Origin of the sequence: Segatella oulorum F0390, from assembly GCF_000224615.1 — a bacterium.
Classification (GTDB): domain Bacteria; phylum Bacteroidota; class Bacteroidia; order Bacteroidales; family Bacteroidaceae; genus Prevotella; species Prevotella oulorum.
The window spans coordinates 402,213-459,883 of the sequence record NZ_JH114216.1; the positions used below are offsets into that span (position 1 = coordinate 402,213).

Sequence of the window (57,671 nt, forward strand, 5' to 3'; positions counted from 1 at the left end):
TTTATAATATCACTCATGAGACGTTGTCTGGCAACGCAGGCTTATTCCAAATACCGCTTTTTATCTACATGGGTAACGGCACAAAGCGCGAGGCTTCTGAATATTATTCTAAGAAAGAGATTCAGAGTGTCTTCTTCAGTGGAAGCCTTGGTTATAAGAGTATGCTCTATCTTGACGTCACAGGGCGCAACGATTGGTCGTCAACTTTACCAAAAAGCAATCGTTCCTACTTTTATCCTTCAGTCAGTCTCTCGGGCATTATCTCTCAAATGGTGAAACTTCCAGAAGCGATTGATTACTTGAAAGTACGCGGATCATGGGCGCAAGTGGGCAATGATACAAACCCATATCAGATTGCTTATACCTATGCAACGCGCTCCAGCAACGTCAATTCATTGCTCGAAATGCAACTCCCCACTACTTATCCGTTGTTAGATCTTAAGCCAGAGAAGACCAATTCTTGGGAAATCGGTTTGGAATACCGTATGTTTAAGAATCGTTTGGGGCTCGATTTCACCTATTATAATACGATAACGCGCAACCAAATACTTTCTATTGGCACCGCTTCTTCATCCGGTTATGAGGCAAGAATGTTTAATGCCGGTGAGATTACGAGCCATGGTGTGGAGCTGATGTTAAATGGAACGCCCGTGCAAACCAAAGACTTGCGCTGGGATGTCAATCTCAACTGGGGCATGAACCGTACAAAATGCAACGCGCTTACCAAGCAAATTAAGCGCTATACACTCGGTTCAACGCGCGTCGCTTCAGTAGTTGTGAATGAAGGAAGTCAATTTGGTGACATCGTAGCTGCTAATGCTTATAAGCGCGATGCCAATGGTAATGTGCTCGTAGGAACGGATGGTTTACCATTGAAAGAAACCGATAAGGTCATTGGTAACATGATGCCTAAGTGGACAGGCTCTATTGGTAACACCGTAACTTGGCGCGATTTCTCGCTCACAGCCTTAGTAGATGTGCTCTATGGTGGTGACTTTATCTCCATGACCGATGCTTATGCTACGACTGCAGGAAACTCAAAACGTAGCCTTAGTGGTCGTGATGGCATGGTTTTCGACGGTATTGTTGAGAGTACTGGCCAAAAGAATACAACCAGTGTTAAAGCAGAAGCCTTCTATAACTCTATTGGTGGCTCATCTGCAGTAGCAGAAGAATTTATGTATAAGCGTACATATATCAAGATGGGTGAGTTGGCACTCGGTTGGACTTTGCCTAAGAAATGGCTCTCACAAACACCATTAAAGGCTGTAAAGCTTTCACTTGTAGCCCGTAATCTCTTCTACTTCTATAAGAAAGCTCCCGTCAGTGCAGAGTCGTCTTTCTCACGAGAAGACTACGCACAAGCCTTTGAATATGCTTCACTTCCACCTACACGGGCCATCGGTTTCTCACTTAATGTCAAATTTTAAAACTACAAGACGACTATGAAACAGTTCAATAAATTTATCGGTTATTGTGCACTTGCCATTCCATTGATGACAGCTTGCACAGATAGCTTTGACAGTATGAACACCAATCCCGCAGCAGCTTTGGATGTTAGTCCGGCTTATACGCTGCCTTCGGTCATTGAATGGGCTACGAATGTCGATTGTTTTGCCTATCAGGTTGGTGAGAATCTATATACACAGTTCTATGCACAGTATTTCACAAACACGCAGAATGGTTGGAATTCAGACCGCTATGGCTACAATGATGGGTGGGCAATGGCTGGATTTTGGAACCCTTATTTCACGGCACTTAAGCATCTAAAGGTGCTCAAGAACGAAGTAGCTACCCACCCCTCTTATAGCAATATTTACCAAATGATGCGCATCATCGTGGCCGAACGCACAGCAGCCATGACCGACATCTATGGTGATATTCCCTATTCTGCAGCAGCATTGGGTAACGATGGGCCGGCCTACGATGCACAGAAAGATATCTACTATGATATTTTTAAAGAGCTTACGGAGGCCAGTGATGCGCTCAATCAGAACCTTACCGGGCAAGAAACCTGCACCGATCAGCAAGATTTAATCTATGCAGGCAACATACAAAAGTGGAGAAAGTTTGCAAACTCCCTACGATTACGCTATGCACTGCGTCTTACAAACATCGATCCTGCGAAGGCAAAAGCCGAAGGTGAAGCCGCACTTGCAGCGGGTGTGATGGGCAATGAAGACGAAAGTGCCATGGAAAAAATCTTTGCTACGGCCGGATGGGGCCATCCTTTGTACATGATTTGCGCGTGGAATGGTTTCGTAATGAGCAAGACAATGGAGAATATTTTCAAGCATGAAAGCACCGTTGTTGACCCTCGTATGCCGATGTGGTTTGGCCAAACGCAAGGCTATCTCAACGCTGCAAAGGCCGGAACGTTGGCTACATTCCCCGGCGAACAGTTCCAAGGTGTGCCCAATGGTGTTACCGATCAAATGCTGTTGGCTAAGGATGCGTCGGGCTATGGGCAATATGGTTTCGAGAATAACTCCTTTCCTTGGGGACTTCAAGCCTTTCCACAATGGAACACTTCAGGCAAAGATATCGACAATACCGTCCTCACTTTACCCCTCAAAATCATGGGTTATTCTGAAGTTTGCTTCTTAAAAGCCGAAGCAGCCGTGCGTGGTTGGGCCGGAGCCGGTAATGCACAAACCAATTATGAAAATGGAATTCGTGCGTCATTTGCAGAGTCACGTGCAGGTGTTGATGATGCTTTGTACTCAACAGCCAATGATAACACCTATATTACCACAGGCAATGTCGCATGGAACAACGCTGCTCCGACTGCAACCAAGCTCAAACAAATCATCACTCAGAAATGGATTGCGCTCTATCCCGACGGTATTGAGGCCTGGGCAGAGTTCCGTAGAACGGGCTATCCCAACTTAATGCCTGTTCATAAGAGCGATAATCCCGACATTAATCCTGCCAATGGTGAGTTTGTTAAGAAGCTCCGCTATCCCGATGCAGAACGACGTGACAACCCACATGCCACAGCAAGCACCCTCAATGGTGGCAAAGGAGATGGCATGAACGTGCGCGTTTGGTGGGATACCAACAGCCATTAATCCCCTATTTATCTTCGATGCTTTGCGTAAGTCACCCGACTTATGCAAAGCATCTTTTGCTTAAGCGCCATAACCATACGGTAGAAAAAGGCGCAGTCAGCATCATTTACAAAACTTTTCATGACAGAAATAGATAAATATCATCATGAAAGGAAATGCTATTCATTATTTATCAAATCAAACTTAACTGTGCTAAAAACTTTTATTTTAATAGAAAATATGGATTATTTTCTATAACTTTGCAATTCGATTAGTGTAAATTGTAATAAAATGGCAGAAGAAAGAGCAAAGTTTGGAAGCAAAATAGGTGTTATTTTAGCTACCGCCGGGTCAGCAGTTGGACTTGGAAACGTTTGGCGTTTCCCCTATATGACCGGTGAAAATGGTGGCGCTGCTTACATTTTTATCTATATAGCGTGTGTCATTGTGTTAGGAATTCCCTGCATGATTGCCGAGTTCTTAATTGGCCGTCACGGCGCTTCCAACACTGCAAGAGCCTACACACGTTTGGCAAACGGCAGCAAATGGAAGTGGATTGGCTACTTAGAAGTGCTCACAGGTTTCCTCATTACGGGCTATTATGCCGTGGTTTCGGGATGGTGTTTGAACTATGTTTATGCTTCCATCATGGGCGAACTAAAGGGCAATCCCAACTATGTTAAAGACTATTTCGTTGCTTTTTCCACTGACCCTATACGTCCTATATTCTGGACGGTGGTCATCTTTCTCATCACACATTATATCATTGTGCATGGCGTGCGCAACGGAATCGAGAAAGCTTCCAAACTCATGATGCCCACCCTTTTCATCCTTTTGCTCATCATTGTGGTTGCAGCGTGCTTGCTTCCAGGCGCTTCTGCAGGCATAACGTTCTTGTTAAAGCCCGACTTTTCAAAGGTAACGGGCGACGTTTTCCTCAATGCTTTGGGGCAATGTTTCTATTCTATGAGCATTGCCATGGGCTGTTTGTGCACCTATGCCAGCTATTTCAACCGCAAAACCAACCTCACCACCTCGGCCATACAGATTGGTTTCATCGACCTTTTCGTAGCCATTCTGGCGGGATTGATGATTTTTCCAGCCGCTTTTTCTGTCGGAATAAGCCCTGATAGCGGCCCATCGCTCATTTTTATCACGCTCCCCAACGTGTTTAATCAAGCTTTTTCGGGAGCACCTGTGTTGGGTTGGATCATCGCTCTGCTGTTCTATGCGCTCCTTTCATTAGCTGCTTTAACGTCTCTGATATCGCTTCACGAGGTCAACACCGCCTTCTTTTATGAGGAGTTGCACATCTCGCGCAAAGCAGGAGCATGGATTGTCACCCTCTCTTGTGCCGTTATTGGTGCTGTTTGTTCGCTTTCCATCGGTCAAAAAGACACCCTTTCATTGTTTGGAAAAGACCTTTTTGATTTATTCGATTTCGTCACCGGGCAGCTGATGTTACCCATAGGCGGCATGCTGATGTGCGTGTTTGTGGGCTGGGTGGTGCCCCAACAGATTGTGAAAGACGAGCTAACCAACTGGGGAACCTTGCGCTATCATTGCTATTCAGCCTTCGTTTTCTCCATGCGCTATGTCTGTCCGTTGGGCATACTCGCCATCATGCTCCACCAATTCAACCTCATTTAAACAACCCTACCCCTCCTTTTTCAAGGTTTCCCACCATAGAACAACAAGCAGAACCCCACCTTCCACACCCACCCTTATGCCTATAAAAGACTTTTTCTACTACAACAAGGCCGACAGGCGCGCCATCTTTGCCTTGCTATTTATCGCCATTGTGGCGCTTGTCGCCGTCTTTCTGCTCGACAACGAACAAACGACGACCGAGGCAAACTACGCCCCTTCGTCGCAAAACCATGGCTATAAAGGTCGACGCCCAAAAGAAACCACCTATTACAATGTGCCGCAACGGCACATTGAGCGTTTTGTTTTCGACCCCAACACCGCCGACTCCACCGCCTTTTTGCGCTTAGGTTTGCAACCCTGGCAGGTGAGAAACATCTACAAATACCGTGCAAAGGGGGGCATTTATCGCACACCTTCAGACTTTGCACGCCTTTATGGACTCACCCAAAAAGAATATCTTTCGCTCAAACCCTACATACAAATTGGCGCAGACTATCAGCCGGCGGCCCATCTTGCCGAAGCCATACGCACAAAAACGCATGGTGATAGCCTTGCAACCATCCATCCCTATAAACTCAAACCCGGACAAACCATTGATTTAAACACGGGCGACACCACACAATTTCAGCACATTCCGGGCATCGGTCCCTACTATGCTCGGCAGATTGTTAACTATCGCACGCGTTTAGGAGGCTATGTAAAAGTGGAACAGTTAACCGAAATCAATGATTTTCCTGAAAGCGCTTTAAAATATTTCTCACTCGGAAACGTCGTGCCATCAAAGCTGAATGTAAACAAATTGTCGCTCTATCAGTTGCGCCGTCACCCCTACATCAACTTCTATCAGGCGCGCGACATCGTGGAATATCGGCGTTTAAAGGGAAAGTTGAAGCAATTAAATGATTTGAGATTGTTAGAAACTTTTCCCCCGGAAGCTATCGAACGGTTGCGCCCATACGTTGAGTTTTAAACCCCAAAAAGCATAAAAAGATGAATTACCTTGATGCTTTTTGTGGGCATTGCCCGTGCTTCACTCGCGCAAAAGAATGTTGATGAAATCATTGAACAATATTCTCAGGACAAAGAGGTGGAGTACATTCGTTTGCCGCGACTGTTGATACGGGCTGGCATTGCACAGATGAAAACATCGAAAGCAGCTCAGATGGCCCGCAATATCAATGCCCCTCGCATCCTACTGTTAGATTGTTGTCAGAATAGAAAGCGCAAAAAGTCTCGTGAAAAGGTGGAACAACTCATGCAAAATGGGTACCAAGTGTTTGCAAAAATGAAATCTTCCGACGAAGATATTCTCATGATTGTAGAAGGCGATGCAGAGAAAATCAGCGAGATTGCGGCCTTCATGGTCGGAAAACGGGGCTGCAAGTTCATGCAAATTAAAGGTAATTTTAATACACAAGACATTCATGTCGTGGTTGACGATGTACGCAACATGCAAGTAAAAGCATAGCTATTGCCTTGTAATATCGTGCAGATTAGCACCCAAAATGGATGCTATTGTGTGGTAAACTGGGCTATTTTGTGTGGCAATCTCCATCATGTTGTTTTATGATACCGTCCGAGTGGCAAAATAACAGGGAAAAATTGGGCGAAAAATCGGTGCGGATTGTGCTTCTGATAGCCATGTGTCGGCGAGCAATCCAAATCGTTCATTAAACCGTTTCTCCAATCATTTGATGAAACCTCATGGCTTCTTGTACAGATTTCATTTGCTGGTCGGCACTTTGTTAGTCCTCTCTCCAGGGATATGACAGCCCATCTGCCCCGTCATCAAACAAAATCTGTACGGGTTCTAAGCATCCATTTGGGTTGGAATGAGACTGCCCGAAGAGCGGAAAGCGGATGCAAAAGCTTAGAACTAATGCTAATGTTGAAATGAAAAACATGTACAAAATATTTTAAGTAAACTACTTTGTAATTGCATTCTTTTTCTTATCTTTGCAGAAATATTTAACTTTCAGTAAACAATATCGTTGGATAGTTAATACCGAAGTGAATAAATGAAATATGCGTTAGTAACAGGTTCGTCGCGTGGAATAGGCAAAGCCATTGCCATTCGATTAGCAAAAATGGGCTATCCGGTGCTCATCAACTATTTAAAGAATAAAGAAGCGGCTGAAGAGGTGGTGGCAACCATCATTGCAAATGGCGGACAAGCCGAGCTGATGCCGTTCAATGCGGCCGACGGAAAAGCCATCGAAGCGGCTTTAGATGCGTGGGAATCGGCACATCCTGATGACTATATAGCCGTGTTGGTGAATAATGCCGGCATCCGAAAAGATAATGTCCTCTTTATGATGAGCGACGAAGAATGGCACGAAGTGCTCGACACGACGCTCAATGGTTATTTTTATTTGACCCGAAGGTTGCTCAAACACATGATGCCTCGACGCCGTGGTGGGCGCATAGTCAACATGGCTTCGCTCTCGGGAGTGAAGGGATTGGCCGGTCAGAGTAATTACAGTGCAGCCAAAGCTGCACTCATTGGTGCCACGAAAGCCTTGGCACAGGAGGTGGCTCCGCGTCAAATCACGGTCAATGCCGTGGCTCCCGGGTTCATAGAAACCGACATGACGAAAGACCTTCCGCAAGAAGAACTGAAGAAGCTGGTGCCGGTTGGACGGTTTGGAACGGCCGAAGAGGTGGCCGCAGCGGTAGCATTTTTGGTGTCGGATGAGGCGGCCTATATCACGGGTGAGGTGATTAACATTAACGGAGGATTATATACATAAACGAAAAGTAAATGGAAAGACGCGTGGTAATAACGGGCATGGGCATTTGGTCGTGCTTAGGAACAAATCTCGAAACAGTAAAAAATGCATTATATAATGGTACGTCGGGCATCGGACTTCAGCCAGAACGGCTCACCTATGGCTACCGATCGGGGCTGACAGGCATCGTTGAAACACCTGTCATTACCAAGCAAATGCTCGATCGTCACACGCGGGCGGGCATGTCGGAAGAGGCACAATATGCCTACATGGCGAGCTTGCAGGCTTTCGAGCAAGCACAGATTAACGACGACTATCTGCTGCAAAACGAGGTGGGTTGCATCTTTGGCAACGACTCTTCGGCAAAACCTGTGATTGAAGCCGCTAAGATTATGGACGAGAAACACGACTCGGCGATGTTGGGTTATGGGCTCATTTTCCAGTCGATGAACTCCACTGTGAACATGAATCTCAGCACCATCTTTCATTTAAGAGGCGTTAACTTCACCATCAGTTCGGCTTGTGCGAGTGGCAGTCACTCCATAGGTTTGGGCTATATGATGATTAAACAGGGTTTGCAAGACTTGGTGTTGTGTGGTGGTGCACAAGAAACGAATTACTATTCCATGGCCTCTTTCGATGCACTGGGCGCTTTTTCGGTGCACATGGACGAGCCAACTAAGGCCAGTCGTCCGTTTGATCGCGACCGCGATGGGCTCATTCCGAGTGGCGGTGCAGCTGCTTTGGTGCTCGAAGACTATGAACATGCTGTGGCACGTGGAGCCACCATTTTGGCCGAAGTGGTGGGTTATGGCTTCTCAAGCAATGGCGGTGGCATCTCAGAACCCAGCGATAAAGGCAGTGTAATTGCCATGACGCGTGCCATGAAGGATGCAAAGGTGGCACCGAGCGATATTGATTATATCAATGCGCATGCCACTTCTACCCATCAAGGCGATATGTATGAGGCCATTGCTTTGGCTAAACTGTTCCACGATGAGCGTGCGTTCATCAGCTCAACCAAGTCGATGACGGGGCATGAATGTTGGATGGCGGGTGCCAGTGAGATTGTTTATTCCATCTTGATGATGCAACATCATTTTGTGGCACCTAATATTAATTTGGAGCATCGGGACGAATATTCCGAGAAAATTAATCTCACCGCGAAGACCATTGACATGGAGGTGAACACCGTTTTGAGCAATTCTTTTGGCTTTGGGGGTACAAACTCGGCTTTGGTCATTAAGAAAGTGAATGGTGAGAACGGTTGAATCGAAGCGTAATCCATATAAGTATAACGTTTAAATAAAATAGGTTATGAAAAAGATTTTATTGGTATTGGCAGGTTTGATGTGCAGCGTTGCAGGTGTGTTTGCAAAAGCTGATGTCACCGTGAAGAGTGGTTCGTTGGCAGAACTCAAAGGTGTGAAAGAAAAAATCTATGTGGTTTGGGATTACAGTCATGCCACTTTAGAAGGAAAAGAAGTGCAGGCTTTCTTGAAAGAAAAGGGTGCTGAATGGCAACGTGATTATCCAAAAGAGTTGCAAACGGCTGAAGAAAACTTTGCAGAACGCTTCAATGACAAGAGCAAAGACGCAAAGATTACGGCTGAAAAGCGTGATGCAAAATATAGATTTGTAGTCGAAGTGAAGGACTTCCACTATGGTAGTACGGGCGTATCTGTTGTGTTTGGCATGGGCGCTGGCGATGCACACATGAGCGGATTGGTGAAGGTTTATGCAGCGAATGACAAGCAACCGTTTGCCGTTATCGACGTTGATGGTGTGGCAGGTGCAGGCTATGGCAACGAAAAGCGTCGTGTAGAAACCTACAGAGAATTGGCCGAACAGATTGTAAAGCTCATTAAGAAAGCTAAGAAATAGGGGCAAGCGCATGAAATTGTCACCTGCTTTAAAGCCCTATACAGAAGAAACGCGCTCGGCAAAAGAGGCACAACGCTTGGCAGAGTTTATCGCTTGGGGACCAATCGTGTTTCAAGCGTCGCGCTTAATGGTGAAGTTTGGCATCTTAAGTCTGCTTCGTGAGAGCGAAAAGGGGCTTACACGTGCTGACATTTGCCGTGAAACCAAACTGTCAGACTATGCGGTTAAATGTCTGTTGGAGGCTTCTTTGTGTATTGGGACCGTGCTTATCGACCCTGAAACCGACCGCTATTCGTTGTCGAAAACGGGTTGGTTTCTGCTCAATGACCCTGCGACACGCGTCAATCTCGACTTCAATCACGATGTGAACTATGAGGGTTGGTTTCATTTAGAAGAGGCTTTAACCACGGGAAAGCCTGCCGGCTTGAAGCATTTTGGTGATTGGCCGACGGTTTATGAAGCGCTTTCCGAGCTGCCGGATAATGTGAAAAAGAGCTGGTTTGGCTTCGATCATTTCTATTCCGACCACTCTTTTGATGAGGCCTTAGCGATTGTTTTTGGCACCTATCATCCCAAAACGCTCTATGATGTGGGCGGTAATACGGGGCGATGGGCCTTGCGTTGTGTGGACTATGATGCCGATGTGCAGGTGACCATCTTAGACCTTCCCCAGCAAATCAAGATGATGCAAGCGCAGATCGCCGGCAAAAAAGGATGTGACCGCATACAAGGTTATGGCATTAACCTGTTGGATGATGCGCAATTATTCCCCGAAAAGCCGGCCGATGCCATCTGGATGAGCCAGTTCTTAGACTGCTTTAGTATGGACGAAATCGTGGGTATTTTGCGGCGATCACGTCGTGCAATGAATGCCAACTCACGGCTTTTCATCATGGAAACGTTGTGGGATCGGCAGCGATTTGAGCCTGCTGCGTTCTGCTTAACGATGACAAGTCTCTATTTTACAGCCATAGCGAATGGCAATAGTAAGATGTATAACACCGAAGATATGGAGACTTGTATTCACGAAGCAGGCTTAGAAATTGAACAGATTCACGACCATTTGGGCCAGGGACACAGCATTTTGGTGTGTAAGTTGGCTGCGGTGTGAAGTGAAAATGGTGCGAACAAGATGATTTAAAATAACTAAATATAGGTATGAACAGAACAGAAATTGAAGAGAAAGTAAAGGCCTTCTTAATTGATGACCTTGAGATTGATGAAGAAAAGATTGCTCCTGAAGCAAAATTGAAAGACGATTTGGGTATTGATAGCCTCGACTTTGTCGACATTGTTGTGATTGTTGAGAAGAATTTTGGCTTCAAAATCAAACCCGAAGAGATGGCAGGTGTGACCACATTAAGCCAATTTTGTGATTACATTGAAAGCAAAGTAGGGTAGAAAGAAAGCGCTTATGGCGGAAAAGCAATGGCAAGGGCAGACTTTTGGCAGCGAGAAAATGCACCATTATCTCATCAAGATGTTGCGTTTTATCGATGTAAGGGTGCTCTATGTCTTTGCCTATTGTTTCGTCATTCCCGTTTGTTTACTCGTTCGTCCAAGCCGAAAAATCATCTATTCTTATCTTCGTCATCGCATGAAGTATGGTCGATGGCGTGCCATTTGGGGCACGTATGTCAACCATTGTCTGTTTGCTGAGGCGGTGATTGATAAGTTTGCGATGTATGCCGGCAAGCATTTTCAAGTGCATATTGAAGGCTATGCGCATTACGAGGCATTGTTAAAACGCCCCGAAGGCTTTGTGCAATTAAGTGCACATGTGGGAAATTATGAGCTTGCGGGCTACACTTTGCAGGCCAAAGAGAAGCGCATCAACGCCTTAGTTTATGCAGGTGAGAAGGCATCTTTAATGGAACGGCGCGGTGAAATGCTGGGCAACAGCAACATTTGCATGATTCCTGTGGGAACAAATATGGATCATCTGTTTGCCATTGACCAGGCATTTAAGCGGGGAGAAATTGTTAGTTTGGTGGCCGATCGGCGTTGGGGATCCCCTAAAACGATAGCTACTACCTTCCTATCTGCTCCCATTCGCTTACCATTGGGGCCTTTTAGCGTCGCCGTTATTGGGGGATTGGATGTTGTTTCCATACAAGTGATGAAGACATCTTGGCGAGGTTACACCATCTTTGTGCATCCATTGGCTTATGATAAGGCCGCATCGCGTCGCCAACAGGTAGAAGAACTGGCGCAAGCTTATGTTGATTGCTTGGAAAAGACTGTGAAACGCTATCCCTTGCAATGGTATAATTACTTTGATTTTTGGGCACAATGACCATCGATTACTTACATCCTCAGGAAGAATTCCTACGCACCCTTGACATCAAAACGCTGTTACCGCAACAGCCTCCGTTTGTGATGGTGGGGAAACTGACGTTCTTTGATGCACGAAAGGCCATCACAGAGACCCTCGTTTCGGCTGAGAATATCTTCACAAATGCAGGTACATTCTCTGCAAGTGGGCTCATAGAGAACATCGCTCAAACGTGTGCTGTGCGCATAGGTTATGTAAATCAGTATGTGTTGCAGCGCGGAATACAGATTGGTTTCATTGGGGCTATCCGCAATTTGGACATCTATCGGCTGGCGAAAGTGGGTGAACGGATTACAACTATCGTTGAAGTGATGGAGGAAGTATTTGGTATGACGTTAGCCAAAGCGCAGGTAGTGTGTGATGAAGAAGTGCTCGTTACCGCCGAAATGAAGATAGCTGTAAAGGAGGAGGAGCGTAAATGAAAGAACTAAAGTCATCAAAAGTTTTAGACATTCGCTTCAGTGAGGTCGATTCTATGAATGTGGTTTGGCATGGCTCCTACCCACTTTATTTTGAAGATGCGCGCGAAAAGTTTGGCGAAGACTATGGTTTAGACTATCCAAACTATTTCAATCATGGTTATTTTGCGCCGTTAGTGGAACTTAATTTCCAATACAAGCAGCCCATTCGCTATGGAATGCACCCGCGAATCGACATTATTTATCGTCCTACGGAGGCTGCAAAAGTGGTGTTTGATTACGAAATTCGCGACCCGGAGGATGAGCGTTTGCTGGCCACAGGCCACAGTATTCAGGTGTTTATGGATACCGATTATCAGCTTGTTTGGGATAATCCTCCGTTCTATCTCGAGTGGAAAAAGAAGTGGAATCAGCTATAATGGTCTATCAAGTTGCTCATAATATCGTCTCACCGTTAGGCTTTTCAACCGAAGAAAACTATGTTTCGGTGTTGAAAGGCCAATCCATGTTACGACCTTATGCGCCCGGAACGCGTATGCATGATGCCTGTTGTGCCTCACTTTTCAGTGAGGAGCAATGGCAAATGCTGATGCTTGAAGGCATGACCCGTTTCGAATCGTTGGCCATTCAGTCGATACAACGTGCCTTAAAACAGGTGCCTATCGACCTCCATTCCCCCCGAATTATTTTCATTTTAAGTACGACCAAGGGCAATATTGAATTGCTTTCGTGCAGCGAAGAAGGGCAAAAACGCATAGAACCAGGCCTTGCTGCGGCACATATCGCCCATTATTTTGGTTTCAAGACCGAGCCTATTGTGGTGTGCAATGCCTGCATCTCGGGTGCATCGGCTTTGATTTTAGCACAGCGTTTGTTGCAAACGGGTGCCTATGACACCGCTGTTGTCTGTGGTATTGACGTGCAATCGCCCTTCATTTTGTCGGGTTTTCACGCTTTTCATGCTCTCTCTTTGCAACCTTGTCGCCCCTTTGATGCCGAGCGGTTGGGGTTGAATTTGGGAGAAGGTGCCGCCACGATGGTTTTGCAACATGGTGACATCGTGTCTTCTAAGCAGCCCCTTTGGGCACTCATGGCTGGCAGTATTCACAACGATGCCTACCACATCAGTGCACCATCCAAGCAAGGTGAAGGTGCTTATTTGGCTTTATGCGATGTTGTTACAGGTCAAGAGGCCGATGCTTTAGCCGTGATTAACGCCCATGGTACCGCCACTTTCTTCAACGATCAGATGGAGTCGATGGCCATCATGCGTGCAGGTTTGTCGCAAGTTCCCGTCAATGCGTTGAAAGGAACCTATGGCCATACCCTTGGATGTGCAGGTGTTTTAGAAACAGTACTCACGGCCTTTGCGTTAGAACAGCATACCCTTTTAGGCACAAGAGGCTTTCATGCGTTGGGCGTTTCGGGTAAAATCCATGTGCAGACGGACGCTATTCCCACGCAAAAGCAAGCCTTTGTGAAGATGCTTTCGGGCTTTGGAGGCTGTAATGCCGCTTTAAGGATGGAACGTTTGCAGCCGCAGCATGATGCAGTTGCGACGGTGTTGCGGCCTGATGTACGCGTGATACACGAATTAATGTTGTCTCCTCAAACCTGTATATGCGATAGAAAAGCCATTGCTTTCGATGAGAATGAGGACGAACCGCTCACAGCTCTCTATAAAACTCATCTTGAAAGCTATCCCAAGTTCTACAAGATGGATGGACTAAGCAAATTGGGTTTTGTGGCTTCAGCATTGCTTTTGCAGGCCGAAGCCCATGAGAATGCTTTTGCAGGTAGTCGACGTGGCATTGTGTTTTTCAATCAATCGTCGTCTATCAGCACCGATAAGTGCTATTATGCTACGATTGCTGATGCCGAAAACTACTATCCCAGTCCTGCTCATTTCGTCTATACGTTGCCCAACATTGTGACGGGTGAGGTAGCCATCCATTGGCAATGCCATGGCGAAACCTCCTTTTATTGTTGGGAGAAGCGCAGCGAGAAGCTCTTCAATGAGGTTGTTGCGGCGACTTTTGCAGGCACCCATCTTGATAGTTTGCTTACGGGTTGGCTTGACTATTGGTCGGAAACCCACTATGAAGCCCACCTATTTATTATACAACGAACATCAAAAGAACATTCAAACGATATGGAAGAATTAGTCTTAGAATTGAAGAAAGCCATCATTAAGGCTTTGAATTTAGAAGAGATGACGCCCGAAGACATCGACGCAGACGCACCTTTGTTTGGCGATGAAGGGTTGGGATTAGACTCAATAGATGCTTTAGAGCTGATTGTTTTGTTAGAGAAAAACTACGGCATCAAGTTAGAAAATCCCGCTGCGGGCAAGGAAATCTTCAAGAGTGTGGCAACGATTGCCGCCTATGTGCAGCAACATCGTACCCGGTAACACCGCTTTTTGTTCACCATTATGACGCGAGGAGTAGCTATAACAGGCGCAGGAATTGTTTCATCTATCGGCTGTAATCAGGCCGAAGTGTGGCAATCGATTGTGCAGCAACGGCGGGGCATCGGGCCGATGAAATATCTTTCGTCAACCCATCGCGAGCTTCCTGTGGGCGAAGTGCCCCTGTCTAATGACGAGATGAAGGCGGCATTGGGCATTGATGCGTCAGAGGAAGTGAGCCGAACGGTGCTGTTGGGCATGTTGGCTGTGCGCGAATCGCTCGCCGATGCAGGGCTACTTTCGTCAGAACCGCATTTGAAAAGCCGGCGCGTGGTGCTCATCTCGGGCACAACGGTGGGCGGAATGGACATCACCGAGCAACACATTGCCGACCTATCAGCCGGGAAAGGCGATGCAGACTGCATCAAAACGCATGATGGGGGCAGCACAACACAGCTGATAGCCGACCATTTTGGTTGCTTTACCGCGTGCACAACACTCTCCACGGCATGCTCTTCGGCTGCCAATGCCTTGATGTTGGGGGCACGATTGATTGCACATGGTGAGGCCGACATCGTGGTTGCTGGCGGAACAGAGGCGCTCTCGCGTTTCCATTTCGCAGGTTTCCATTCGTTGATGATACTCGATCAAGCCCCTTGTAAGCCCTTTGATGCCCATCGTGCGGGTTTAAATTTGGGCGAAGGTGCCGCCTATGTGGTGTTGGAGTCTTCCTCATCGGTGGCCCAACGCCATGCAACCGTGCAGGCCTGTCTCACGGGTTACGGCAATGCTTGTGATGCTTTTCACCAAACAGCATCGTCGGATGACGGGCAAGGAGCCTATCTTGCCATGGAAGCGGCGTTGAAGATGGCGGGTGTTGCGCCTGAAGAAGTTGATTATATCAATGCACATGGCACGGGAACACCCAACAATGATGCCAGTGAGAGCCAGGCCATTCGGCGGGTGTTTGGTGCCCATCAGCCTTTGATTTCAAGCACAAAGGGCTTCACAGGGCACACAACGAGTGCATCGGGGAGCATAGAAACCGTGATTTGTCTGCTGGCTATGCAACATGAATTGGCGCCGATGAACATCGGATGGCACACAGAAATGCCCGATGGCATTGTGCCTTTGGCGACGAATAAAGCCTGCTCGTTGCAGCATGTGTTGTGCAATTCGTTTGGATTTGGCGGTAACGATACCTCGCTGCTTTTCTCTTTGCCGAGTAAAGTGCAGCATATTGGTGAGCAATCTATTGCGAATTGTCGCACAATTTGCACCAAATCGCGTGTCAATATGGCGGATATTGCCGACCCGTCAGAAATCAAACGTTTTGTGAAACCCATGGAACTGCGTCGCATGAGCGGTTTGATGCGCCGTGCAGTGCTCACTTCTATGTTGGCTTTAGAGGAGGCAGGAATTGCTGTTCCTGATGCTATTATCACTGCAACGAGCTTGGGTTGTTTAGAAAATTCAGAGAAGATGCTGCTCGACATGGTGCGACAGGGCGAAGACAGTGTGAGCCCTACACTCTTTATGCAGAGCACCCATAACACCATCGGCAGCACCATTGCCATTAAATTGGGCTGTCATGGATATAATGCAACCTACACACAGGGTGAGAAGTCGTTGGAGTGGGCACTGAAAGATGCCGAGTTGCTGTTGCAGTCGGGTGTATGTCGCAGCGTGTTGGTGGGCTATCACGATGAAACCACCGTCCTTTATCGTCAGTTGTCGGCGCGTTTGGGCGAGCAAGAACCGGCCGAATATACGGCCATAGCAATGGTGTTGACATGTGGAAACTGATTATCTTGTCTGTTGTTCAGAGTGCTTTGCTCGCCGGCGGGCAGGTATTTTTGAAGTTTGGACTATCGAAGTTGGCACCGTTTGGGTTTAATCGTGCGTTTTTGTGGTCGCTTTTGCCCAACTGGCAGTTTGCTTTGAGCGGACTACTTTTTGGTGGCAGCACGATGTTGTGGATGTATATTGTGAAGCGTTACCCTTTGAGCATGGCTTATCCGATGATTAGTTTGAGCTATGTTTTTGCGCTCTTGTCGGCCATGGTGTTTTTCCATGAGTCGGTAAATGGTATGAAATGGATAGGAGTGGCGTTGATCATGTTGGGTTGTTTTTTCATCGCCCGATGAAGAGGCACCCTTATTTAAACAGAGAAAGGAAAAGAGACAAATGAAGAAAAGCCTGTTTTTATGGAGCTTGTTGTGGTCGATGTTTTTGCCACTGCATGCGCAAACGATGACCGAAAGTGAGGTAAAGGCCAAGGTAAACCAAGTGGCGGCACAGCTGCAAAGCATGCAATGCGACTTTGTGCAAACCAAATCGCTGAAGTTGTTGAACCAAAAAATGGTGTCGAAGGGGAAGATGTATTACCAAAAGAGTGACAAACTGTGTTGGCAATATGTGAGTCCTTACAACTATACCTTTGTGTTGAATGGCGCAAAGGTGATGCTTCGCAACGAGAAGCGGAGTGATGTGATCGACGTGCAGCAGAACAAAATGTTTAAAGAGATTGCGCGTATCATGATGAATAGCGTTTTAGGCAAGTGTCTCACCGATGAAAAAGATTTTAAAGTGACGATGCAACAAGGCAAAGGGGAGTGGGTAGCCACGCTCGTTCCTTTGCGTTCGAACATGAAACAGCTGTTTCAAAAGATACAGATTAGCTTTCACCAGGCACAAATGATGGTGTCGATGGTGAAACTATTTGAAAAGAATGGCGACCAAACCACCATTCTATTGAAGAACATTAAGACCAATGCGCCGCTCAATGCACAAGTGTTTTCAATTCATTAGTATCGTCTTGTTGAGTGGCCTTTCATGTGGCATGGCCGCTCAAAACCTGTTGCCCGACAGCCTTGGTGCACGCAAAAGCTATCAAGCCATGATTACGATGCCGAAGGGATATGTGAGTGGCGTGTGCATGATGGTGCGCGATTCGACGGGGATTGTGGGGAGCCTGTTCAATGAGTTTGGCTTTTCGGCACTCGATTTCCGCTATCACGAGCGAAAAGACAAGGTGGAGATTGTGCATGCCATGGCGTTAATGGATAAATGGTATATTCGCAAAGTGTTGCGCAATGATTTGCGTATGCTATTGCAGTCGTTGGCAAAAGGCGACACACTTTATGAAGACAAAAAGTATAAATTGACCTACGTGTTCACCCCGATGCGTGAAGAATTGAAGAAGGAGGCAGCCGATGATCTTGAAGAATGACTTTTATCACATCGCACAGGCCAATGTTGATTTGCCCCGGGCGACTTATGAAATTGCGCTCAATGCACAGCATTTCATCTATCAGGCTCACTTTCCCGGCGAACCGATTACACCGGGTGTGTGTATTCTTCAGATGGCTTGTGAACTGTTGGGCGAGGCACTTCATCGCCCGTTGGCACTGTGTGGCGTGAAGAATGTGAAATTCCTTTCGGTATTAACACCTACGGAAATGGAAAACATCGTGTATCAGTTCTCAGGTATAGAGGAGCAGCCCGATGGAACAGTGAAGGCCAAAGTGAATGTTGTCTCGGGCACAACGGGCTATGCGAAGTTGTCTTTTACATGCCAACCATGCAAGGAATAGAACGGGAAACGTTGAAGGAACGCCTGCGGGCTCGGGGGATTTGCGTCATCATCCCCACGTACAACAATGAGCAGACGGTGCGGCAAGTGGTTGAAAGTGCCCAGGAATATTGTGCCGATGTGATTGTGGTGAATGACGGAAGCACAGACCGTACGGCTCAAATCTTGTCAGAGATTTCGGGTATCACGTTGGTTTCGTACGGGCATAACCGCGGGAAAGGCTATGCGTTGCAACAAGGTTTTGAGAGGGCGAAGGCGCTATCGTTTGCCTATGCCATAACTCTTGATGCCGATGGACAGCACTATGCAAAAGACATTCCTTCATTTCTGCAAGCGAATATTGCACATCCCGGCGCACTCATCGTGGGCGAACGCGACTTAAATGGTGTGGAACGCTCGAGTGGCAGCAGCTTTGCCAATCGCTTTTCCAACTTCTGGTTCTTTGTGCAAACGGGCAAACGGTTGGCCGATACGCAGACAGGTTATCGCCTTTATCCCATCAAGAAGCTGCGCTATCTGCGTGCGATGCCAGCCCGTTACGAAGCGGAGTTAGCGTTGATGGTGTTGGCTTCGTGGCATGGTGTGCCGCTCGTTTCGATACCAGTCGATGTCTATTATCCGCCCAAGGAGGAGCGTGTGAGCCATTTCCGGCCCTATAAAGACTTTCTACGGATTACCGTTCTCAACATGGTGCTGTGCTTCTTGGCCATCGTTTACGGACTGCCCTGCCGGTTGGCTCGTGGACTTGTGCGCATGGTTCGCACGGTGTATTCGCTCTTTATCTTCTCCTTCTTCTCGTTTTTCGTTGTGACACCGTTGGCTTATCTCTACCTGAAATGGGGAAAGATGACGGGGGCAAAACGACGCAATCTACATCGAATGATTTATAGTCTTGCGCGAATCATCGTGTTGAAACATGGCATTCCTGGCGGAAAGTTTAGTTGTCACATTGCCAAACAGGTGGACTTTAGCAAGCCCTCGGTGCTGATCTGTAACCACCAGTCGCACTTAGACTTGATCTGTCAGCTCACATTAACGCCAAAGGTGGTCTTTTTAACCAATCAATGGGTGTGGAGAAATCCTTTCTATGGCTATGTTATTCGTCATGCAGAGTATCAGACGGTGACCGAGGGGATTGATGCTTTGTTACCGAAGTTGCGCTCGTTGGTCGACCGCGGCTATAGCATAGCGATCTATCCCGAGGGAACACGTTCGGTTGACTGTCGCATATCGCGTTTCCACCGTGGTGCTTTTTACATTGCCGAGCAACTGCATTTGGGCATTACGCCCATGTTCTTATATGGCACGGGACGGCGCTTACCCAAGAAGAAGTACTCTCTTCATCGGAGCCCCATCTATTTAGAAGTGGAAGAAACCATGACGCAAGCGCAGCTGCAAGCCATTGGTTCGCCAATGGAACAGGCAAAATGGATGCGCAGACACTATGTGGAGAAGTATAACACACTCTGCGATGAGTTTGAAAAGAACAGTTAAGACATGCAACAAAAGAAAGTAGTGGTTATAGGAAGCGGCTTAGGTGGTCTCTCAACGGGCGTCATCCTGGCAAAGAATGGCTATCAGGTGACGGTGTTGGAACAAGGCCAACAGATAGGTGGGTGTCTGCAATGCTTTTCGCGTTATGGCGCAAAGTATGAAACAGGGATGCACTTTATCGGAAGTGTAGTGCCGGGACAGACGCTGAGAAAACTGATGAACTATTTGGAATTGACCGCCGATGTGCCTTTGTCTTTCTTGGATCAAAGCGGTTATGATGTCGTGGCGTTACAGGGCGAACAGTTCTGCTTTGCAAATGGGCGCGAGCCATTTATTGAAACGATGAGTTCCTATTTCCCACGGCAACGCGACGCATTGGCGCGCTATTTCGATTTAGTAAGTCGAGTAGCGGGAGCCTCTTCGCTCCACTCATTGAAATACGCCGAGTCAGATGCGGCTATCAATACCGAGTTTCAACTGCGCGCCATCAACGACGTTTTGGATGAGCTTTTCGACGACGAACTGCTGAAACGGGTGTTGGTGGGCAATCTTCCGCTCTATGCAGCCGAACAAGATAAGACGCCTTTCTCTACGCACGCGTTCATCATGGACTTCTATAACCAAAGTGCTGCGCGTGTGGTGGGAGGCAGTGACAGCATTGCAACCTCACTGAAGAACACCATTTTGCGCTATGGTGGCACGGTGAAGACGCGGCAAAAGGTAACGAAGATTGTGTGTGATGAGGCGAAAGCGACAGGTGTGGTGGTGAATGATGACTGCTTTATGGCTGCCGATACGGTTGTGTCGGCCATTCACCCCATGCGCACATTGGAACTTTTAGACACGAAACTCATTCGCCCCGCCTTTCGTAGGCGCATTCATGCCATGCCGCAAACCGTAGGAGGCTTTTCGGTTTACTTGGAGTTTAAGCCCGGCGTGGTACCCTATATGAATCACAACTTTTATGGTTATGCCGGCGACACACCGTGGAACTGTGAGCACTATACAGAAGAGACCTGGCCCAAGGGCTACCTTTATATGCACTTTTGTCACGAGCGCGCGCCGAAGTTCGCCCATACAGGCGTCATCCTTTCCTACATGCAGATGGAGGATTTGCAACCCTGGTGGGGGACGAAAGTGGGTCGACGCGGTGACGATTATGAGGCTTTCAAGCGGCGAAAGGCCGAGCAGTTGCTCGACGCTTTGGGCAAACAGTTTCCCGACATCCGTCAAAATCTTGTGCGTTATAGCACTGCGACGCCTCTGACCTATTATGATTACACGGGAACAGAGGGCGGTTCGATGTATGGCATCGCGAAAGATATTCATCTCGGTGCAGCGGGACGCGTGCCCCAACGCACGAAGGTGCCCAACCTTTTCATGACGGGACAGAACATCAATTCGCACGGCATGCTGGGCGTCTTGGTGGGTTCGATCGTGACGTGCAGCGAGTTTCTAACCGCAAAGACCATTTACGACCAGATTATTCAAAGCAACCAAGGCGAATGAAACAACGTGTGTTGATTATAGGCGGTGGCTTAGGTGGCCTGTTTTCGGGTGCCATCTTGGCGAAGGAAGGGCTTGAAGTGACCGTTTTGGAAAAGAACAAGATCATAGGAGGTGGATTACAGTCCTTCCGCATGTGGGGTGAAGACTTTGACACAGGCATGCATATCATAGGAGGCATGCGTCCCGGTGGCAACATCTATCGGCTGTGCTCCTATTTGGGAATCATCGATCAAGTATGCGTGAGAGATGTGGACCATGACTGCACGGATCGGCTTTACTTTGCCGAAGACCAGCGCTATTATACCATTGCCGAGGGGAAAGACACGTTCGTGGAGACCCTTTCGCGGCAGTTCCCGCATGAGCATGACGGGGTAAAGGCCTACGTCGAGGCTTTGTTTCGCTTGTCCGAAGAGGTAGACCTGTTCTATCTTCGCCCTTCGAAAGACTTGATACCCATGCACTCGGCGCAGTTTAACATGTCGGCCGAGGCCTTCATCGCACAATATATCAACGATAAGAAACTGCGCAGTGTCTTGGCTTATATGAACCCTTTATATGGTGGACGTGCGCAACAGACACCCGCTTACGTCCATGCCATCATTTCGGTGCTCTACATCAATGGGCCAAGTCGTTTTGTGGGCGGTAGTCTACGCTTTGCCCATCTCTTAGCCGAAACCATACAACGGCATGGAGGAAAGGTGCTGGGAGCAACCGAAGTGACGCACATTGGCGTAACAGATAGGCAGGTGACCTGTGTGGAAACGGCAGACGGACAGCATTTCGAAGCCGAATATTACATCTCGGCCATCCACCCTTGCGCATTGCTCAAGGTGATCGACAGCGATGCCTTTACCAAGGCCTATCGCACCCGTTTGGAAACCATTCCAAACTCTTACTCTGCTTTCTCGCTTTACGTGAAACTAAAGCCAAACAGCTTCCCTTACATCAATCATTCGGAGTATTTCATGACGCGCTATGCAGACATTTGGCAGTTCGGACGCGATGACAAGCCGTGGCCCTTGGGCTTTCTCTTCATGACCCCGCCGAATGAAGGGCAAGGTGCCTTCGCTTCGAAAGTGTTAGTGACAGCACCCATGGCATTCTCGCAGGTGGAAGCATGGGAGCAGACAACGATAGGACATCGCACGGCGGACTATCGACAGTGGAAGGAGCAGCAATGCAACCAACTCTTGGCCATGGTCGAAGTGCTTCACCCTGGCTTTTCAACTTGCATTGAGGCGGTTAACACGGCTTCGCCCCTGACCATTCGCGATTTCTATGGCGCAAAGGAGGGAGGCATCTGTGGATACAGCAAAGATTGTAACAATTTGGCTTTGTCACAGCTGCCCGTAGTGACAAAAGTGAGCAACTTATTCCTTACAGGGCAAAACAACAACCTGCATGGGTTTTGCGGTGTGCCCTTAACAGCCATCCAAACTTGTGAAGCCATCTTAGGGCGCAACTATGTTTTGAATCAACTCAATCATGAAACAGCGAATAGTACTCTTTCTGTGCCTCGCGATGACGCTCGTCTCGGCTAAGGGGCAAGAGAACATCTGGCAGCACACAGCCTGCAAGGCGAAGGTTTGGCTCACCCCCTATCTCGCACAAGGTCAAAAGCGACCTGCTATCATCGTGTGTCCGGGCGGGAGCTACTTTTGGCACGACATGAAGGCAGAGGGTAAAGATGTAGGAGCGTGGTTACAGCGCAATGGCATCACTGCTTTTGTGTTGCGCTATCGCACCGCTTATGTGCCGGCCTTCGTCACCCATTATCGTTGGATATGGCGGGGCAACCGTTACCCCGACCCGCAAGACGACCTTCGACAAGCCATTCGCTATGTCAAGCAACATGCCGAGCGATGGAACGTCGACACGACAAAGATTGGAGCGATGGGCTTCTCGGCGGGCGGCCATTTGGTGGTGTCGGGCGGTTTGTTCTTTGCCGAGCACGACCGTCCGGCCTTCATTGCATCACTCTATCCCGTGGTCACAATGTCGGCACCGTGTGTGCACAAACGCTCGCGACGGGCACTCATGGGTGAAAGCAAGATGCGCAACCATGCCCTTCGCGATGCACTCTCTTTAGAGAAGCAAGTGACGAGTGTGTGTCCACCCGTATTTCTGGCAAACTGCATCGATGATCCCATTGTGGACTACCGCAACGCCATATTGCTTGACTCTGCCCTAACGGCGCAGCATGTACCCCACGTGTACTATCAATACCGCACGGGTGGTCATGGCTTTGGTGCTTCCGAAACAAAGGGCAGCGCCGAGTGTCGCACATGGAAGCAATCGTTTCTGGCTTGGCTTTCGCAATTATGGAAAGCCAAATGACCTGCAAAACGACAACCCAATGAACATCCTTTTACTAAAAGATATGCAAAAGAACCCCAAGTTTGATGACATCCGTCCGTATTATGAGGACGAGATTCCCGCTGCGATGGCGCGCATCGCCGAGAGCAGCTCCCTGCCCCTATTGGCAGCTTACGTTTACCCCGATGAGTCGTTAGAAGACGTGCGGAAGCGAATAGCCAACTATCGCACAGTGAAAGACTTTCAAACGGAGACCATGCGCAAGGTCAACGAGCAGGTTATCGCCAACAGTATCACAGCGTTCTCGTGTGATGGCTTGCAACAGTTGAGCCCCACGCAATCCTACCTCTATGTGTCCAATCATCGCGACATCATGTTGGATTCGAGTCTGCTGCAATATTTCCTGGTCACGCAAGACTTTGACACTACCGAGATCACGTTCGGTGCCAACTTGATGATGAGTCAGCTGATCGTCGACATTGGCAAATGCAACAAGATGTTTAGAGTGGAGCGTCCCGGTGGAAGTGTGAAGGATTTTTACCGCAGTTCGCTTCACCTCTCAGAATATATCCGCTATACCATCGCAGAGAAGCAACAGAGTGTGTGGATAGCACAGCGCAATGGGCGCACGAAAGATGGTTATGACGCCACAGACCAAGGCATCATCAAGATGTTTTGCATGAGTGAGAGTAGCGATAAAATCAAAGCCTTGGCCGATTTGCACATCGTCCCGATTGCCATATCGTATGAATGGGAGCCTTGTGACGTGCTTAAAGCCTTGGAACTTTACGAATCGCAGAGCATGCGCTACACCAAGAAACCCGGTGAAGATCTTAACAGCATCCTCACGGGAATCATCGCGCCAAAGGGACGTGTACATATCGAGATTTGCAAACCGATTACCGTCGCCGAACTCACAAGACTGGAGGCTTTAACCAATAATGAGTACCATAAGGCTGTCGCCAAGCTCATCGATCAGCGCATCCACAAGGCCTATCGCTTATATCCCAACAACTATATAGCACACGATTTGCGGTATGGCAGCCAGCGTTTCGCTGCGTTATACACGCCCGAAGAACAGGCGTTGTTCCAACAGCACTTGGCCGCTTTAGACCAATACGACACGTGCAATCTCGACCAATTGAAAGATATATTCTTGGGCATTTACGCCAATCCCGTTGAGACGTCGATGCTGTGAACAGCATAGCATGACCATGAAGGCCACTCGGGACGAGTGTCCCACCGCTAATTGAATTTTAATGGTATGGTTTCAATAGTACTAAAAGTTTATGATTTCCTGCGCATGCACCGTTTCATGCGCCTATTTTCTTTCCTTGTAACAACTGCACTCTTGGTGGCATTGATACTGACGTTGCAATATAAAGAAGACATTTCGGATTTTCTTCCACTCAGTTCAACCCACCAAAGCGGGTTAAAGGTTTATCAAGATATTTCGGGAGCCAATAAAATCTTTGTCATCTTTCAGGCGAAAGAAGGGCAGAGCACGGATGCCGATGCGATGGTTTCGGCGATCGAACGCTTCACAACCAACCTACGGGCCGCCGATACGGCAGGCATAGCCCGACAGCTGACGGCACAAGTCGACATGGAGAAAATGCAACAGGTGGTGGACTTTGTCTACCGCTACATGCCGCTGTTCCTCACCCCTCACGACTATCAGCGCATGGACAGTCTCTTGCGTGAGCCGGGGTTCGCAGCGCGTCAACTGCAAGAGGATAAGCGTATGTTGATGTTCCCCACAGGCAACATGCTCACCAGCAACATCCAGCGTGACCCCTTGGGGCTTTTTACCCCCGTCATAGCCAAACTGCAACAGCGCCATCTCTCGCTCAACTACGAACTTTATGACGGCTACATCTTCTCACCCGATATGAAACGGGCCATTGTGATGGTTGAGTCGCCCTTTGGCTCGAGCGAAACGGAGCACAATACACAGCTCATCGCCTTGCTCAAAGCGCAAGCGGCCAAGGTAACGCAGAGCCAACCCGCGCTCAAAGTGCACTTGACAGGCGGACCGGTGATTGCCGTTGGAAACGCTACACAAATCAAGACCGATAGCCTCTTGTCGGTGACGTTGGCCATTCTCCTCATCACCATGTTGCTCTTCCTCACCTTCCGACGACTTAAAAACCTGCTCCTCATTGTCTTGGCTGTGGCTTGGGGATGGTTGTTTGCCATGGGGGGCTTGGCGTTGGTCCACGATCACGTTTCGGTGATTGTCATTGGTATCTCGTCGGTCATCCTGGGCATTGCCATCAACTACCCCTTGCATTTCATCTCCCACCTGTCCCATACCTCCACCATTCGCAGTGCACTTAAGGAAATTACCGCGCCTTTGCTCGTCGGCAACGTGACCACCGTGGGCGCCTTTTTGGCATTGGTTCCGTTGCAATCGGTAGCACTGCGCGACTTGGGGCTCTTCAGTTCGTTCCTCTTGGTGGGCACCATCCTCTTGGTGCTTATCTATCTTCCCCACGTGGTGAAACCCGTCAAGGCAAAGCCGTGGAATCGCTTTGCCCGTTTCACCGACATTTCGTTGGAGCGCAAGCGAGGCGTAGTGTGGGCGATTGTGCTGCTTACGGGTGTGTTGGGCTATTTCAGTTTGCAGACAAAGTTTGATGCCGACATGAGCCACATCAACTACATGACGGAAGAGCAAAAGGCCGACATGCGCTATTTCCAAACCTTGTTGCAACGCGACACCACCACCGAAAAGGTCTACGTCGTAGCGCACGGCGTGACCATGGATGAGGCCTTGCAACACAACCAACTGTTGCAACCGGCTTTGGAGCAGGTGCAACACCGCATGAAAGGTTCCACCCTGTCCACCTGTGCACCCTTCCTTGCCTCCAACGCGGAGCAAGTGCGACGGCTGAAACAGTGGGCCGCCTTTCGCCAGCGGCATAAGAATTTGCCGGATGTCTTGCGCCGTGAGGGCATGAAGGCAGGCTTCGCGCCCAATTCGTTCCACGACTTCGAAGTGATGTTCAACGGCAAGTTCATGCCCCTTTCTCCCGCCTCCTTTGCGCCTTTAACCTCAACAGCCTTTCAGGGCAATTTGAGTCACGACAGCATTGCGGGCACCTTCAGTGTGGTCAATGTGTTGGATGTTGCCCCTCAGGCAGTAGCAAAGATTGAGCAACAGTTCACAGGTGACACGTGCTACAGTTTTGATGTGAAGTCTATGAACTCCACTTTGGCCAACAACCTGTCCGATAACTTCAATTACATTGGCTGGGCGTGTGCACTCATCGTGTTCTTTTTTCTGTGGTTCTCCTTTGGCAACATTGAGCTGGCGTTACTATCGTTTCTCCCGATGGCCGTCAGCTGGGTGTGGATCTTAGGCATCATGTCACTGCTCAACATTCAGTTTAATATTGTCAATGTCATTCTCGCCACCTTCATCTTTGGACAGGGCGACGACTATACCATTTTCATCACCGAGGGCGTGAGCTACGAATATGCCTATCGGCGCAAGCTTCTGGCCGCCTATAAGCAATCCATCATCATTTCGGCGTTGATCATGTTCATCGGTATAGGTTCGCTCATCTTGGCCAAACATCCGGCACTGCACTCTTTAGCCGAAGTGACGATCGTAGGAATGTTTGCCGTGGTGCTGATGGCCTATATTTTGCCTCCGCTCTTATATAGTGGGTTGGTGGGCACGAAGAATCATTATCGGCGACGCCCCTATTCCTTGAAACCGTTCCTTGTGATGGCGCTCTCGGCCACAGTCTTCTTCGCACAGTTGGCTTACATCTATGCGTTGGGGTTCCGACTCTTTGTGCTGACGAAACCGAACCTGCGCAAACGAAAACGTTTTCAGGCACGGGTGCATCGGCTCTTCCGTTATGACTTGCAACACATTCCCACGGTGGCATGGCATGAGGATGCAGCCATTGCAAAAGCACTCGAAAAGCCCGCTGTGGTGGTATGCAATCATCAATCCATGTTAGATGCTGCCATTGTGATGGCACTATCACCTCGATTGCTCATCGTGGCCAACGAGCGCGCCAGTCTCAACCCCGTTATCCGTAAGGTGTTCGATTGGTTTGGCCACATTCGGTTGGTCAACAGCCAAGCGCTGAACGTGCAACTCCTTCAGCAAGCCCTTGCCGAGGGCTATAGCATCGTGCTCTTCCCCGAGGGCGAGCGCAATGCCCACTCGTCGATATTGCGTTTCCATAAGGGCGCCTTCCATGTGGCCGAGACGTTGCAGGTCGACATGGTGCCGTTGTTATTGCACGGTGTGAACGAAGTGCTACCGCGCAACAGCTGGTGTGTCTTTGCCGGGAAGATAACGGTTGGCATGGGGCAACGCATTCAGGCCGCCGATGCGACATGGGGCGAAGACTATGTCGTGCGCACCAAGCGGGTGCACCAATATTATGTGGACTGGTATCGCGAGGTGGCCGAGCAGATTGAAACGGCGGCCTATTACCGACGTCTGACCTTGGACAAGTATCGTTTTAAGGGCGTCGACGTCATGCGTGAAGTGAAGCATAATCTGAGAAAGTTTACCAATTATGCCGCATGGGTTGACACACCTTGCACGGCGCAGCGCGTAGCGGTGTTGAATAGTGGCTGGGGTGAGTTTGCGTTGCTCTTCGCACTGACCCACCGCCACATAGAAGTGATTGCGGTAGAAGCCGATGCCGACAAAACGCAATTAGCACGCTATGTGGCCGACGGATTATCGCTGAAATGGCAAGCTATAGAAACGCTTTCAGCAGATGACATGGCCAATGTCGTCATCTTTTTGCTGAACCCATCAGCCGAAGAGCGTGCAAAGTTTGAAGGGCACAACGTGGTAGTGATTGAATAGTTGCAGTGCATGGTGCTGATGCAAGGGCAATAGATAAACAAACGGCGCACAGCTTCCCTGTCATGACTGTGCACCATCCAACAAAGGGGACACACGGTCGTGTGCCCCCTTTGTGAATGATACATACGCCTCTTGCTGCAACCTTTTGACAGGGATTAGGCTTTAAGACGATGACAACGCCAAGCATGCAAGCTTGGTATGCCGCGTGATACTATTTTTTCGGTGTCACGGTTACGTCGCCATGACCTGGATTTGGATTTTCAGTTGAAGGTTTTCCTTCATCTGTTTTCTTTCCATCTTTCCCCGTTTCCGGATTTTTATCTTCTTTCTCTTTACCGGGTGTTTCCGTTGCAGGATTTTTCGGTGCCTTTGGCTGACGCATAGTGTCGGACTTACCCGGTTTCATGAGCTTTTCGAGTATCCGTTTCGGCATCTTCACTTCAACCAATGCATCTTTTTCCACACGCACCCAAATATAGGTATTGCTGTCTTTCAGTTGAAGCTGATAACAAGTGTTTTTATTCAGTTTCATCTTTCGTCCTGTAAAATGCAAGCTGCCTTTGGACCATTGTTTCTTTTCTTCGATTGCCGCATATAGAGGCTGTAGCATTTTTTGCAGTTTCTCTTGCTCTTCCATTTCGGCCAAGCTGCGTTGGGCTTTACTAAATCGGTGTGACGCTTTCGAATTGACAGCCACATGATTCATCTTGCTTACCAAGTCGAAGATTAACTTCTTCGTGTCGGCATCGGTTGCTCCAAAGTAAGCCAAATCAATGTGATGGCGCACCAATCGGAGATCGTGATCAGAGGCGGCACGGAGCTCTTGTGATGATGGTAGAGCACCCTCGACATTCCTATCGGCCAACTTGTTGGACAGCTCGCGATAAGCATCGTTCGCATCGTGCAAGATGGTGAAGACCTCATCTAAATGTAATGCTGTCATTGCAGCAGCTTGCTTCTTTAAATCAATCTCCAACCCTCGAATGTGAGCCGTTTTCTCAAGCATACCTTCATGCTGAATCTTTCGATAGCTGGTGATGATAGGGATTAGCTTGTCGTAGGCTTCTTTCTGTGCTTTGATGGGTGTGCGACTATAAGATTGCACATTTCTAAAGAGCGTGGAGATAGCGTTATTACGTTCCATGTCTTTTCCCTGCACCTCTTTGGTAAAGGCCGTGGTTCTGACACGACGATTTGACTCATCTTCGAGATTGATTTGGTCGAGCCAGTGTTTTAATAACTCATCGGTGACACCGATTTTTGTCTTATCAGCTGCTTTCACTAAGTCATACAGCTTGCGATGGAACTCGGCATGTAGACCATTGCGAAATTCATAATGATTGACGCCCTTAAAACTGATAATCTCGGGCAGTCCTGTAATTGTTTTAGTTACTTTTTTTGGCATAATATAAATGTTTAAATATAAATTGTTTTTGTCTTTAGCATCTACGTGCTAAGTTATGCGTCAAAACTATAAAATAAATACATACGTTCCAAATTTTTTAAGAACTTTTTTCATATTATTTTTAAAATAGTCTGATGAAGCGTGTGTTTAGGCAAAATCAGTTACTTAAACTTGCATCATGATGTGTGTTTATTGAAATGCAGTAACGACATGGTGCAGGGATAGAACTGCTTTTTTGAAATGATTGCTAACCTTGTGCATTGATGCTGCTGATTTAATAAAAAGACGGTCAATAGGGCGCTATTTTTCTATTCTTTATTTAACAAACAGGTCATTTGCAGCATAGTTTCCATATATTTTTAAAAAATAAGTGCGAATAGAGCGAGGAAATTACGCTGTTCTGTTGTGATGATAAGCATCATGTTGCCATGTTGACTTGCTGATATAAAAAGTATTTTCATATCGGCAAACGATTGAGTGTGTGTATATGGGATGAAAGGAAATAGTGCTCCATGAGAATAGGCCTTTGCTTAACGAAATAGGTAAACTGTAATGAGGGAAACATGATGGCATTGTAGGACTTTGAAATAGAGGATATGATGAAAGGGATAATGGATGAAGAGAGGAAAAAGGATCCTGCTGACCCTTGCAGTCAGCAGGACCAAAATGAATGAATGTATAAAGTTTAATTACGGCAGAGCGACGTCATCAAAACATTTATACCCATGCAACGGATGGCATTTAATCATCGGTGCCATAGAGATTAAATTCAACGATGCTCACACGACCCGAGGCAGGCATTTTCAAAATGTTGTATTTGAGATAGCGCGCTTTGGGATGGCTGAGCAGGGTGATGTGTTGGTTGCCACCCGTAGTGGGTAATGTGCCAAGGGATTTCCATGTGGCGTTGTCCTTAGATACAGACACCTCAATTTCTTGTGGTGCGTAGTGGTTGCTACTGTAACCCCATGACGTGGTGTTGATGCCGTTGATGGTCTTTTCGGCGCCGAGGTCAATGGTGATTGAAAATCCACTTCCACTACGTGCAACATCGCTCCAATAGTTACCGTCGACGAGGTTAGCAGCGCTGTTCTCGGCACCTGCTCCCAATGTGATGACCCAACCTGTGCGGTCGAGCATTTGGTTTTCTTCGGGTATGCCCATGCGCATATTCTGCATGGCGCCCTTTTCAATCTTCGCGGCAAGATTGTTCATGGTTGCCCGTGGCGAGATGTGCGTGTTTGTCTGCAATGTCTCAATACTCGTAATCGCGACGTCAAAGGTTAGATCCATCTTTTGTTCGTTGGTCTTAAGGGCATCAAGATTGGTAGCTACGATGCGTAACGTATCGGAGCTTTGTTGACCGGCCTTGATGGTAACCTGTGACGAAGTGAGTCGGTGGCCGGCTTTATCTTGCAGTTGTAACCCGATATTGGGCGCTTTGGCGTCACGCAGTTCGAGATTCACATGCACATCCTTTGAGGTGGCTTTCTGTGTTTTCACCATAAAGGGCATATCAACGCCTGCCGAAAGCCCTTCGCTGGTATGATCAATGCGAAACGTTTTAGGTGACGGCGTCAGATAGTCTAAACGTTGCAGATAAACGTAAGTGGCTGTCCATTCGTCTTCAACAGCACTGTCGTCACTGTGGCAGCTCGCAAATAACAATAGGCCGACGAAAGCCAATGCGGCTGCAGTGAGGTTGTGATAGGAATATTTCATTGTCATTTTGTTTTATTTCCAGTTGGTTTGTTCATCGGTTGACTTGATACCCTCCACCCAAATGGGAGTGGCATTGGTAGTGAGCGTGTGTCCATGCCCTGTGGCGTCATTGAATGTGTTGCCCGAACCCTCATTGAAGCGCCAATAAGCCTCTAATCCTTTCGACTTGGGGCTGACAGTTGACTGGTTCTTTTGTATTTGCGTCTCCGTTCGGCAGACCGACCAAACACGTGCCTCGGTTAAGAGAATCTTACAGGCACCCCAGCGGCTATAAGGATCGTCGCCCTTTGTAAACCATTTAAAGGTTTTAAAGGTTGTCGCTCCGGTAGGAATATCTTTAATGCCGGCGAAGGCTCCATTGATGTATAAGCGGTAATGAGAGCCGTCACAGGTAAGGGCTAAGTGTTGCCACTTGTTGGGCACAAATGAAAAGGCAGGGTTCATGTAGATGCGGTTGCGTCCGACGATCTGCACTAAGGAGTGGGCCTTGTGTCCACCTGCATCGGTCTGTGGATCTTCGAAACGGAGCAACACGAAATTGGATTCGCCGTTGCCATTGTTGATGAAGACGGCACGGTCGCGGTTGTAGGTGTTGCTCACCTGGAACTTCACTTCAATGGTATACTCATTATAAGTTTCATCCCCTTTGGGCATTGTCGCTTCGAGCATGGCCGCTCCGGTGAACTGAGGCAGTTTTGAAGTGATGATGGCTTCAGTAGTGATGACAAAGGCACCGGTCTTCGCCATGGCAGGAATAGCAGGGTCGTCACTGACCAGGCGCACGGGAATGGCATAGCTCTCACCGATCATGGCTTGTGTCAGCGGCTTAATGTTGATCTTGATCGGATGAATCGAGTACTCACCTTTGGGGATAACGACCTCGGATGGCATCGTGAAGGCGCCATTGGGCAACGGCACATAGCTGGTGCCTTGCTGCTCGTTGTATTGATGGAGCAGGTCTTTGTCGATTACTAACTTCAGTTTGCAGTCGTGGGGTGCCTCTTTTGTGAGGCAAGGTGTGAGTTCGGCAGTTGCGCCGTCATCGGTGATAACGACTTTGGCACTTGCGGCCATGCGGCTCTCATTGATGAAAGCACTGTTGTCGATGGTTTTGTAATCGGCATCATTACATGCGATGAATGCCAACAGATTACATAATAAGATGTATCGAATAAATTTCATAATCTAATCTTTTAATTGATAATCGTGTGCAAGGCTACGGCCTGCTGACGTGGCACAAATTGTAAAGTGTGGAAGGCAGCGCCGTTGCTTGCATGTTAAATGTTTTATCTCACTGCGGGATTTTGCGCCTGTATGGCTTGCCTTAGATATTTGTATGCGGGTGTATTAACGGCTTCACCGTCGATGTGATAAGCTCCGAAGCCACCCTTTCTAAAGCCATTGAGTGGTTGCCATCGTGCGAAGCCCTCTAATGATCGATAAGGTGTGGCACGTCCATCGCGTGTGGCAAAAGGGTAGCCGCCATTCAGGCAATCGATGGCACTCTCTAAGTTCTCGGTCATAACATAACGGTTGGTGATTTCCTCTTCGCTCATCACAGACTTGAACTTATCGATGCCATTGAGCAACCGCCCATCCAAATTCGCTTCTTTCGCGAAGTAGGCTTGAATGACATAATAGCTGATGTAAGGCCCCGTCTTGGCCAGAAGCGTTTGCGGCTCGCCGTCGACGATGAGCAGTTTCTCGGGATGCGGCGACTTTGGTCCGATGTGTTTCGCCAGTTCGGTGATGAAGACGTGCATAAGCTCGTAGTTGCTCGCCAGTTTGCCGCCATAACCGTAGTTGGGCTCGAAGTCGATGTCGAAGCCATCATAGTTGTATTTGCTAATGGTGTCGATAATGGCATTGGCATACTTACGCACAGCTGCTTCTTGCTTTTCATTGTTGCCGGTCTCCCATCCCCAGAATTTTTCTCGCGTAGCTTCGTCGGTGTTGTAGGCTTTCGGCGTTGTGCCTTGCCCCACATAGCGGGTGAAGCTGCAATATAACACTTTGGTGCCTTTCACCTTTTGAACAAACTCAAGGTCGCGTTTTTGTCCTTCCGACAGATTGGTGGAGTTGTCCCACAATGACACTACGTCCATGGAATCAGGTAGTCCTGCCAACATGTTTGTGGTGGATGCGGCGGGATTACTCCAGCCACCGAACCAACCAAACGATATGGCATGTGGAGTCTGTTTCCACGCTCTGAGCGCTTGATAGTAGGTTTCCTTTTTCGCTATCTCCGTGTTGGTATATTGGGTCATCTGTAGTGCTTCGGCCTCTGTCCAGTCGCTACATGCGGCTGTCAGCAGCACAAAACTCATCAAACCTAATGCTTTGAAAATATTATGCATAATATAAACTGTTATTCGTTGATAAAATGTGAGCATTGCTTTGGTGCGAGCAGACGCAATCGGTTGGACTGTCGCAAGTGCTCTGATTTAATTTCTCTTTGCCCATGGCAAGTCGGTGGCTTCGTTATCGGCACCATTTAACAACCTTACAGCCGCTTCGTAGTTCTGCTTGTTGAGATCGCGCTCGGTGTCGGGATAGCGCAAGCGCCTCATGCCGCGCTGTACGTTAGTGATGACTTGTGGGTTGAGATTATCCAAAGACGGTGCCAACTCGGGGAACCCAGTGCGGCGATATTCTGCCCATGCCTCGAGTCCCATGGGATAGATGGCAATCCATTTCTGTGTGATGATGCGTTCTAAGTTATGGTCGCTACCGTCTGCGTCCCATTCGATCTTAACCGTTGTATTGCGATGATAGTTATACTTTGAGCCGCGTGGATCGTTGGCATGTCCGTCAGGGGTCGCAGTGTTGTTATGGATATAGGCCTGGATGGTTGCCGCGTCTACACCATATTGCTCCATCGACAGCTTGATGCCTTGCTCGTAAAAAGTCTGTGCCGTTCCGCCAACGTTCCAACCGCGCAATGCACATTCGGCTTTTAAGAACGAAACCTCAGCTGCGACGCAAATGGGCAGGGGAGAAGTAGTTTGGAACTTGGGCAATGAATAGTTGGCTACATCATTTTTCTGAAACGACGCTTCGCCGGTTCGCATGCCAATATAGCGTGAGGGGTCGAATGCCGACGCTGTGAAGTAAGCGCTACAGCGTGGGTCGTTGTAACCATTCATATAGTCGACAATCGATGAGCTTGCACGCAAGTCGCCCCAGCTGGTGGATGCCAGTTGGTAGGGATTACCTTGTACGCCGGGTGACATTAATGCATTGTATTGATTGGCATCGATGAGCCCCGCGGCGCTATTACAGATTTGCTCGGCAGCAGTTTGATTGCCAATGCGCACAGCGGCACGTAAGGCAATGGAGTTAGCCAAGCGTGCCCATTTGCTATAATCACCTGCGTAGAGCAGATCATTGGCGGCCAAGGGCCGTGATGACGGATATTGACGGCTATACTGATACAGCGTGTTGGCTGCAGAGGTGAGGTCGGCAATGATATGCGCATAAACATCCTCTACGGACTCATAGGCCGTGTTGAACTGACCGTTGACAATGCTGCTATAAGGAATTGGTCCATAGCAATCAGTTACTCTCATGAGCACTGCTGCCTTTAATAGGGTGGCCATCGCCCAGTAATGGCCCGACTTTCGGGTTGACTCCTCTATACTATAGAGGTTAACAAGTCCTTTGAAGGGCGTGTTAAAGGGTAAGGCGTTCCATCCCTCTGACGCATTGAAAGTGTCAAAGTTTTGTCCGCCCCAACGGTTTGAACAGGTCATATAGCCACCCAATGCGCCGACCATTTGGTCGACCATTTGCGAATTGTTCTGCTGAACAAACATTAAAGGTTCCATCATGGCTGGAAGTAATACAGATGGATCGCCTTTGTAAATGGCGTAATGATTGGTGTTGTAGTCTTCGAAATTGTTTGTACAGCTTGCCAAGCCCAAAATGAGCAGGGCAATACTGATTATTCTTTTTATAGGTTTCATAGGGATATGCTGTGATTAGAATTGAACTTTTACATTGAAACCGATGTTTCGGGTTGAAGGAAGCATGAAGTAGTCCACGCCTTGATAGTAGTTGCTGCTGGTCGAAGCCGACAGCTCGGGGTCGAAAGGAGCCTTGCAGTAGATCATCCAAAGATTGCGCGCCAATAAACCAATGGATAGGTTGAGTTTATTGTTGAACCATTTCTTTGGCAAATCGTAGCTTAAGCTGAGCTCTTGCAAACGCACATTGGTGGCACTGTATAAATAATAGGAGCCGTAACCCCCTTCGGCTGTGGCGATTGTCTGATAGTATTTCTTAGCGTCGACCTTGCCAAAGTTTACAGGAACGCCACCGTTATCACGTGCATCGGCTGTAGCTTTTGAACCGCCGTAGTAGTCAAGAATGCCTTGCGTGGCCGAGTATGCCAATCCGCCAACGCGTGCCGAAAGCACAAAGCCAAGCGTGAGCCCTTGATAGGAGATGGAGTTGTTCCAACCCATGTTATAGTTGGGAGCCAAATGGCCAGCCTTGTGTTGTCCCACCTCTTGCATGCTAAGATTGCCAGAAGAAGGATCAATAGCAATGCTACCGTTTGGATCTCGTTTCAGCTCATGTTTGATATAAATGTCACTCATTGTGCCTCCTTCGCGCAAGATGACTTGCGGCGCGACAGAACTGGCTCCGAGATAAGCCTTTTGTATCTCTGGAATGCCTTGCTGGTTGACACTGGCCTTTGACAACTCTTTGATCTTATTTTGGTTTAAAGTGTATGTGAGCACCGATGACACGCCTATCTTGCCAAACGTATTGCGGTATCCTAAAGAGAGTTCGATGCCTTGGTTTTGCACGTTACCACTCTGTACAATCTGCTCAGAGTAGAGCGAGGACGTGCTTGTCTTTCCGTAGATGGTTTGATGATACGTATTGGAGCGGTAGAGGGTGACATCCAAATTGACGGTGTTCTTTAAGAACTTCATGTTCAAACCTAACTCCCATGAACGAGTGTTCTCGGGCTTCATGTGTGCTAAAGGTGCTACGTTAGACTTTTCCCACAAGTGGGTTTGATTATTAAAGTGGTAGCTGGGGTTCGACAAAAAGCGGTCAAAGGCGGATGCTACGTTTGAGTAAGCCGCGCGAACCTTTGCAAAGGTTATCCATTCGGGCAGCTTAGTCATGTTCGAAATGACAGCCGATAAGCCGACCGACGGATAGAAGAACGATGATTGGTCGGAATAGGCCAATTGCGATGCCCAGTCATTACGTCCAGTAACGGTAAGGTAAAGCATGTCTTTATAGCCGAGCTCTATCGACCCGAAGACAGATTGTGTCTGGTCATGCCAGCCCTCTTGTATCGTTTTATACTTATTGGCATAATTGATGTTGTTCATCGCGAAGAAGTTCGCCAAGATCAAATTACCTGCGCCTCCAGCAGCTTCAAACACTTGGTCTTTTATCGATGTTCCAATGTTAGCCGTGAGATTATAGTGCTCCCCGAAGCGTTTGTTGATGTTCACCATTACATCCCCGTAGAGTGTCCGATCGTGTTGTGTCTGATCACCATAACCACCATTCACATCTGAAATGGTTAATAGGGTGGAAGCATAGTTCTTGTTCAGTAGGCGATATTCAGAGTTGTCTACCCGAACGCGCCCTACAACGTTTAGCCAGTCATACACGTTCCACTTTAACGACGCATTCAACATGTAGCGGTGCTTGTCGGTGGTGCGTTCCATTCGGTTCTGAATCCAGTACGGATTTTGCAGTGAATGAACGCCTTCCCCGTAAGGCCAATACTGTGTCATGTAGCCCAATACGGGATCCCAGCGCTCATAGTTACGAATCTCATTAAAGTCATCGCCACGTGGGAAGAGGTATAATGCGGGCAAGGGATTGTTGTATTTTCCTTGTGACACGATGTTTGCATCCTTCTGTAGAATATAGTTTGCACCGAAGTCCAATACCAGTTTGTCATCCAAGAATGATGTGGTATTGCGGGCTGTGAAGTTATAACGTGAATAAGTGTTCTTCGGAACAATGCCCCTTGCATTCGTGGTTGACATGGATAAATAGGTTTGGTTCCTACTGTTACCGGTTGATAACGATACCGAATTGATGATATTGGAACCTGTATTGAAGAATTTTGCAATATCAAAGTCGCCCGCTTGCTTGGCTCCCCAACTCATCAATCCAGAACTTGTACCATAGCTGTTTTGTATCTTTGGTAGGAATGTAGCACGAGAGAAAGTGCTACTGTTGCTCACAGTGACACTCGTTTTATCTTTACTACCGCGCTTGGTGTTGATAATGATGACGCCATTAGCTGCATCACTGCCATATAATGCAGCTGCGGATGGGCCAGTAAGCATATTCACGCTTTCAATGTCTTCTGGGTTGATGTCCGCAGAGCTTTCCGAACCCATGGGTGTTGAATAGGCACCTTCACCACCGCCGAAAGCGTGGTTATACATGGGTATACCATCAATCACATACAAGACATTGTTGCTTTTCTCAATAGATTTTGTACCACGCATTACGACACGGACGGCGCTTCCTGCACCTCCAGCACCCGCATTGATTTGCACGCCAGCCACTTTACCTACTAACGAGTTCACAAAGTTAGCATCTTTGTTACGTGTCAGTTCGTCGGCAGTAACCTTTTGAACATTGTAGCTCAAAGCCTTTTCTGCGCGTTTGATGCCTAACGCCGTGACAACTACTTCATTGAGAACTTTTGAATCTTCCTCCAAAACAATGGGCTTGTTGGTAGAGGTCGCCTTTATCTCTTTCGGTGTGTAACCCACATAGGACAATTCTAATGTGGCATCGCGTTGCGCCTGGATTTTAAAACGGCCGTCTAAATCTGTGACCACGGCATTCTTAGTCCCTTTAACACGGACCGTTACACCCAAGAGCGGTTCTCCTTTCGCATCAATCACAGTTCCCTCTACCACATGTGTTTGTTGTGGAGTAGGTGAAGCGTGTTCTAAACGAGAATTACTGGGCAGCTGTTCTGCCAGAAGAAGTGGTGTTCCGGCCCACACTTGCGTGACCGAAATGAGGAGCATACCCGCGCAAAGCGACTTCTTCCAAGGTATGTTCCTGTTGGTTTTCCTTTGTACTGTTGACTTCATACTGTTGAATCAAGTAATATTTAGAATATAAAATTTAATAATCAATATAGTAATGTTGCATTTCATCACATCTATATAGTGATATAAGGTGTAGTAAATGTCAATCATTAATACTAAACTATTGCGAAGTCACCCATTTAAGTAATAACCTTTTTATAGCTTAGGTTGTGCTACGTCCAGTGCAACGTGTGGTTGGGAAGGTATAAAACCTTAGAGGTCTATAGGCCACAGTACTCCTTTTCGCACAGTTTGTAATTGCATCGTTGCTGCATGGGCTTTTTGCAGAAGAGCCTGTATAGTGTACCTTCTCTCAACGCAATACTTTTATTATAACAAGTATGACCGAGAAAATACGTACTCTCTTTTGAAAAATATAGTAAAATAAGTAATATAAATTTGTTGAACTCATATTAATTTACCTTAAAAATATCTACCTTTGTGGTATCAACAACAACCCGTACAAGGAACGGCTCTCATTCATTTAGGTTGTGATTTGCTTGAAAATATCTATCTTTGTGGTATCAACAACAACGTATTCGCTTCAACAAACATTTCCTGTAATGTTGTGATTTGCTTGAAAATATCTATCTTTGTGGTATCAACAACAACTCACTTGCTTTACGAATTGAATTAGATGGTGTTGTGATTTGCTTGAAAATATCTATCTTTGTGGTATCAACAACAACACGATCGGTGGCCTATTTGCCGTGGACGTTGTGATTTGCTTGAAAATATCTATCTTTGTGGTATCAACAACAACCAACGGCGGTGGGAAAGGGGACGCGCAGAGTTGTGATTTGCTTAAAAATATCTACCTTTGTGGTATCAACAACAACGGAGCGGTACTACAGACAAGGAGGCGATGAAGTTGTGATTTGCTTAAAAATATCTACCTTTGTGGTATCAACAACAACTTCCAAGGGTTGCATCCATCCCCGATACACGTTGTGATTTGCTTGAAAATATCTACCTTTGTGGTATCAACAACAACGTCGCAGAAACAGAACCTTTCGTCTTATGGTTGTGATTTGCTTGAAAATATCTACCTTTGTGGTATCAACAACAACTCCTTTTCATACTTCACGTATCGAGGGGAGTTGTGATTTGCTTGAAAATATCTACCTTTGTGGTATCAACAACAACTTTCATCTTTAGTTACTTTACTATTATCTGTTGTGATTTGCTTGAAAATATCTACCTTTGTGGTATCAACAACAACTCCTTTTCATACTTCACGTATCGAGGGGAGTTGTGATTTGCTTGAAAATATCTACCTTTGTGGTATCAACAACGCCCACATTTTAAGCATTATTCTGAAAAGAGTTGTGATTTGCTTGAAAATATCTACCTTTGTGGTATCAACAACAACATATTGGTGGGTTTAGAAAAAAGAATTACGTTGTGATTTGCTTGAAAATATCTACCTTTGTGGTATCAACAACAACAATTCTATCCATGATATGAATTATTTCTTTAGTTGTGATTTGCTTGAAAATATCTACCTTTGTGGTATCAACAACAACACTCAACTCATCCTTTTCATACTTAACATAGTTGTGATTTGCTTGAAAATATCTACCTTTGTGGTATCAACAACAACGGATAGATCAATAACCTTACCATCAAAACCGTTGTGATTTGCTTGAAAATATCTACCTTTGTGGTATCAACAACAACGATTGGGGTAATTAGTCCTAATGAGATTAGTTGTGATTTGCTTGAAAATATCTACCTTTGTGGTATCAACAACAACTCACCGTACCAGCTGCAGCTATAATCGCAGTTGTGATTTGCTTGAAAATATCTACCTTTGTGGTATCAACAACAACTAACACCACTGTCGCCTCTCTACAGTTTCAGTTGTGATTTGCTTGAAAATATCTACCTTTGTGGTATCAACAACAACCAAGTGCAGAAAACGGTTGCCAAGGCGCTTGTTGTGATTTGCTTGAAAATATCTACCTTTGTGGTATCAACAACAACGTATTAGAGAATAGAAGGTTGAACAATCAAGTTGTGATTTGCTTGAAAATATCTACCTTTGTGGTATCAACAACAACGCAACCGATAACTCTCGTCTGCTGGAGCTGTTGTGATTTGCTTGAAAATATCTACCTTTGTGGTATCAACAACAACCGAAAAGAGTAAATAGATTATAGTATGAATGTTGTGATTTGCTTGAAAATATCTACCTTTGTGGTATCAACAACAACCCTTACCCCCTGTCGTATTGACACCCATACGGTTGTGATTTGCTTGAAAATATCTACCTTTGTGGTATCAACAACAACAAATACAAATCAGAGTTAGATGTGTATAAAGTTGTGATTTGCTTGAAAATATCTACCTTTGTGGTATCAACAACAACCGCGCACTTTTGCATCCGTATCTTTCGATAGTTGTGATTTGCTTGAAAATATCTACCTTTGTGGTATCAACAACAACACATTCTCGGAAAATTGTCGGCTGCTATCCGTTGTGATTTGCTTGAAAATATCTACCTTTGTGGTATCAACAACAACTCATTCTTTGTAATTTGTTGTTTATCAAAAGGATATAAGGTTGTTGAAGAAAATAAAAATGGTGCCACAAAACGAAATCCCACTTCATTGAAGTGGGATTTTTGTTTTCTATTAAGGTGACTTCTTATGATCCTTTCTCCAAGTTTTTTCTTGTTATAGGCTAAGTCGTTAGGAAACAACAAAAATAAGATTTCTTTTTAAACGAGGCATTTCAACCCAAGATTTATGGCTCTCACCTTTTCCATCCTGCATCTTTTAGAATAATTCCAATTGTTGTCCAGGTGCGTTAGGCGTTTTAGGTTTCTCGCCAAAGAAAAGGCGAATGTTGGCAAACTGTTTATCTGTGATACATAACATTCCCACCATTCCGCGTTGAGGGAGGTTCGCTTGAACACGCTTCATGTGCACCTCTGCATTTTCTATACTTGCACAATGGCGGACATAAATGGAGAATTGGAACATCGTAAAGCCATCTTTCATCAGCATTTTTCGAAAATCCATATAGGCTTTCTTCTCCTTCTTGGTTTCTGTTGGCAAATCGAAGAATACGAGAATCCACATAATCCGATACTCACTGAAGCGTTTGAAGTTGTCCATAAATGGGGTTACATCTCGGGATAGCTTATGTGGCGGGTCTCTCCTGCAAAGCATTTTGCCAGCGAGGCTGTTGTCTGTTGTGCAGCAATCATCAGTGGACTTCTTTTCCTATTCACTATAACGTCGAGCATCGGAATGCCTAAGAGCTCCATTTTTAGTTCTTTTGTAAGCACTGAAACCTCTTTATATTTATGCAGTATCTGAATAACAAGCTGATCAACATACGGGCGATAAGGCTCCATGATATCATCAGCCAAACAATAAGCGTTATAGCGATTGTGATGATGGATGCCTAAAGTTGGCAACAGACCACTTCCAACTAAGGCTCGAGCAATGACAGCACGCAGAATAGCATAGCCATAATTCAGGAGGTTATTGGGTGGAGTTCCCTCCCGATCGCGAACAAAATTGGGATAATCAAGAAATAGATTGCGCCAATAGTGAGCGGCTGCTCGTGCCTCAAGATTGTCCGGATCACCGCTACGTACCTCGTTTGCCCATACGCGCATGCAGTTGGTTTCCTTGTCGGTAGTGGTGCGTAAAACATGCTCTTGATTTAAGATTTTCTGTTTGATGGTTTGTTGCCATAGTTGTTTACGCAAGGGGAGTGAGGCATCTACTTGCGCACGAAACCGCTCGTTTTGCGTGTTGTTGCCGCATAAAGGCAAAAGTAACCCCACAGGCATGCTCTTTTGATCGCATGTAATCACCGCACAATTATTGTCTAATAGAGCCTCCAACACACCCGAAGTTACCGTGATGCGCAGGTTGTCGAGTATCACCACCCCAATATCTTCTATTGGGATGGTACGCTCAGCTTCTTTTTTCATTGCTTCGGGTAGCGTGTTATTCTGCACCACTTCAGGCAGATGGAGCACCAATTGTACATGGCGTAGGCTCAAATAGATGGGATTGCTAAAGCAAAGTGTTTTCTTAATCATACGCTAAAGACTCTATTTGATGATGTTGACGATGTGACCTAAGCGGTCAACTTCTATTTTCCAGCAAACCGACTTAATCATTTCTCCGGTTAAAGCTCTGCCCATCTTGTTTAAAGCCTCGAACTCAACCTTGTCATAAATAGTCTTTGCCACGCTATGAGGTATAAAAAGGCATTCAGACTTTGTTGCACTTACCATCTTATAAATTCTATTTTTGTCCAAACTACATACTTTAGAGAGTAGTTCATCCGCGGTGGGTACATACACCAAGTCGTTGGGTGAGAGATGAAATTTCAACGCAACCCCCTTTTCATTCTTCTCAGGAACAGGAGTAAGTCCCTGCTTCAATCGTTCTACAACCTCTCTTAGTGCAATAGTGTCATAGGTTCTATTGCCCTCTTCATCTTCATAGATAGCAAAGTAAAGGTTTGTACCTTCTTCTGCTATTACATATTGAAAGGCTTTATTTCCCGTTTGTCCTATAGGGAACTTCTTTCCCATTGGCTTTGCAATCCTTACTTTTAGGATGGGCTGATGCTGCTTGCCCCCATTATAAACCGCTATGTTTTGATTCATTTCGGCAATTCCTTCGGGTGTAAAAGCGATGGCAGGGTCGCCACCTTTTGCTTGAAGATAGTTCAACAATATCTTCTGAATGCCTGTGTCGGTGATTGCGGCAATGCACTTTGCATCAAATGAAGGGCCTAATGGTTTCCGCGTTGCTGCCAGCTGTTCTTTATCATCACTGTACTGCCAAACTTCGACTTTATCAACCGCTTGCTTATTCAATCGGTAGTTAATGCTTTTAAAATGTGCCAGCAATTGCTTGGTGTTGAAGTGCTTTTTCTGTAAGTCCTGAATATAATGGCGGAGCGTCTTATCACAAATCGCAGGAATATTCTCTAACGCATCTTTCAACTTAACGACAGCTTTGCGCCGCAGGTTGACATGACCAAAGACCGTATCTTTGTGCATAGGCTTTCGAATAGCCCACATGGCCTCCCCCTTTTGTTCATCAACGGCTTTCTTTCCGTCGGCATTATACCGTTCATAATAGTTGGTGGCTTTGTTGATCACACGAACATAGTTTTTGAAACTCACCACAATGTTATCTAAAGCCTTGTAGGCATCCTGCGTAAAGGTTTCCCAAGGTTTGCGGATAATGCGACTTTTAATGCAGAGTTGTTTTCGCGCATTTTCTTGCTTCGTGGGGTCATTAGCTTCTTGGTTGTTCAAATAGTTAATGATCTTGCGTGAGGCACAGGCAATCACCAATGCATCCATAGCATGGTGTCGGTGGTCGATGCGCTTCTTTTGATAGCCACGTTGCAGTTCAAGTGGAACCGAAGTTTGGAACACCCGTTTCCCTTCTTTGTTCTCCCATTGGCCAAAGTCACTGGTATTGGTGAGTGCATTCAAGCGTTCAAAACGCGGATAAACAATATTGTTCCAAACATCATTTAAACCCCAATCCTTCTTGAGTTTATCGGTAATGCCTCCCGAACACGGAATAACAAATTTAGAAGTGGCCTCTTCTTCGCCTTCAATGCGCACAATATTAGAAAGCAAAGTCATCACCACCCTGCTGATATAACGGCTGTCATTCAGCTGTCGGTTGATAAAATCCTGGGGAATATCCTCCATCAGCAACTTGTCTTTCTTCGATTTGTTATTCGCATACAATTCTGTTACCAGGGCCTTGTATTCCGCTTCGCTCAAGATGGTTACATCACCTAAAGTCGTACAATGTATTACATCGCCACCACAATCCTTTATGAATTCATAGGCTAACATGCTATCTTTTTTTCCATTCACTTCTGCTTCACAGATAACTTTGTTGGAGAACGAGTCGTCAAAATAGCGTTTTTTAGGAATGATATGCTCAATCTGATAGGCTGAAGTGAAAAGTTTTGAAAGTGAAATCGGCTTTCCAGTATATGGCGAACGATATTTCTGTTCGAGCCACAATCGATACCTTTGCAACTCACTTGCGGAGGGTTGCGCCATTTTTGAAATCTTCATGATCTCGGTAAACGCTGCGTCGTCCTTCGATAACGTTTGCAAAGCGCCTTCCTCATAAATGCGTAAGATTTCTTGTTGCATCGGCGAATAGGGACGAACATCCTTCATATCGGCATCGTTTTTCAATTCCATCAACAGACTCTTGATGCGAAGATTCGTGTTCTCATTGCGCAGCACCTTCTCTGTGAGATGTGCACGTTGTTCGGCCGTCTGTTTCATTTCTCGGCCTAATTCTACATGGATTTCATCAATCTGTCCCGCTTCTTTCCAAATGTCATATACCGTGCGGAGGGTTTCAAGGATGCATTGTTCCACGATAGGGTTGCGTAAGGAATATTGTTTAAACCTATGAATATGATCTAAAAGCTATTCGGGTGTTTCCCAGCGCTGTATGTCTGTAGCTTCAGAATGGCGCCCATATACCACATAACACGCCAACCATTCGGGCAATCCTTGAAAGTCTGACACCTGTTGACAAGACGAAATAAACGCCCCTATCTTCTTTTTGAGTTTCTCATCGATAGTGCCTTGCAAAATATTAGCAATCCTCTCTTTTGTAGAAGGACAGAGGTCTGCCTCGTTCCATAAACTTCCTCTCCGCATAACGGGCAGTAGTTTTTTGATGGCTTTCTCTGAATAGGCACCATATTCTTTCTCGAAGGGTTTAATTTTTAAGAACGATTCAACGAAAGCATCGTCATCTTTCAACTTGCGCAATGCACGCTCTGTTTCGTCTTTAGAGTCGACAGAATAGAGCAAGTGCCACAATCGATAAGCCAAATCTCTATCATTTAACCAGTCATGTTCTATGCCAGCTCTGTCGAGTGCAAGGAGAAGTTCGTGGCGTGTTGCATTACAAGGATATTTCTTTTCTTTGTCTTCGATGTAGTCCCAGCGAATAGGAAACACCTTTTCACCGCCTATCGTCACCTTCTTCAACTTGAAAAAGTCCTTCAACAGCGTCTCTTGATTGATTTCCTTCCTATCGTTCAAATAAGTAAACAGGCGCACATAGTCTTCTTGATGAGGCAGATATTCGGCTGTTACGTCGCGCTCATCGGAACGATTGCGTAGGCGTAAGTTGGCTATCAACTGCCACAAACGGAACTCTTGGTAGTAGGGGTTGGACTTTGCTATACATTTAATGCCTTGCCGTTTCATTTCTCCTGTTTCCTTGTCCACATAGGAATAGGCCTCATAGGGGCACTCTGCAATCAGCGATTTCTTACTCTTCAGCGGGCGTTGGTAGAAGATAAGATCCTCTATGAGCAAGTAAGGCATGTCCTTTTTCAACAGACTTTCGCGATGAAGCGGGTTGTTTGGATATAACTCTTCGATGCATGCTTTTAACATGTCCTTGCTGCATAGTTTCTCATGGTGTTTGCTTTGCTCGCGAAGAATGGCTGCTAATTCCTGTTTGTAATATTTACGCTCGATGGTATGGATGAATTTTCCGCGGATTTTATCAGAGGGTTCTTTTAAGAGGTGGTCATAGATAAAAGCGCCAACAGGCGTGCCCGATGCTTCTAACGAGTGCTCAGTTTGTTTCTTTCGCAGCCCCCAATCCTTCTCATCTGGTGAACGGAAGGAGCGTTTCACGTTGCCTTCTTTATCTTTTTTGGGTGTTGTTCCGTCTTTTTCATATTCGGTTGTCACAATGAAAGCCCTGACTTTACCCACCCAGTCGTCTAAGGGTATTTTGCTTTGACGGTGATATGTCCAGCCATTCTCTAACTTCACATTATACCAGGTGTTGTCACCTTTTCCCGCTTCATCGACTTCAACGCCAACCACTTTCAACTCATGATATTCTTCATGTTTTGCGGCATTTTCTTCATCCTCTTCGCCACGCAGTTGATAGTAGCCACGCTTTTGGTTGAAGTTGAGCAAAATCCATGCAAGTTCTTCTTTCTTGATGGGTTGCGTAAGTGCTTTCTTACGCAGGTAATAAATCGTCCAATCAAGTGGCACCTTCTTGCCGTCAGCAACGAGTGCAGGTTGATATTTAGCGAAGTCTGCTATCATTTCATGGAAAGCATCCATGAAAAGAAACTGCATTGTGCCGTCTTCTCGGCGTTCCCACGCTAATTTAGGTTCGCCATGATTTAAAAATTTACCATAAGTAGTGGGCGTCTTCCTGTCCCATCCAATGGCCGAATCGTAGTGGGGAGGTAAGTAATGCAACGTGTGTAGCACGCGATGGAGGCGTTCGCGGCGTTGCAAAGTGCGCTCTCTGAGGCGTCGAACGCCTCGGAAGCTCGTTCGGATGGCGGTTTGAGACTCTGTTACTCCTTTATCAAACTTGCCAAGAACATCTTGGCTCATGGGGATGATACGACTGCCAAGTTGAATGTCTCTCAAATAATTTTCATTGTCATCAACGATGACTTTGGCCCAACCAATGCTGTTGGTTCCTAAATCTAAGCCAAGAATTGTTTTCATATATTTTCTTTATTTTATTTGGTTCTTTAGTAAAAAACGCCTATATTTGCACTCAGATATTATTTAAGCAAGTCACAATAAGGATTTTTCCGTTGTGAAAACAAACAGGGCGGGGCGACTCGTCCTTTTCTTTTTCACTGTCTCAAAGGTAGTGTTTATCTGATAAAGCAACAACTTTTTGGATATATTTTTTTGTTTTGTGGCCGATGGCTGCCATCATTTGTATCTTTAAGGCTTTTTGAACGCATGCAAAATCGCTTGCTTTGGGCATACATCCTTGCCTATGTTCTGTTGAGAGTAGGGGAGGATGCGGGTTTCATAGCGTGCATATTGCGGACTAATATATGCCGTATTGCCATGCAATCTGCACCATATTGCAGCACAATTTGCATGCTATTGTCAGGAAATAACGCAGCTGTTGCAATGCAGTGCTGATAGGCATGGTTGATGGTGGCTGTTGGTGTCGTTGGGCACATGAGTAGAAATCGCGTGAGATAGTCTCGGATAAGTAGGGCGTGATGTTAGCCTTTTTTAACCCATGATGATATTCTCTTTTTTGAGGTTCTATTAATTTTGCACGCATCAATAAAAAGATGTAAAGATGAATTCAGGAACTTCAACCCACAAAAAGCTCACAGCCATGGGGCTGTTGATTGCTATCGGCGTTGTTTTTGGCGATATAGGCACCTCACCGCTCTATGTGATGCGCACCATTTTGCGTGCAAATCCACATTTTGATGCCAATTATATTTTGGGTGCGGTGTCGTGTATCATTTGGACGTTAACCTTGCAAACCACCCTGAAATATGTGGTGGTGGCGCTCAGAGCCGATAATAAAGGTGAGGGAGGTGTGCTGGCACTTTACACCTTGATACGCAAACGGGGCTATCGTTGGTTATCGGTTGTGGCGATGTTGGGTGCCAGTACGCTCATTGCCGATGGCGTGATTACACCCGCTATCACGGTCACTTCGGCAATAGAAGGGCTGCATACATTCTCGGCTGATATGCCCATCGTTCCCATTGTGATAGCTATTATCTCAACAGTATTCTTTATTCAGCGTTTTGGAACAGGGTCTATCGGCACTTATTTTGGCCCTTTCATGCTGGTTTGGTTTCTGCTTTTAGGGGTGTTGGGTGCTGTGCATCTTGTGGATTTCCCACTCATCGTAAAGGCTTTCAATCCTTATTATGCCCTAAAGCTGTTGTTGTCTTCGCCAGAATGGTTTTTAATTCTCGGTGCAGTGTTCCTTTGTACGACGGGTGCTGAGGCGCTTTATTCTGATTTGGGGCACTGTGGCCGTCGCAATATCACCATCAGTTGGTTGTTTGTTAAGGCCATGCTCATCTTGAATTATATGGGGCAAGGGGCTTATATCATGGGGCATCTTGACAGTGTGCACACGGGTATGAATCCTTTTTATGCCGTGATGCCCGATTGGTTGCTTATTCCCGGCATTGTCATGGCTACCGGAGCGGCCATTATTGCAAGCCAAGCGCTCATCAGTGGTTGCTTTACCATCTTTAGTGAAGCGGTGCATTTGAACTTCTGGCCCACGTTGAAATTTAAGTATCCCTCTGTTGATAAAGGACAAATCTATATCCCACAGATCAACAACCTGCTTTATATCTTGTGTGTTGTCACCGTGTTGCTGTTTCAGACCTCGGCACACATGGAGGCCGCTTATGGGCTGTCTATCACCATCACGATGCTCACTACAACGGTGATGTTGGCCGTTTATTTGCAGCAACGGTTCACACCCCTTTGGGCAGTCCTCATCTTTTTGTTTGTTTATTTGGGCATAGAGGGTTTCTTCTTTTTAGCCAACTTGACGAAATTCGTGCATGGAGGTTGGTTTACAATCCTATTGGCTCTTGTCACAGGTGCGGTTATGCGCATTTGGTATCGCGCATGGAATATTCGTAGAAAGTATTTAAAATTTAAGAAACTTTCGGATTATTATGATGTCATTCGTGACTTGAAAGCGGATGAAACGGTACCAAAATTTGCGACTAACTTGGTTTATGTACGGCAATCTGATGATGAAAATATGGTGGAGGAGAAACTGATTTATTCGATTGTCAATAAGCAACCGAAGCGGGCAGACCATTATTTTCTGGTGCATTTCACCAATGACGATGCGCCCAACACATTGGATTACACTTGTCATGAATTGATTGCCAACACGCTTTACACCATCGATATTCGAGTGGGATTTCGTGTGAATCCGCTGATGACCCTTTACCTTCGTCAGATTGTTGAAGATTTAATCGCACAGCGTCGCTTTGATATTCGCAGTGGTTATCCTTCGTTGCGCAAACATAATGTTGCGGGTGACTTCCGTTTTATCGTCATTCATCGCATTTATTATGCTTCGACTGTGGTGAGTGCGCTGGATAATATCACGCTCCATCTCTTTGGGTTTATCCGCCATATTGGTGTGGATGATGAACAGGCTTTGGGACTTGACACGAGTAATGTTACCGTGGAGCGCGTGCCGTTTGTGGTGAATAATAAATATCGGCAACGCATTAGAAGAAGAGAATAAGGCCAGGATGAGTGGATGAAACTAATTTCTTGGGCTATTGTTTGTAATAGAATGAGAATTATGGTATATTTGCAGGTGTAAAAATAATGAAGGGATAGATATGGAAGAAATTAAGATTTATCGGTCGTTGCAGAAAAATGTTTTACAGTTATTGTTATGCGCTGCATGTGCGGGTATAGGTGTTTATCTGCTGATAATTGGTGTTGATGCACTCCTTGCGTGGGGAAATATCGTGCTGTTTGGTGGCGGTGGTTTGTATTTAATCTACCTTTTGGTGCGTGAGCACTTGGGTGACCATCCTTATTTGGTCATTTCGGACGACGGGGTAGCGGTAGATGGGCAGCGCGTTTGGGCTGTTCGCTTTGCCGATGTTGAGGCTTTTACGTTGGTTGGTGTGAGTAAATCGGTGCTAATTGCAGTGGAATATAAACCCGACGTAAGGGTGAAAAAGTTGGAAGCAACGCATGCCATCGGGAAAGCTTTTCGGCGAATGAATGAAGAGTCGATTGGTGCGCAAGAGAGCTTTCCGGTGGATAATCTCGAGATGAAGCCGCAAGCAATTCTTGATTTGCTGAATAAGCGATTGGAAAGTGTGCAGCGCCAGTCTATATAATAAGGTGGAGAAGTAAACGATTACAGCTGGTTTCTTTGTGCTTGTGCAGCGGGATAACTAAAAGAAAATCAGTAATTTGTTTGGGACTTTCTTGAAAACTTCGTAATTTTGCAGCCGCTTGTAGTGGGCGAATTGGCTCTCGTTGGAGGGTAAATGCCTGACTGTGAGCGTTATATAAATCAATTAATAAATTTAAAAGAAACATGATTATTGTACCCGTAAAAGATGGTGAAAACATCGAAAGAGCTTTAAAAAAGTTCAAGAGAAAATTCGAAAAGACAGGTGTTGTTAAAGAGCTTCGTTCTCGTCAGCAGTATAACAAGCCTTCTGTTTTGAAGCGTCTCAAGATGGAACACGCCGTTTACGTACAGAAATTGCGTACTAACGAGGAGTAAAATCTCGTTAAAAATTTGGTAGTCTGATTTTATTTCTGTAAGTTCGTTGCTGAAAACGAATTGAAAGTTAGTAACGCATAACAGATGGTGAATCAATTCTTGGCATATTTAAGCTATGAACGTAATCGCTCTTTAGCGACCGTTTCAAGCTATAGAAAGGACTTAGAGGCCTTTCAAAAATTTGTCCAAGCGCAGGATTCTACACTGTCATGGGCGGATGTTGATGCTGATTTGGTGAGAGATTGGATGGCTGAAATGATGAATGAAGGCCAACGCGCAACATCCATCAATCGGCGTTTGAGTGCTTTACGCTCCTTTTATCGTTTTGCATTAGCCAGAAATTTAGTGAAAAGCGATCCTGTTCAAGGTGTCGTTGGTCCGAAGAAAGATAAGCCTCTTCCACAATTTCTGAAAGAAAAAGAGATGGATGAGTTGCTGCGAGAGGACTTTTGGACAGATTGTTATGAGGATGTTCGTGATAGAATAATCATCATGACTTTCTATGAAACAGGTATTCGTTTGGCTGAATTGATGAATCTCTGTGATGGCGATGTCGACTTTATGAGTGGACAATTAAAAGTTACAGGGAAGCGAAATAAGCAACGTCTGATTCCTTTTGGAGCCGAGTTGTCACAAGCATTGCAACATTATATGGGTGTGCGTGATGCGCAAGTGGTGAGACATTCTGCAGCATTGTTTCTCGCAAATGATGGGCAACAGATGACGGCAGATGCCATTCGGTATCGCGTAAAAAAGCATCTTTCGTTGGTAAGCACTTTAAAAAAGCGTACACCGCATGTGCTACGTCATACGTTTGCAACAGCGATGTTGAATCATAAGGCGGGCATTGAAAGCGTAAAGAAGTTGTTGGGACATGAGAGTTTGTCAACAACTGAAATTTATACGCATACGACTTTTGAACAATTAAAGCGTGAATATTTAAACGCCCATCCACGGGCATAACCTTTAAAACAGACGTATTATGGAGATTAAAATTCAGTCAATTCATTTTGACACTACCGAGAAGTTAGAGGCTTTTATTGAGAAGAAAATTTCCAAGTTGGAGAAATCCTACGAGGATATACAGAAAGTAGAGGTGCAATTAAAAGTAGTAAAGCCTGCAACAGCGCTCAATAAAGAAACAAGTATCACGGTGTATGTGCCGGGACAACGCTTTTTTGTAGCGAAGACTTGTGACACCTTTGAAGAGGGTGTAGATTTGGTTGTTGACGCAATGAAAGTGCAGCTTACGAAACATAAGGAGAAAAACAGGAATCGTTGAAAAAAATAATCAAAAGTTTTGGCGATTAAAAAATAAGTAGTATCTTTGCAGCCGTTTTACAATGGGTTCTTTGCCGACTTCTAAACGGCTGCAAGAATTTGCCTCTTTAGCTCAGTTGGCCAGAGCACGTGATTTGTAATCTCGGGGTCGTTGGTTCGAATCCGACAAGAGGCTCTGCATGGAGCGTTTGTTCTTTCATTGTAGATCATGAGACGGGTGGTTACCAGAGTGGCCAAATGGGGCAGACTGTAAATCTGCTGGCGATGCCTTCGGTGGTTCGAATCCATCACCACCCACAACCTGAAAAGGTTGCATTGCGGAAATAGCTCAGTTGATAGAGCACTAGCCTTCCAAGCTGGGGGTCGCGGGTTTGAGCCCCGTTTTCCGCTCAAAGGGGAACGCTGTAATAGCTCAGTGGTAGAGCACTTCCTTGGTAAGGAAGAGGTCCTGAGTTCAACTCTCAGTTACAGCTCTACTCAGAGTTTATTCTATGAGTAAGCGAGAAAAACAAAAAGCAATTATAATACATTTATATAAATAAAAAAAGAAAGCTATGGCTAAGGAAGAATTCGTACGTACCAAACCGCATGTTAACATTGGTACAATTGGTCATGTTGACCACGGTAAGACAACTTTGACTGCCGCTATCTCTAAAGTTCTTCACGAGAAGGGCTTCGGCGCACAGGAAATCAAGTCTTTTGATCAGATTGATAACGCTCCCGAAGAGAAAGAGCGTGGTATTACTATCAACTCTGCTCACATTGAGTATGAGACGGCTAACCGTCACTATGCACACGTAGACTGTCCGGGTCACGCCGACTATGTGAAGAACATGGTTACCGGTGCTGCTCAGATGGATGGCGCTATCTTGGTAGTTGCTGCTACAGATGGTCCTATGCCTCAGACACGTGAGCACGTGCTCTTGGCTCGTCAGGTGAACGTACCCCGCTTGGTTGTATTCTTGAACAAGTGTGATATGGTTGACGACGAGGAGATGTTGGATCTCGTTGAAATGGAGGTTCGTGAAATCCTTGAGCAATATGGTTACGAAGAAGATACTCCTATCATCCGTGGTTCTGCACTCGGTGCTTTGAATGGTGTTGAGAAGTGGGTTGACTCTGTAATGAAGTTGATGGACACTGTTGATACTTGGATTCAAGAGCCAACACGTGAAGTGGATAAACCTTTCTTGATGCCTGTAGAGGATGTGTTCTCTATCACTGGCCGTGGTACTGTTGCTACGGGTCGTATTGAGACGGGTGTTTGTAAGGTTGGCGACGAAGTTCAGTTGCTCGGTCTTGGTGAAGATAAGAAATCTGTTATCACCGGTGTGGAAATGTTCCGCAAGAACTTGGCTGAAGGTCAAGCTGGTGACAACGTAGGTTTGTTGCTCCGTGGTATCGATAAGGCTGAAGTTAAGCGCGGTATGGTAGTTGTACATCCGGGTGCTATCACTCCTCACGATCACTTTAAGGCTTCTATCTATGTGTTGAAGAAAGAAGAAGGTGGCCGTCATACACCATTCGGTAACAAGTATCGTCCTCAGTTCTATCTCCGCACGATGGACTGTACAGGTGAAATCAAGTTGCCAGAAGGCGTTGAAATGGTAATGCCTGGTGATAACGTTGAGATTGAAGTAGATTTGATCTATAAGGTTGCTTTGAATGAAGGTCTTCGTTTCGCTATCCGCGAGGGTGGTCGTACCGTAGGCTCTGGTCAGATTACAGCAATCCTTCCTGACCTCAAATAATCGAAAATAGAATTCGATATAAAGCGTTCCCGCTACACATGTAACGGGAACGTATTTACGGGAATAGCTCAGTTGGTAGAGCATCGGTCTCCAAAACCGAGGGTCGTGGGTTCGAGCCCTGCTTCCCGTGCTAATTAGACAATTATATGTTTAAAAAGATAGTGAATGCTTGCAAAGCAAGTTACGATGAGCTTTTGCATAAGACTACTTGGCCAACGCGTGCCGAGCTGACACACAGCGCAATGGTTGTATTATCTGCTTCCCTTGTCATTGCCGTTGTTGTGTTTGCTATGGACAGTCTGTTCCGGTTCGTGATGAGTACAATCTATCCAAATTAATTTCCAAAGAGAAATGTCAGAAACAGGTAATAAGTGGTATGTACTGCGTGCCGTTAGCGGTAAAGAGGCGAAGTTGAAAGAGTATATCGATGCTGAAATAAAGCATAACGAGTTGCTCAGCACACATGTTTCTCAGGTGATTATACCGATGGAGAAGCATGCTTCTTTGCGTGACGGAAAGCGGGTTATCAAAGAAAAAATATCGCTGCCTGGCTATATCTTTGTGGAAGCAAATCTGGTTGGTGATGTAGCGCATACCTTACGCTTTATGCCTAACTGCTTAGGTTTTTTGGGAGGGTTGGATAATCCTTCACCCGTTCCACAGTCAGAGATTAATCGTATGTTGGGAACCGCAGAAAATTCTGAGGTGATGGATACGATGAACGTCCCTTATGCTGTTGAGGATGCAGTGAAAGTGATTGATGGTCCGTTCAGTGGCTTTAGCGGTGTGGTTGAAGAGGTGAACTCTGAAAAGCATAAGTTAAAGGTTATGGTTAAGATTTTTGGTCGTAAAACACCATTAGAACTCAGTTTTATGCAAGTAGAGAAGGAGGGTTAATTCTCGTTACGGAGAATGTGATGCTTCTTTTATAAAAATCAATTTTAATATTAACAAAGAAAATGGCTAAAGAAGTTGCTGGTTTAATCAAGTTACAGATTAAGGGTGGCGCTGCGAATCCTTCACCTCCAGTAGGACCTGCTTTGGGTTCTAAGGGTATAAATATTATGGGATTCTGCAAAGAGTTTAATGCCCGTACCCAGGATAAGGCAGGTAAGATTCTTCCTGTTGTTATCACATACTACACAGATAAGTCATTTAGCTTCATTATTAAAACTCCTCCTGCAGCTGTTCAGTTGAAAGATGCAGCGAAGATTAAAACGGCTTCTGCACAACCCAATCGCCAAAAAGTTGCTTCGGTAACTTGGGAGCAAGTGAAGGCTATTGCAGAGGACAAAATGAACGATCTTAATTGTTTTACAGTTGAGTCGGCAATGAAGCTGATTGCAGGTACTGCTCGTAGTATGGGTATTACTGTAAAAGGGGACTTCCCTGGTGAATAATTTTAAACTTCAATTAGAAAGATGAGTAAACTGACAAAAAATCAAAAATCAGTAGCTGAGAAGGTTGAAGCAGGGAAGGCATACACATTACAAGAAGCTTCAGAGTTGGTAAAGGAAATTACTACTACTAAGTTTGATGCTTCATTGGATATTGATGTACGTCTCGGTGTTGATCCACGTAAGGCTAACCAGATGGTTCGCGGTGTAGTTTCACTGCCGAATGGTACGGGTAAGACGGTTCGTGTGTTGGCACTCTGTACTCCTGATCAGGAGGCTGCCGCAAAGGAAGCTGGTGCTGATTATGTTGGTCTTGACGAGTATGTCGAAAAGATCAAAGGTGGTTGGACAGATATTGACGTCATTATTACGATGCCCTCATGCATGGGTAAGTTAGGTCCTTTGGGTCGAGTTCTCGGTCCTCGTGGTCTGATGCCTAACCCAAAGAGTGGTACGGTGACAATGGACGTTGCAAAAGCAGTTAAGGAAGTAAAGCAAGGTAAAATTGACTTTAAGGTTGATAAGGCTGGTATTATCCATACTTCAATCGGTAAGATTTCAATGACACCGGAGCAGATTTTGGGTAATGCGAAAGAATTTATCCAAACTGTTATTAAGTTGAAACCTTCTTCTGCAAAAGGTACATATATCAAGAGTATCTTTATTTCAAGCACTATGAGTAAGGGTATCAAAATTGATCCTAAATCAGTTGAATAACTCTAAAAGTTTGTACAATGAAGAAAGAAGTAAAAGATACTATAATCGTAGAGCTTGGACAGAAGCTGAAGGCGTTTCCTCATTTCTATTTAGTAGATCTTACTGGATTGAATGCAGAGGCAACGAGTAATCTTCGTCGCAAGTGTTTCAAGAGCGAAATCAAAATGGTTGTTGTGAAGAATACACTTCTTCATAAGGCTTTTGAAGCTTCGGATGTTGATTTTGCACCTTTATATGGTTGTTTAAAAGGTACAACAGCTGTGATGTTCTCGCAGACAGCGAATGTGCCTGCTAAGCTCCTTAAGGAATATGCAAAGGATGGAGTTCCTTCACTCAAAGCTGCTTATGCTGAGGAAAGCATCTATGTTGGTGCCGATAAGCTCAGTGAATTGGTAGCACTCAAGAGCAAGAACGAAGTTATTGCAGAGATTGTTGCTTTGCTACAGTCTCCGGCAAAGAACGTTGTTTCAGCTCTTCAATCAGGCGCAGGCACCTTACATGGTGTGCTCAAGACTTTAGGCGAGCGTCCTGAATAATTAAAATTGAGCGATATTCAATTATAAAGTCATTCATAATTTTCATAATAAGAATAATTAAAATTTAGAATAAAATGGCAGACATTAAAGCTATTGCAGAAGAGTTAGTAAATCTTACTGTTAAGGAAGTAAATGAGTTGGCAACAGTCCTCAAGGACGAGTATGGTATTGAACCTGCTGCAGCAGCTGTTGCTGTAGCTGCTGGTCCTGCTGCAGGTGGTGCAGCTGCAGCAGAAGAGAAGTCTTCTTTTGATGTAGTTCTCGCTGAAGTAGGTGCAACAAAGCTTCAGGTTGTAAAGGCTGTTAAAGAGGCTTGTGGTCTCGGTTTGAAAGAGGCTAAGGATCTTGTAGACGGTGCTCCTTCTACAATTAAAGAAGGTGTAGCTAAGGACGAAGCTGAGAACTTGAAGAAAGTAATCGAAGAGGCTGGTGCTAAAGTTGAGCTGAAGTAAGTTCAGACAAATCATTTTTAATACATGTGGTTAGGATCTTCCAAGTAGGTTGGTCCTAACCATTTTGTGTCTTTTATATAGATAATTAGCCCTATAGATAGTGATACATAGAAAATCTTATAGTGGCGAATTAAGAAAGAGTATATGACGAAAGTTATTGATAACAGAGTAAATTTTGCCAGTGTGCATAATCCGCTGCCCTATCCTGATTTCCTGGATGTGCAGCTGAAGTCTTTTCGTGACTTCCTACAGTTAGACACTCCGCCTGAAGAACGCAAGAATGACGGTTTATACAAGGTGTTCGCTGAGAACTTCCCTATTACCGATACGAGAAATAATTTCGTTCTTGAGTTCTTAGATTACTATATTGATCCTCCTCGTTATTCGATAGACGAATGTTTAGAGCGTGGATTGACTTATAGTGTGCCTTTGAAGGCTAAGATGAAGCTTTATTGTACGGATCCCGATCATGAAGACTTTGGTACGTTCATTCAGGATGTATTCTTAGGCACGATACCCTATATGACACCTAATGGAACCTTTGTTATCAATGGTGCAGAGCGTGTTGTTGTTTCACAGTTGCACCGTTCGCCAGGTGTATTCTTTGGACAAGGGGTGCATGCTAACGGCACAGTGCTTTATAGTGCACGTATCATTCCCTTCAAAGGTTCTTGGATTGAGTTCGCAACCGACATCAATAATGTGATGTATGCTTACATCGATCGTAAGAAGAAACTGCCTGTAACGACTTTGTTGCGTGCGATGGGCTTTGAGCAAGATAAAGATGTTTTGAAGATTTTTGATCTTGCAGAAGAGGTGAAGGTCAACAAAAAGAACATGAAAGCAGCTATTGGGCGTAAGTTAGCTGCACGTGTTCTGAAGAGCTGGAATGAAGACTTTGTCGATGAAGATACGGGCGAAGTAGTATCTATTGAGCGCAACGAGGTGATTATGGAGCGCGAAACAGAGTTGACAGAGGACAATATCGTTGAAATT

Annotated in this window: 46 protein-coding genes, 5 tRNA genes, 1 pseudogene and 1 CRISPR repeat array (2 of these 53 cut by a window edge); of the genes and pseudogenes, 43 read left to right on the forward strand and 9 right to left on the reverse strand. The window is 46.0% G+C overall.

All coding sequences use genetic code 11. The annotated features are described in order from the left end of the window. From HMPREF9431_RS08085 to HMPREF9431_RS08205, 25 genes are all read left to right on the forward strand, one after another. Positions 1-1,430, forward strand: partial view of a SusC/RagA family TonB-linked outer membrane protein gene (locus HMPREF9431_RS08085; protein WP_231287793.1) — the 3' portion only. Its footprint begins 1,639 nt before the window's first position; only the last 1,430 of its 3,069 coding nucleotides appear in the window; the start codon falls outside the window, past its left edge; the stop codon is at positions 1,428-1,430. Between the two features lie 15 nt (positions 1,431-1,445). Next, on the forward strand, positions 1,446-3,071 hold the full coding sequence (locus HMPREF9431_RS08090) for a SusD/RagB family nutrient-binding outer membrane lipoprotein (RefSeq protein WP_004380742.1): 1,626 nt from the start codon (positions 1,446-1,448) through the stop codon (positions 3,069-3,071). A 270-nt stretch (positions 3,072-3,341) separates the two neighbouring features. Then, complete coding sequence (locus tag HMPREF9431_RS08095; protein WP_004380743.1) at positions 3,342-4,700, forward strand: sodium-dependent transporter; 1,359 nt, start codon at positions 3,342-3,344, stop codon at positions 4,698-4,700. 76 nt (positions 4,701-4,776) lie between these two features. Continuing rightward, positions 4,777-5,670: a ComEA family DNA-binding protein gene (locus HMPREF9431_RS08100; RefSeq protein WP_004380744.1), complete on the forward strand. Its 894-nt coding sequence runs from the start codon at positions 4,777-4,779 to the stop codon at positions 5,668-5,670. Between the two features lie 33 nt (positions 5,671-5,703). After that, on the forward strand, positions 5,704-6,168 hold the full coding sequence (locus HMPREF9431_RS08105; RefSeq protein WP_004380745.1) for a DUF4252 domain-containing protein: 465 nt from the start codon (positions 5,704-5,706) through the stop codon (positions 6,166-6,168). Positions 6,169-6,718: 550 nt separating this feature from the next. Further along, positions 6,719-7,450 carry a 3-oxoacyl-ACP reductase FabG gene (gene fabG / locus HMPREF9431_RS08110; RefSeq protein ID WP_004380747.1) on the forward strand — a complete coding sequence of 244 codons (732 nt, stop codon included), beginning with the start codon at positions 6,719-6,721 and terminating at the stop codon, positions 7,448-7,450. Positions 7,451-7,461: 11 nt separating this feature from the next. Next, positions 7,462-8,700 carry a beta-ketoacyl-[acyl-carrier-protein] synthase family protein gene (locus HMPREF9431_RS08115; protein WP_004380748.1) on the forward strand — a complete coding sequence of 413 codons (1,239 nt, stop codon included), beginning with the start codon at positions 7,462-7,464 and terminating at the stop codon, positions 8,698-8,700. Between the two features lie 46 nt (positions 8,701-8,746). Beyond that, entirely contained in the window at positions 8,747-9,313 is a 567-nt protein-coding gene (locus HMPREF9431_RS08120; protein WP_004380749.1) for a hypothetical protein, read from the forward strand. Positions 9,314-9,323: 10 nt separating this feature from the next. After that, positions 9,324-10,424, forward strand: coding sequence for a methyltransferase (locus HMPREF9431_RS08125; protein WP_004380750.1), 1,101 nt, complete (start codon positions 9,324-9,326; stop codon positions 10,422-10,424). A 47-nt stretch (positions 10,425-10,471) separates the two neighbouring features. Then, positions 10,472-10,714, forward strand: coding sequence for an acyl carrier protein (locus HMPREF9431_RS08130; RefSeq protein ID WP_004380752.1), 243 nt, complete (start codon positions 10,472-10,474; stop codon positions 10,712-10,714). 13 nt (positions 10,715-10,727) lie between these two features. After that, positions 10,728-11,609 carry a lysophospholipid acyltransferase family protein gene (locus HMPREF9431_RS08135; RefSeq protein WP_004380754.1) on the forward strand — a complete coding sequence of 294 codons (882 nt, stop codon included), beginning with the start codon at positions 10,728-10,730 and terminating at the stop codon, positions 11,607-11,609. Continuing rightward, positions 11,606-12,070: a hypothetical protein gene (locus HMPREF9431_RS08140; RefSeq protein ID WP_004380756.1), complete on the forward strand. Its 465-nt coding sequence runs from the start codon at positions 11,606-11,608 to the stop codon at positions 12,068-12,070. Before HMPREF9431_RS08135 ends, HMPREF9431_RS08140 begins: the two co-directional genes overlap by 4 nt. Beyond that, positions 12,067-12,486: an acyl-CoA thioesterase gene (locus tag HMPREF9431_RS08145; protein ID WP_004380759.1), complete on the forward strand. Its 420-nt coding sequence runs from the start codon at positions 12,067-12,069 to the stop codon at positions 12,484-12,486. The genes HMPREF9431_RS08140 and HMPREF9431_RS08145 overlap by 4 nt, the downstream gene beginning before the upstream one ends. Then, complete coding sequence (locus tag HMPREF9431_RS08150) at positions 12,471-14,480, forward strand: phosphopantetheine-binding protein (RefSeq protein WP_155812989.1); 2,010 nt, start codon at positions 12,471-12,473, stop codon at positions 14,478-14,480. The genes HMPREF9431_RS08145 and HMPREF9431_RS08150 overlap by 16 nt, the downstream gene beginning before the upstream one ends. A gap of 21 nt (positions 14,481-14,501) precedes the next feature. Beyond that, on the forward strand, positions 14,502-16,283 hold the full coding sequence (locus HMPREF9431_RS08155; protein ID WP_004380762.1) for a beta-ketoacyl synthase N-terminal-like domain-containing protein: 1,782 nt from the start codon (positions 14,502-14,504) through the stop codon (positions 16,281-16,283). Continuing rightward, complete coding sequence (locus HMPREF9431_RS08160) at positions 16,271-16,624, forward strand: EamA family transporter (RefSeq protein ID WP_004380763.1); 354 nt, start codon at positions 16,271-16,273, stop codon at positions 16,622-16,624. The genes HMPREF9431_RS08155 and HMPREF9431_RS08160 overlap by 13 nt, the downstream gene beginning before the upstream one ends. Before the next feature lie 40 nt (positions 16,625-16,664). Beyond that, positions 16,665-17,288, forward strand: a complete 624-nt coding sequence (locus HMPREF9431_RS08165) for a LolA family protein (RefSeq protein WP_004380764.1) — start codon at positions 16,665-16,667, stop codon at positions 17,286-17,288. Beyond that, positions 17,263-17,709, forward strand: a complete 447-nt coding sequence (locus HMPREF9431_RS08170) for a hypothetical protein (RefSeq protein ID WP_040561347.1) — start codon at positions 17,263-17,265, stop codon at positions 17,707-17,709. Before HMPREF9431_RS08165 ends, HMPREF9431_RS08170 begins: the two co-directional genes overlap by 26 nt. Beyond that, entirely contained in the window at positions 17,693-18,073 is a 381-nt protein-coding gene (locus tag HMPREF9431_RS08175) for a hotdog family protein (RefSeq protein WP_004380766.1), read from the forward strand. The genes HMPREF9431_RS08170 and HMPREF9431_RS08175 overlap by 17 nt, the downstream gene beginning before the upstream one ends. Continuing rightward, positions 18,061-19,566: a glycosyltransferase gene (locus HMPREF9431_RS08180; protein WP_004380767.1), complete on the forward strand. Its 1,506-nt coding sequence runs from the start codon at positions 18,061-18,063 to the stop codon at positions 19,564-19,566. Before HMPREF9431_RS08175 ends, HMPREF9431_RS08180 begins: the two co-directional genes overlap by 13 nt. Before the next feature lie 3 nt (positions 19,567-19,569). Next, positions 19,570-21,075, forward strand: a complete 1,506-nt coding sequence (locus HMPREF9431_RS08185) for a phytoene desaturase family protein (protein ID WP_004380768.1) — start codon at positions 19,570-19,572, stop codon at positions 21,073-21,075. Beyond that, entirely contained in the window at positions 21,072-22,616 is a 1,545-nt protein-coding gene (locus tag HMPREF9431_RS08190; protein WP_004380769.1) for a phytoene desaturase family protein, read from the forward strand. The genes HMPREF9431_RS08185 and HMPREF9431_RS08190 overlap by 4 nt, the downstream gene beginning before the upstream one ends. Then, positions 22,561-23,412, forward strand: coding sequence for an alpha/beta hydrolase (locus HMPREF9431_RS08195; RefSeq protein WP_040561349.1), 852 nt, complete (start codon positions 22,561-22,563; stop codon positions 23,410-23,412). The genes HMPREF9431_RS08190 and HMPREF9431_RS08195 overlap by 56 nt, the downstream gene beginning before the upstream one ends. A 19-nt stretch (positions 23,413-23,431) precedes the next feature. Next, positions 23,432-24,589: a lysophospholipid acyltransferase family protein gene (locus tag HMPREF9431_RS08200; RefSeq protein WP_404827955.1), complete on the forward strand. Its 1,158-nt coding sequence runs from the start codon at positions 23,432-23,434 to the stop codon at positions 24,587-24,589. A 66-nt stretch (positions 24,590-24,655) separates the two neighbouring features. Next, complete coding sequence (locus HMPREF9431_RS08205; protein ID WP_004380772.1) at positions 24,656-28,237, forward strand: 1-acyl-sn-glycerol-3-phosphate acyltransferase; 3,582 nt, start codon at positions 24,656-24,658, stop codon at positions 28,235-28,237. Between the two features lie 211 nt (positions 28,238-28,448). Here the strand turns inward: HMPREF9431_RS08205 and HMPREF9431_RS08210 are convergent, their stop codons facing one another. The 9 genes and pseudogenes from HMPREF9431_RS08210 to cas9 all read right to left on the reverse strand — a co-directional run bounded on the left by HMPREF9431_RS08210 (position 28,449) and on the right by cas9 (position 46,985). After that, a complete protein-coding gene (locus HMPREF9431_RS08210; RefSeq protein WP_004380773.1) occupies positions 28,449-29,642 on the reverse strand; it encodes a DUF6261 family protein in 1,194 nt (397 codons plus the stop codon). Between the two features lie 741 nt (positions 29,643-30,383). Beyond that, positions 30,384-31,370, reverse strand: coding sequence for a DUF4999 domain-containing protein (locus tag HMPREF9431_RS08215; RefSeq protein WP_231287795.1), 987 nt, complete (start codon positions 31,368-31,370; stop codon positions 30,384-30,386). Between the two features lie 6 nt (positions 31,371-31,376). Then, positions 31,377-32,546: a DUF1735 and LamG domain-containing protein gene (locus HMPREF9431_RS08220; protein ID WP_004380775.1), complete on the reverse strand. Its 1,170-nt coding sequence runs from the start codon at positions 32,544-32,546 to the stop codon at positions 31,377-31,379. Positions 32,547-32,650: 104 nt separating this feature from the next. Next, positions 32,651-33,721: a glycoside hydrolase family 18 gene (locus tag HMPREF9431_RS08225; RefSeq protein ID WP_004380776.1), complete on the reverse strand. Its 1,071-nt coding sequence runs from the start codon at positions 33,719-33,721 to the stop codon at positions 32,651-32,653. A gap of 87 nt (positions 33,722-33,808) precedes the next feature. Further along, the gene (locus tag HMPREF9431_RS08230) at positions 33,809-35,329 is read right to left on the reverse strand and encodes a SusD/RagB family nutrient-binding outer membrane lipoprotein (RefSeq protein ID WP_004380777.1); all 1,521 of its coding nucleotides are present in this window, start codon (positions 35,327-35,329) and stop codon (positions 33,809-33,811) included. Positions 35,330-35,344: 15 nt separating this feature from the next. Further along, on the reverse strand, positions 35,345-38,461 hold the full coding sequence (locus tag HMPREF9431_RS08235; RefSeq protein ID WP_004380778.1) for a SusC/RagA family TonB-linked outer membrane protein: 3,117 nt from the start codon (positions 38,459-38,461) through the stop codon (positions 35,345-35,347). Positions 38,462-38,869: 408 nt separating this feature from the next. Next, positions 38,870-40,983: direct repeats of the CRISPR family, unit length 47 nt; unit sequence GTTGTGATTTGCTTGAAAATATCTACCTTTGTGGTATCAACAACAAC. A gap of 255 nt (positions 40,984-41,238) precedes the next feature. Next, positions 41,239-41,580, reverse strand: coding sequence for a CRISPR-associated endonuclease Cas2 (gene cas2 / locus HMPREF9431_RS08240; protein WP_004380780.1), 342 nt, complete (start codon positions 41,578-41,580; stop codon positions 41,239-41,241). 8 nt (positions 41,581-41,588) lie between these two features. After that, positions 41,589-42,521 (reverse strand): type II CRISPR-associated endonuclease Cas1, encoded by a 933-nt coding sequence (cas1, locus tag HMPREF9431_RS08245; RefSeq protein ID WP_004380781.1) that lies wholly within the window; start codon positions 42,519-42,521, stop codon positions 41,589-41,591. 12 nt (positions 42,522-42,533) lie between these two features. Beyond that, positions 42,534-46,985, reverse strand: a pseudogene (gene cas9, locus HMPREF9431_RS08250) (type II CRISPR RNA-guided endonuclease Cas9). A gap of 601 nt (positions 46,986-47,586) precedes the next feature. Between cas9 and HMPREF9431_RS08255 the strand changes: the two are divergent. The 18 genes from HMPREF9431_RS08255 to rpoB form a co-directional block, all read left to right on the forward strand. Further along, entirely contained in the window at positions 47,587-49,533 is a 1,947-nt protein-coding gene (locus tag HMPREF9431_RS08255; protein ID WP_004380784.1) for a KUP/HAK/KT family potassium transporter, read from the forward strand. Positions 49,534-49,633: 100 nt separating this feature from the next. After that, on the forward strand, positions 49,634-50,146 hold the full coding sequence (locus tag HMPREF9431_RS08260; RefSeq protein ID WP_004380785.1) for an STM3941 family protein: 513 nt from the start codon (positions 49,634-49,636) through the stop codon (positions 50,144-50,146). 203 nt (positions 50,147-50,349) lie between these two features. After that, a complete protein-coding gene (rpsU, locus tag HMPREF9431_RS08270; RefSeq protein WP_004380786.1) occupies positions 50,350-50,541 on the forward strand; it encodes a 30S ribosomal protein S21 in 192 nt (63 codons plus the stop codon). 84 nt (positions 50,542-50,625) lie between these two features. Beyond that, positions 50,626-51,504, forward strand: coding sequence for a tyrosine recombinase XerC (locus HMPREF9431_RS08275; protein ID WP_004380787.1), 879 nt, complete (start codon positions 50,626-50,628; stop codon positions 51,502-51,504). Positions 51,505-51,523: 19 nt separating this feature from the next. Then, on the forward strand, positions 51,524-51,823 hold the full coding sequence (gene hpf, locus HMPREF9431_RS08280; protein ID WP_004380788.1) for a ribosome hibernation-promoting factor, HPF/YfiA family: 300 nt from the start codon (positions 51,524-51,526) through the stop codon (positions 51,821-51,823). A 100-nt stretch (positions 51,824-51,923) separates the two neighbouring features. After that, positions 51,924-51,997 (forward strand) — tRNA-Thr (locus HMPREF9431_RS08285). 40 nt (positions 51,998-52,037) lie between these two features. After that, a tRNA-Tyr gene (locus tag HMPREF9431_RS08290) sits at positions 52,038-52,119 on the forward strand. Between the two features lie 20 nt (positions 52,120-52,139). Beyond that, a tRNA-Gly gene (locus tag HMPREF9431_RS08295) sits at positions 52,140-52,212 on the forward strand. 11 nt (positions 52,213-52,223) lie between these two features. After that, positions 52,224-52,295, forward strand: a tRNA-Thr gene (locus tag HMPREF9431_RS08300). A gap of 81 nt (positions 52,296-52,376) precedes the next feature. Beyond that, entirely contained in the window at positions 52,377-53,573 is a 1,197-nt protein-coding gene (tuf, locus tag HMPREF9431_RS08305) for an elongation factor Tu (RefSeq protein ID WP_004380789.1), read from the forward strand. 57 nt (positions 53,574-53,630) lie between these two features. Beyond that, positions 53,631-53,703, forward strand: a tRNA-Trp gene (locus HMPREF9431_RS08310). A 16-nt stretch (positions 53,704-53,719) separates the two neighbouring features. Continuing rightward, on the forward strand, positions 53,720-53,911 hold the full coding sequence (gene secE, locus HMPREF9431_RS12430) for a preprotein translocase subunit SecE (protein ID WP_078805735.1): 192 nt from the start codon (positions 53,720-53,722) through the stop codon (positions 53,909-53,911). A gap of 13 nt (positions 53,912-53,924) precedes the next feature. Further along, entirely contained in the window at positions 53,925-54,470 is a 546-nt protein-coding gene (gene nusG / locus HMPREF9431_RS08315) for a transcription termination/antitermination protein NusG (RefSeq protein ID WP_004380790.1), read from the forward strand. Between the two features lie 62 nt (positions 54,471-54,532). Beyond that, a complete protein-coding gene (gene rplK, locus HMPREF9431_RS08320; RefSeq protein ID WP_004380791.1) occupies positions 54,533-54,973 on the forward strand; it encodes a 50S ribosomal protein L11 in 441 nt (146 codons plus the stop codon). Positions 54,974-54,994: 21 nt separating this feature from the next. Next, positions 54,995-55,687 carry a 50S ribosomal protein L1 gene (rplA, locus tag HMPREF9431_RS08325; RefSeq protein WP_004380792.1) on the forward strand — a complete coding sequence of 231 codons (693 nt, stop codon included), beginning with the start codon at positions 54,995-54,997 and terminating at the stop codon, positions 55,685-55,687. 17 nt (positions 55,688-55,704) lie between these two features. Continuing rightward, positions 55,705-56,223 (forward strand): 50S ribosomal protein L10, encoded by a 519-nt coding sequence (gene rplJ, locus HMPREF9431_RS08330; RefSeq protein ID WP_004380793.1) that lies wholly within the window; start codon positions 55,705-55,707, stop codon positions 56,221-56,223. A gap of 74 nt (positions 56,224-56,297) precedes the next feature. Next, positions 56,298-56,675 (forward strand): 50S ribosomal protein L7/L12, encoded by a 378-nt coding sequence (rplL, locus tag HMPREF9431_RS08335; RefSeq protein WP_004373941.1) that lies wholly within the window; start codon positions 56,298-56,300, stop codon positions 56,673-56,675. A gap of 144 nt (positions 56,676-56,819) precedes the next feature. Beyond that, positions 56,820-57,671 carry the 5' portion of a DNA-directed RNA polymerase subunit beta gene (gene rpoB / locus HMPREF9431_RS08340; protein WP_004380794.1) on the forward strand. It continues 2,958 nt past the right edge of the window, so only the first 852 of its 3,810 coding nucleotides appear in the window; it begins with the start codon at positions 56,820-56,822; its stop codon lies beyond the right edge, outside the window.

Coding starts and splice junctions, on each gene's coding strand:
- HMPREF9431_RS08185 (WP_004380768.1), top strand. CDS start 19,570: ATGCAACAAAAGAAAGTAGTGGTTATAGGAAGCGGCTTAGGTGGTCTC.
- HMPREF9431_RS08090 (WP_004380742.1), top strand. CDS start 1,446: ATGAAACAGTTCAATAAATTTATCGGTTATTGTGCACTTGCCATTCCA.
- HMPREF9431_RS08230 (WP_004380777.1), bottom strand. CDS start 35,329: ATGAAACCTATAAAAAGAATAATCAGTATTGCCCTGCTCATTTTGGGC.
- HMPREF9431_RS08210 (WP_004380773.1), bottom strand. CDS start 29,642: ATGCCAAAAAAAGTAACTAAAACAATTACAGGACTGCCCGAGATTATC.
- HMPREF9431_RS08235 (WP_004380778.1), bottom strand. CDS start 38,461: ATGAAGTCAACAGTACAAAGGAAAACCAACAGGAACATACCTTGGAAG.
- HMPREF9431_RS08275 (WP_004380787.1), top strand. CDS start 50,626: ATGGTGAATCAATTCTTGGCATATTTAAGCTATGAACGTAATCGCTCT.
- HMPREF9431_RS08130 (WP_004380752.1), top strand. CDS start 10,472: ATGAACAGAACAGAAATTGAAGAGAAAGTAAAGGCCTTCTTAATTGAT.
- rpsU (WP_004380786.1), top strand. CDS start 50,350: ATGATTATTGTACCCGTAAAAGATGGTGAAAACATCGAAAGAGCTTTA.
- HMPREF9431_RS08145 (WP_004380759.1), top strand. CDS start 12,067: ATGAAAGAACTAAAGTCATCAAAAGTTTTAGACATTCGCTTCAGTGAG.
- HMPREF9431_RS08160 (WP_004380763.1), top strand. CDS start 16,271: ATGTGGAAACTGATTATCTTGTCTGTTGTTCAGAGTGCTTTGCTCGCC.
- HMPREF9431_RS08180 (WP_004380767.1), top strand. CDS start 18,061: ATGCAAGGAATAGAACGGGAAACGTTGAAGGAACGCCTGCGGGCTCGG.
- HMPREF9431_RS08190 (WP_004380769.1), top strand. CDS start 21,072: ATGAAACAACGTGTGTTGATTATAGGCGGTGGCTTAGGTGGCCTGTTT.
- rplL (WP_004373941.1), top strand. CDS start 56,298: ATGGCAGACATTAAAGCTATTGCAGAAGAGTTAGTAAATCTTACTGTT.
- cas1 (WP_004380781.1), bottom strand. CDS start 42,521: ATGATTAAGAAAACACTTTGCTTTAGCAATCCCATCTATTTGAGCCTA.
- HMPREF9431_RS08135 (WP_004380754.1), top strand. CDS start 10,728: ATGGCGGAAAAGCAATGGCAAGGGCAGACTTTTGGCAGCGAGAAAATG.
- rplJ (WP_004380793.1), top strand. CDS start 55,705: ATGAAGAAAGAAGTAAAAGATACTATAATCGTAGAGCTTGGACAGAAG.
- HMPREF9431_RS08200 (WP_404827955.1), top strand. CDS start 23,432: ATGAACATCCTTTTACTAAAAGATATGCAAAAGAACCCCAAGTTTGAT.
- HMPREF9431_RS08095 (WP_004380743.1), top strand. CDS start 3,342: ATGGCAGAAGAAAGAGCAAAGTTTGGAAGCAAAATAGGTGTTATTTTA.
- HMPREF9431_RS08115 (WP_004380748.1), top strand. CDS start 7,462: ATGGAAAGACGCGTGGTAATAACGGGCATGGGCATTTGGTCGTGCTTA.
- HMPREF9431_RS08215 (WP_231287795.1), bottom strand. CDS start 31,370: ATGACAATGAAATATTCCTATCACAACCTCACTGCAGCCGCATTGGCT.
- cas2 (WP_004380780.1), bottom strand. CDS start 41,580: ATGGACAACTTCAAACGCTTCAGTGAGTATCGGATTATGTGGATTCTC.
- secE (WP_078805735.1), top strand. CDS start 53,720: ATGTTTAAAAAGATAGTGAATGCTTGCAAAGCAAGTTACGATGAGCTT.
- HMPREF9431_RS08125 (WP_004380750.1), top strand. CDS start 9,324: ATGAAATTGTCACCTGCTTTAAAGCCCTATACAGAAGAAACGCGCTCG.
- HMPREF9431_RS08120 (WP_004380749.1), top strand. CDS start 8,747: ATGAAAAAGATTTTATTGGTATTGGCAGGTTTGATGTGCAGCGTTGCA.
- HMPREF9431_RS08205 (WP_004380772.1), top strand. CDS start 24,656: ATGGTTTCAATAGTACTAAAAGTTTATGATTTCCTGCGCATGCACCGT.
- HMPREF9431_RS08140 (WP_004380756.1), top strand. CDS start 11,606: ATGACCATCGATTACTTACATCCTCAGGAAGAATTCCTACGCACCCTT.
- HMPREF9431_RS08170 (WP_040561347.1), top strand. CDS start 17,263: ATGCACAAGTGTTTTCAATTCATTAGTATCGTCTTGTTGAGTGGCCTT.
- HMPREF9431_RS08260 (WP_004380785.1), top strand. CDS start 49,634: ATGGAAGAAATTAAGATTTATCGGTCGTTGCAGAAAAATGTTTTACAG.
- HMPREF9431_RS08220 (WP_004380775.1), bottom strand. CDS start 32,546: ATGAAATTTATTCGATACATCTTATTATGTAATCTGTTGGCATTCATC.
- HMPREF9431_RS08195 (WP_040561349.1), top strand. CDS start 22,561: ATGAAACAGCGAATAGTACTCTTTCTGTGCCTCGCGATGACGCTCGTC.
- hpf (WP_004380788.1), top strand. CDS start 51,524: ATGGAGATTAAAATTCAGTCAATTCATTTTGACACTACCGAGAAGTTA.
- rplK (WP_004380791.1), top strand. CDS start 54,533: ATGGCTAAAGAAGTTGCTGGTTTAATCAAGTTACAGATTAAGGGTGGC.
- HMPREF9431_RS08100 (WP_004380744.1), top strand. CDS start 4,777: ATGCCTATAAAAGACTTTTTCTACTACAACAAGGCCGACAGGCGCGCC.
- fabG (WP_004380747.1), top strand. CDS start 6,719: ATGAAATATGCGTTAGTAACAGGTTCGTCGCGTGGAATAGGCAAAGCC.
- nusG (WP_004380790.1), top strand. CDS start 53,925: ATGTCAGAAACAGGTAATAAGTGGTATGTACTGCGTGCCGTTAGCGGT.
- rplA (WP_004380792.1), top strand. CDS start 54,995: ATGAGTAAACTGACAAAAAATCAAAAATCAGTAGCTGAGAAGGTTGAA.
- tuf (WP_004380789.1), top strand. CDS start 52,377: ATGGCTAAGGAAGAATTCGTACGTACCAAACCGCATGTTAACATTGGT.
- HMPREF9431_RS08105 (WP_004380745.1), top strand. CDS start 5,704: ATGCTTTTTGTGGGCATTGCCCGTGCTTCACTCGCGCAAAAGAATGTT.
- HMPREF9431_RS08175 (WP_004380766.1), top strand. CDS start 17,693: ATGATCTTGAAGAATGACTTTTATCACATCGCACAGGCCAATGTTGAT.
- HMPREF9431_RS08255 (WP_004380784.1), top strand. CDS start 47,587: ATGAATTCAGGAACTTCAACCCACAAAAAGCTCACAGCCATGGGGCTG.
- HMPREF9431_RS08165 (WP_004380764.1), top strand. CDS start 16,665: ATGAAGAAAAGCCTGTTTTTATGGAGCTTGTTGTGGTCGATGTTTTTG.
- HMPREF9431_RS08225 (WP_004380776.1), bottom strand. CDS start 33,721: ATGCATAATATTTTCAAAGCATTAGGTTTGATGAGTTTTGTGCTGCTG.
- HMPREF9431_RS08155 (WP_004380762.1), top strand. CDS start 14,502: ATGACGCGAGGAGTAGCTATAACAGGCGCAGGAATTGTTTCATCTATC.